This is a genomic window from Brevundimonas sp. GW821-FHT10A07 (assembly GCF_059415785.1).
This window is the reverse complement of the sequence record NZ_JBWKNX010000011.1, coordinates 52759-110429: the sequence shown is the minus strand read 5'-3', so window position 1 is coordinate 110429 and position 57671 is coordinate 52759. Positions and strand designations below refer to the sequence as shown.

The 57671-nt window shown below is 66.3% G+C and carries 51 protein-coding genes and 1 tRNA gene (2 of these 52 only partly in view); 38 read left to right on the top strand and 14 right to left on the bottom strand.

From position 1 onward, the window contains the following. The 6 genes from mreC to AC07NC_RS10955 all read left to right on the top strand — a co-directional run. Nucleotides 1–947, top strand: partial view of a rod shape-determining protein MreC gene (mreC, locus tag AC07NC_RS10980; RefSeq protein ID WP_494569562.1) — the 3' portion only. The gene continues 205 nt to the left of window position 1, outside the view; only the last 947 of its 1152 coding nucleotides appear in the window; the start codon falls outside the window, past its left edge; its stop codon occupies nt 945–947. Further along, nucleotides 944–1462 carry a hypothetical protein gene (locus tag AC07NC_RS10975; RefSeq protein ID WP_494569561.1) on the top strand — a complete coding sequence of 173 codons (519 nt, stop codon included), beginning with the start codon at nt 944–946 and terminating at the stop codon, nt 1460–1462. Before mreC ends, AC07NC_RS10975 begins: the two co-directional genes overlap by 4 nt. After that, nucleotides 1459–3519 carry a penicillin-binding protein 2 gene (mrdA, locus tag AC07NC_RS10970; RefSeq protein ID WP_494569560.1) on the top strand — a complete coding sequence of 687 codons (2061 nt, stop codon included), beginning with the start codon at nt 1459–1461 and terminating at the stop codon, nt 3517–3519. The genes AC07NC_RS10975 and mrdA overlap by 4 nt, the downstream gene beginning before the upstream one ends. Beyond that, nucleotides 3519–4676 carry a rod shape-determining protein RodA gene (rodA, locus tag AC07NC_RS10965; protein WP_494569559.1) on the top strand — a complete coding sequence of 386 codons (1158 nt, stop codon included), beginning with the start codon at nt 3519–3521 and terminating at the stop codon, nt 4674–4676. Before mrdA ends, rodA begins: the two co-directional genes overlap by 1 nt. A 106-nt stretch (nt 4677–4782) precedes the next feature. Continuing rightward, entirely contained in the window at nt 4783–5097 is a 315-nt protein-coding gene (locus tag AC07NC_RS10960; protein ID WP_494569558.1) for an SMP-30/gluconolactonase/LRE family protein, read from the top strand. Further along, nucleotides 5094–5984 (top strand): aldose 1-epimerase, encoded by an 891-nt coding sequence (locus AC07NC_RS10955; protein WP_494569557.1) that lies wholly within the window; start codon nt 5094–5096, stop codon nt 5982–5984. The genes AC07NC_RS10960 and AC07NC_RS10955 overlap by 4 nt, the downstream gene beginning before the upstream one ends. A 256-nt stretch (nt 5985–6240) precedes the next feature. On the opposite strand, the gene AC07NC_RS10950 is transcribed toward AC07NC_RS10955, so the two are convergent. Beyond that, complete coding sequence (locus tag AC07NC_RS10950) at nt 6241–7593, bottom strand: MFS transporter (protein ID WP_008260602.1); 1353 nt, start codon at nt 7591–7593, stop codon at nt 6241–6243. Nucleotides 7594–7803: 210 nt separating this feature from the next. Between AC07NC_RS10950 and cyoA the strand changes: the two genes are divergently transcribed. The 8 genes from cyoA (at nt 7804) to AC07NC_RS10910 (ending at nt 15276) form a co-directional block, all read left to right on the top strand. Further along, nucleotides 7804–9015 (top strand): ubiquinol oxidase subunit II, encoded by a 1212-nt coding sequence (gene cyoA / locus AC07NC_RS10945; RefSeq protein WP_494569556.1) that lies wholly within the window; start codon nt 7804–7806, stop codon nt 9013–9015. 13 nt (nt 9016–9028) lie between these two features. Beyond that, nucleotides 9029–11032, top strand: coding sequence for a cytochrome o ubiquinol oxidase subunit I (gene cyoB, locus AC07NC_RS10940; RefSeq protein WP_494569555.1), 2004 nt, complete (start codon nt 9029–9031; stop codon nt 11030–11032). A 3-nt stretch (nt 11033–11035) separates the two neighbouring features. Beyond that, a complete protein-coding gene (gene cyoC / locus AC07NC_RS10935; RefSeq protein ID WP_292148705.1) occupies nt 11036–11659 on the top strand; it encodes a cytochrome o ubiquinol oxidase subunit III in 624 nt (207 codons plus the stop codon). Next, complete coding sequence (gene cyoD, locus AC07NC_RS10930) at nt 11656–12051, top strand: cytochrome o ubiquinol oxidase subunit IV (protein WP_035306277.1); 396 nt, start codon at nt 11656–11658, stop codon at nt 12049–12051. The genes cyoC and cyoD overlap by 4 nt, the downstream gene beginning before the upstream one ends. 90 nt (nt 12052–12141) lie before the next feature. Next, nucleotides 12142–12822: an SURF1 family protein gene (locus AC07NC_RS10925; RefSeq protein WP_492073906.1), complete on the top strand. Its 681-nt coding sequence runs from the start codon at nt 12142–12144 to the stop codon at nt 12820–12822. Beyond that, complete coding sequence (locus tag AC07NC_RS10920; protein WP_008261611.1) at nt 12819–14150, top strand: ATP-binding protein; 1332 nt, start codon at nt 12819–12821, stop codon at nt 14148–14150. The genes AC07NC_RS10925 and AC07NC_RS10920 overlap by 4 nt, the downstream gene beginning before the upstream one ends. Next, nucleotides 14143–14679 (top strand): response regulator transcription factor, encoded by a 537-nt coding sequence (locus AC07NC_RS10915; RefSeq protein WP_008264133.1) that lies wholly within the window; start codon nt 14143–14145, stop codon nt 14677–14679. Before AC07NC_RS10920 ends, AC07NC_RS10915 begins: the two co-directional genes overlap by 8 nt. A 90-nt stretch (nt 14680–14769) precedes the next feature. Then, nucleotides 14770–15276 (top strand): ClbS/DfsB family four-helix bundle protein, encoded by a 507-nt coding sequence (locus AC07NC_RS10910; RefSeq protein WP_494569554.1) that lies wholly within the window; start codon nt 14770–14772, stop codon nt 15274–15276. A 239-nt stretch (nt 15277–15515) separates the two neighbouring features. Here AC07NC_RS10910 and AC07NC_RS10905 read toward each other — a convergent pair whose 3' ends face one another. From AC07NC_RS10905 to AC07NC_RS10895, 3 genes are all read right to left on the bottom strand, one after another. Continuing rightward, a complete protein-coding gene (locus tag AC07NC_RS10905) occupies nt 15516–16013 on the bottom strand; it encodes a DUF8051 family protein (RefSeq protein ID WP_492073913.1) in 498 nt (165 codons plus the stop codon). 4 nt (nt 16014–16017) lie between these two features. Further along, nucleotides 16018–16692 carry a TetR/AcrR family transcriptional regulator gene (locus tag AC07NC_RS10900; protein WP_494569553.1) on the bottom strand — a complete coding sequence of 225 codons (675 nt, stop codon included), beginning with the start codon at nt 16690–16692 and terminating at the stop codon, nt 16018–16020. Between the two features lie 240 nt (nt 16693–16932). Beyond that, nucleotides 16933–17022: transfer RNA gene (locus tag AC07NC_RS10895), tRNA-Ser, on the bottom strand. Between the two features lie 108 nt (nt 17023–17130). Between AC07NC_RS10895 and AC07NC_RS10890 the strand changes: the two genes are divergently transcribed. The 6 genes from AC07NC_RS10890 to AC07NC_RS10865 all read left to right on the top strand — a co-directional run bounded on the left by AC07NC_RS10890 (nt 17131) and on the right by AC07NC_RS10865 (nt 23734). Then, nucleotides 17131–17943: a septal ring lytic transglycosylase RlpA family protein gene (locus tag AC07NC_RS10890; protein WP_494569552.1), complete on the top strand. Its 813-nt coding sequence runs from the start codon at nt 17131–17133 to the stop codon at nt 17941–17943. A gap of 49 nt (nt 17944–17992) precedes the next feature. Then, nucleotides 17993–18625 (top strand): dTMP kinase, encoded by a 633-nt coding sequence (gene tmk / locus AC07NC_RS10885; RefSeq protein WP_292099346.1) that lies wholly within the window; start codon nt 17993–17995, stop codon nt 18623–18625. Next, nucleotides 18622–19614, top strand: a complete 993-nt coding sequence (locus tag AC07NC_RS10880; protein ID WP_494569551.1) for a DNA polymerase III subunit delta' — start codon at nt 18622–18624, stop codon at nt 19612–19614. Before tmk ends, AC07NC_RS10880 begins: the two co-directional genes overlap by 4 nt. Next, nucleotides 19614–20396, top strand: a complete 783-nt coding sequence (locus tag AC07NC_RS10875) for a TatD family hydrolase (RefSeq protein WP_494569550.1) — start codon at nt 19614–19616, stop codon at nt 20394–20396. The genes AC07NC_RS10880 and AC07NC_RS10875 overlap by 1 nt, the downstream gene beginning before the upstream one ends. Further along, nucleotides 20393–21187 (top strand): MBL fold metallo-hydrolase, encoded by a 795-nt coding sequence (locus tag AC07NC_RS10870; protein WP_494569549.1) that lies wholly within the window; start codon nt 20393–20395, stop codon nt 21185–21187. The genes AC07NC_RS10875 and AC07NC_RS10870 overlap by 4 nt, the downstream gene beginning before the upstream one ends. Before the next feature lie 516 nt (nt 21188–21703). Then, nucleotides 21704–23734 (top strand): DUF3857 domain-containing protein, encoded by a 2031-nt coding sequence (locus tag AC07NC_RS10865; protein WP_494569548.1) that lies wholly within the window; start codon nt 21704–21706, stop codon nt 23732–23734. A 242-nt stretch (nt 23735–23976) separates the two neighbouring features. Here AC07NC_RS10865 and AC07NC_RS10860 read toward each other — a convergent pair whose 3' ends face one another. Both AC07NC_RS10860 and recG read right to left on the bottom strand, forming a co-directional pair. Next, the gene (locus AC07NC_RS10860) at nt 23977–25590 is read right to left on the bottom strand and encodes an NAD(P)/FAD-dependent oxidoreductase (protein WP_494569547.1); all 1614 of its coding nucleotides are present in this window, start codon (nt 25588–25590) and stop codon (nt 23977–23979) included. Nucleotides 25591–25667: 77 nt separating this feature from the next. After that, a complete protein-coding gene (gene recG, locus AC07NC_RS10855; protein WP_494569573.1) occupies nt 25668–27755 on the bottom strand; it encodes an ATP-dependent DNA helicase RecG in 2088 nt (695 codons plus the stop codon). 145 nt (nt 27756–27900) lie between these two features. On the opposite strand from recG, the gene AC07NC_RS10850 reads away from it, so the two are divergent. After that, complete coding sequence (locus AC07NC_RS10850) at nt 27901–28230, top strand: FAD assembly factor SdhE (RefSeq protein ID WP_482849620.1); 330 nt, start codon at nt 27901–27903, stop codon at nt 28228–28230. After that, nucleotides 28230–31685 (top strand): transcription-repair coupling factor, encoded by a 3456-nt coding sequence (gene mfd, locus AC07NC_RS10845; RefSeq protein WP_494569546.1) that lies wholly within the window; start codon nt 28230–28232, stop codon nt 31683–31685. Before AC07NC_RS10850 ends, mfd begins: the two co-directional genes overlap by 1 nt. Nucleotides 31686–32263: 578 nt before the next feature. Here the strand turns inward: mfd and AC07NC_RS10840 are convergent. Beyond that, nucleotides 32264–33571, bottom strand: coding sequence for a diguanylate cyclase domain-containing protein (locus tag AC07NC_RS10840; protein ID WP_494569545.1), 1308 nt, complete (start codon nt 33569–33571; stop codon nt 32264–32266). Between the two features lie 193 nt (nt 33572–33764). Here AC07NC_RS10840 and AC07NC_RS10835 point away from each other — a divergent pair, with 193 nt between their 5' ends. Further along, complete coding sequence (locus AC07NC_RS10835; RefSeq protein ID WP_494569544.1) at nt 33765–34715, top strand: YihY/virulence factor BrkB family protein; 951 nt, start codon at nt 33765–33767, stop codon at nt 34713–34715. On the opposite strand, the gene AC07NC_RS10830 is transcribed toward AC07NC_RS10835, so the two are convergent. Together AC07NC_RS10830 and AC07NC_RS10825 are read right to left on the bottom strand one after the other, a co-directional pair. Continuing rightward, complete coding sequence (locus tag AC07NC_RS10830) at nt 34712–34954, bottom strand: sulfurtransferase TusA family protein (protein ID WP_494569543.1); 243 nt, start codon at nt 34952–34954, stop codon at nt 34712–34714. The two genes, AC07NC_RS10835 and AC07NC_RS10830, sit on opposite strands and share 4 nt — an antisense overlap. After that, nucleotides 34951–35442: a CinA family protein gene (locus tag AC07NC_RS10825; RefSeq protein WP_494569542.1), complete on the bottom strand. Its 492-nt coding sequence runs from the start codon at nt 35440–35442 to the stop codon at nt 34951–34953. Before AC07NC_RS10825 ends, AC07NC_RS10830 begins: the two co-directional genes overlap by 4 nt. Before the next feature lie 40 nt (nt 35443–35482). Between AC07NC_RS10825 and AC07NC_RS10820 the strand changes: the two genes are divergently transcribed. Next, nucleotides 35483–37771 (top strand): spermidine synthase, encoded by a 2289-nt coding sequence (locus AC07NC_RS10820; protein ID WP_494569541.1) that lies wholly within the window; start codon nt 35483–35485, stop codon nt 37769–37771. A gap of 1 nt (nt 37772) precedes the next feature. Here the strand turns inward: AC07NC_RS10820 and AC07NC_RS10815 are convergent, their stop codons facing one another. Further along, nucleotides 37773–38927, bottom strand: a complete 1155-nt coding sequence (locus tag AC07NC_RS10815) for a bifunctional 2-C-methyl-D-erythritol 4-phosphate cytidylyltransferase/2-C-methyl-D-erythritol 2,4-cyclodiphosphate synthase (protein WP_494569540.1) — start codon at nt 38925–38927, stop codon at nt 37773–37775. Between the two features lie 93 nt (nt 38928–39020). On the opposite strand from AC07NC_RS10815, the gene dusB reads away from it, so the two are divergent. The 7 genes from dusB (at nt 39021) to AC07NC_RS10780 (ending at nt 47930) form a co-directional block, all read left to right on the top strand. After that, entirely contained in the window at nt 39021–40076 is a 1056-nt protein-coding gene (dusB, locus tag AC07NC_RS10810; protein WP_494569539.1) for a tRNA dihydrouridine synthase DusB, read from the top strand. Beyond that, a complete protein-coding gene (locus AC07NC_RS10805; protein WP_494569538.1) occupies nt 40073–42340 on the top strand; it encodes a sensor histidine kinase NtrY-like in 2268 nt (755 codons plus the stop codon). The genes dusB and AC07NC_RS10805 overlap by 4 nt, the downstream gene beginning before the upstream one ends. A gap of 10 nt (nt 42341–42350) precedes the next feature. Further along, nucleotides 42351–43757, top strand: a complete 1407-nt coding sequence (gene ntrX / locus AC07NC_RS10800; protein WP_008261747.1) for a nitrogen assimilation response regulator NtrX — start codon at nt 42351–42353, stop codon at nt 43755–43757. Next, nucleotides 43757–44620: a D-amino-acid transaminase gene (locus tag AC07NC_RS10795; protein WP_008261518.1), complete on the top strand. Its 864-nt coding sequence runs from the start codon at nt 43757–43759 to the stop codon at nt 44618–44620. The genes ntrX and AC07NC_RS10795 overlap by 1 nt, the downstream gene beginning before the upstream one ends. 106 nt (nt 44621–44726) lie before the next feature. Beyond that, nucleotides 44727–44972 carry an RNA chaperone Hfq gene (gene hfq / locus AC07NC_RS10790; protein ID WP_003164861.1) on the top strand — a complete coding sequence of 82 codons (246 nt, stop codon included), beginning with the start codon at nt 44727–44729 and terminating at the stop codon, nt 44970–44972. Continuing rightward, nucleotides 44973–46286, top strand: a complete 1314-nt coding sequence (gene hflX, locus AC07NC_RS10785; RefSeq protein WP_494569537.1) for a GTPase HflX — start codon at nt 44973–44975, stop codon at nt 46284–46286. It abuts the gene before it with no gap. Nucleotides 46287–46289: 3 nt separating this feature from the next. After that, a complete protein-coding gene (locus AC07NC_RS10780) occupies nt 46290–47930 on the top strand; it encodes a Na+/H+ antiporter (protein WP_494569536.1) in 1641 nt (546 codons plus the stop codon). 3 nt (nt 47931–47933) lie between these two features. On the opposite strand, the gene AC07NC_RS10775 is transcribed toward AC07NC_RS10780, so the two are convergent. Genes AC07NC_RS10775 through AC07NC_RS10765 form a run of 3 tightly spaced genes read right to left on the bottom strand, consistent with a single transcriptional unit; the run spans nt 47934 to nt 50748 of the window. Next, entirely contained in the window at nt 47934–48590 is a 657-nt protein-coding gene (locus tag AC07NC_RS10775; RefSeq protein WP_494569535.1) for an HAD family hydrolase, read from the bottom strand. Nucleotides 48591–48598: 8 nt separating this feature from the next. Then, nucleotides 48599–49393 (bottom strand): nucleoside triphosphate pyrophosphohydrolase, encoded by a 795-nt coding sequence (gene mazG, locus AC07NC_RS10770; RefSeq protein WP_494569534.1) that lies wholly within the window; start codon nt 49391–49393, stop codon nt 48599–48601. Continuing rightward, the gene (locus tag AC07NC_RS10765; protein WP_494569533.1) at nt 49390–50748 is read right to left on the bottom strand and encodes an MFS transporter; all 1359 of its coding nucleotides are present in this window, start codon (nt 50746–50748) and stop codon (nt 49390–49392) included. Before AC07NC_RS10765 ends, mazG begins: the two co-directional genes overlap by 4 nt. Before the next feature lie 124 nt (nt 50749–50872). On the opposite strand from AC07NC_RS10765, the gene AC07NC_RS10760 reads away from it, so the two are divergent. From AC07NC_RS10760 to ygiD, 4 genes are all read left to right on the top strand, one after another. Continuing rightward, complete coding sequence (locus tag AC07NC_RS10760) at nt 50873–51742, top strand: D-alanyl-D-alanine carboxypeptidase family protein (RefSeq protein ID WP_008263946.1); 870 nt, start codon at nt 50873–50875, stop codon at nt 51740–51742. Further along, the gene (locus tag AC07NC_RS10755) at nt 51718–52176 is read left to right on the top strand and encodes a hypothetical protein (RefSeq protein ID WP_494569532.1); all 459 of its coding nucleotides are present in this window, start codon (nt 51718–51720) and stop codon (nt 52174–52176) included. The genes AC07NC_RS10760 and AC07NC_RS10755 overlap by 25 nt, the downstream gene beginning before the upstream one ends. Before the next feature lie 95 nt (nt 52177–52271). Next, on the top strand, nt 52272–52874 hold the full coding sequence (gene wrbA / locus AC07NC_RS10750; RefSeq protein ID WP_008258668.1) for an NAD(P)H:quinone oxidoreductase: 603 nt from the start codon (nt 52272–52274) through the stop codon (nt 52872–52874). 4 nt (nt 52875–52878) lie between these two features. Next, nucleotides 52879–53637, top strand: a complete 759-nt coding sequence (gene ygiD, locus AC07NC_RS10745; RefSeq protein WP_494569531.1) for a 4,5-DOPA-extradiol-dioxygenase — start codon at nt 52879–52881, stop codon at nt 53635–53637. A gap of 5 nt (nt 53638–53642) precedes the next feature. Here ygiD and AC07NC_RS10740 read toward each other — a convergent pair whose 3' ends face one another. Further along, on the bottom strand, nt 53643–55196 hold the full coding sequence (locus AC07NC_RS10740) for an AMP-binding protein (protein ID WP_492070448.1): 1554 nt from the start codon (nt 55194–55196) through the stop codon (nt 53643–53645). Nucleotides 55197–55367: 171 nt separating this feature from the next. Between AC07NC_RS10740 and lipA the strand changes: the two genes are divergently transcribed. The 3 genes in view from lipA to AC07NC_RS10725 are tightly spaced (at most 7 nt apart) and all read left to right on the top strand, a layout consistent with a single transcriptional unit that may run on beyond the window. Next, nucleotides 55368–56330, top strand: a complete 963-nt coding sequence (gene lipA, locus AC07NC_RS10735; protein ID WP_008262283.1) for a lipoyl synthase — start codon at nt 55368–55370, stop codon at nt 56328–56330. A 7-nt stretch (nt 56331–56337) separates the two neighbouring features. Continuing rightward, complete coding sequence (locus tag AC07NC_RS10730) at nt 56338–56790, top strand: type II toxin-antitoxin system RatA family toxin (protein WP_008260691.1); 453 nt, start codon at nt 56338–56340, stop codon at nt 56788–56790. After that, nucleotides 56787–57671, top strand: the 5' portion of a protein-coding gene (locus AC07NC_RS10725; RefSeq protein ID WP_494569530.1) for an NAD(P)/FAD-dependent oxidoreductase. Its footprint extends 231 nt past the window's final position; only the first 885 of its 1116 coding nucleotides appear in the window; the start codon lies at nt 56787–56789; its stop codon lies off the right edge, out of view. The genes AC07NC_RS10730 and AC07NC_RS10725 overlap by 4 nt, the downstream gene beginning before the upstream one ends.

Below are 57671 nucleotides of genomic sequence, written 5' to 3'. Positions count from 1 at the left end.
TGCGCTGGGTCGGCGCCGTCACCGATTACATCGGCGGGTATTTCTTTGCAGTGTCCGAGAACCGGAGACTGAGGGCCGAGGTCGCGGAGTTGGAGCCCTGGCGCGACCAGGCCATCGCATTGAAGAACGTCAACGCCCGTTATGAAGCCATGCTGGGACTGCGGACCGAGCCGGCCGTGCCCATGGTCACGGCGCGCGCCATTTCAGATGCCCGCGGCCCCTTCAATCGCGCCAAGCTGGTGGATGTGGGCGCGTCGAAAGGCGTGCGGATCGGCAATCCGGTTATTAACGAGCACGGTCTGATCGGCCGCGTCACCGGCGTCACCGGCGGCGTCAGTCGGATGGTGCTGTTGACCGACGTCGCGTCCCGTACGCCGGTTCTGGTGGACCGCACCGATGCCCGCGCCCTGCTGACCGGCGACGGCAGCGACAACCCCCGGCTGGAGTTCGTGCGCGGGGCCGGTTCTGTGCAGGCGGGCGACCGGATCCTGAGTTCCGGCGATGGCGGCGGCCTGCCGCGCGGCATTCCCATCGGCGTGGCGGCCAAGGGGATCGACGGCAGCTGGCGCGTGAAACTGTTCAGCGATCGCGGCGCCATCGACTATGTCCGGGTTCTGCTGTTCCAGGACTTCGGCCAACTGATCGATCCGAATGCGCTCAATGCGCCGCCCCTGGCCGGCTTGACCACGGCGCCTCCGCCGAACGCTGAACAGGCGGGCGCCATCGGCGACGCGGCAGCACGCCGTCAGGCGGCCGCGGAGGCCCAAGCGGCACGGGCGCGCGCCGCCGCCGCCGTCGCCGCGACACCGCCTGCAACAACACCGGCGGCGCCTCAAGCGCGTCCCGTTCAAACTCGTCCGGCGCAACCTCGACCCGCCGCCGAGGCGCCATCGGCGGCGATGTCTCCACAACCAACGCCCGCACAGGCGCCGGAGGGCGCGACGTGAGACGTCCGGTCGCGGTCCGCGTCGTCGGACCTCTGCAATGGATCGTCTATCCGGCCCTTGCGGTGATCGCCGCCACCATCATCTTCGCCACGCCTGTGCAACTGTTCGGCTTGATGCTGCCTGAGCCGGTGTTTCCGATGGTGCTGGCCTTCGCCTGGCCGCTGATCCGGCCGTCGATGACGGCGCCCGCAGTACTCTTCGGGCTTGGTCTGTTCCTGGACCTGTTCTGGAACGGACCTCTGGGCCTTTGGGCTCTGTGTCTGATGGGCGTCTATGTCGTGATCCTCTTGTCGCGCAATCTGCTGGCTGGGCATGAGGGGGTGATCCGCTTCGCCTGGTATATGGCCTGCACCCTGGCCGCCTTCCTGGTCGCCTATGTGATCGTGGCGGTGAGGGCGGGCAATCCGCCGGCGATCCTGGCCCTGATCGGCCAGATTCTGCCGACCCTGATCCTGTATCCGATCGCCGACTGGATGCTGGAACGGTTCGACGACGGGGATATCCGGTTCCGATGAGCGGCGAACCCTCCATCTTCTTCGCCGACGTCAACGAGCGCCAGGGCTCCTTCTTGCGCCGCACCTTCGTGTTCGGCGGGCTGACGGCCCTGGGGGTCACGGCCCTGGTGGGGCGGCTGGCCCAGCTTCAGGTCGTCCAGGCCCAGGAATATGCGACCCTGTCGTCGCAGAACCAGTTCAACTTCCGCATGGTCCCGCCGCCGCGCGGCCTGATCAAGGACCGCAACGGCGTGGTCATCGCCGGCAACCGGCCCAGTTTCCGGGTGCTGGTGGTCCGTGACGAGACCAAGGATCTGGACCAGACGCTGGACCTGCTGGGCCGGCTGCTGCCCGATACCCTGGAGCGCCGACGGGCCATCATCCGTGACGTCAACGCCTCGTCCAAGTTCAACCCGGTGCCGGTCAAGAGCGACCTGACCTGGGAAGAATTCGCCAAGGTCAACCAGTACGCCAACGAACTGCCCGGCGTCATGGCCGACATGAACGAGGCCCGCTACTATCCGTTCGGCGGCGCCTTCGCCCATGTGATCGGCTATGTCGCCAAGGTGAACGACCGCGACGTCAAGGCTATCCGGGACAAGGGAGAGACGGTCCCTCCGCTGCTGTTCAACCCCAGTTTCCGCATTGGCCGTCAGGGAGTCGAGAAGGCTCTGGACGAAGCCCTGCGCGGAGAGCCAGGCGGCAATCGCGTCGAGGTGGATGCACGCGGACGTGTGGTGGCCGAGGACGTCGGTGGGTCGCGTCCCGCTGTGCCCGGCAAGGAAGTCGTGTTGACCCTGGACGCCGACGTTCAGAACCGGGCGCTGGAGGTGTTCGGCGAAGAGTCCGGCGGTTGCGTGGTGATGGACGTCCGCAACGGCGACATCCTCTGCATGGTGTCCGCGCCCTCGTTTGACCCCAACATGTTTGTTGGCGGTATTCCCTCCAACGTCTACAGCGCCCTACGCGATTATGAGCGCAAGCCGCTGCTCGACAAGGCCATCGGCGGCGTCTTTCACCCCGGGTCGACGTTCAAACTGACAACCTCGCTGGCCTTGCTGGAGGCTGGGGTCGATCCTGACGAGCGGGTGGTCTGCACCGGCGGCTATCGCTTCGGGTCACGGACTTTCCGCTGCTGGAAACCCGGCGGCCACGGCCCCATGAACATGCATGATGCGATTAAGACGTCGTGCGATGTCTATTTTTATCACATGTGCAATCGGGCCGGCGTCGATAAGATTCAGGAGGTCGGCAAGAAGATCGGCTTCATGCAGACCTATGACATCGGGGTCGGCAACCAGAAGGCCGGATCGATTCCCAGTCGGGCCTGGAAGGCGAACTACAACAAGAACAATCCAAACCCTGATTCTCGGACCTGGTATCCAGGCGAGACTTTGTCGGTTGCGATCGGGCAGGGCGACGTGAACGTCACAGCTCTGCAACTGGCAGTGACGACCGCGCGCTTCGCCAATGCACGAAAGGCGATCATGCCGCGTCTGATCAAGTCGGTCGGCGGGGTGGATCAACCCAGCGGCGCTGCGGTGCCCGATCTGCCCTTCCCACCCGAACACCTCGAAATTGTTCGTCAGGGCATGGTGGCGGTGGCCAATGACGTCGGGGGCGGCGCCTATCGCCAGAGCCAGCTAGGGCTCGGCGACATCAAGATGGCCGGCAAGACAGGCACGGCGCAGGTGCGCAACTACGGAACAGGCTCTCGCAAGAGCGCCGACGTCACCTGGGCGCTGAAGGATCACAACCTATTTGTGGCGTTCGCCCCTGTGGACGAGCCGCGCTACGCTATCGCCGTCATCATTGAGCATGGCGGCTTGGCCGGATCGACCGCTGCGGCTCCACGTGCGCGCGAAATCATGCGCACAGTGCTGCTTAAGGACCCGGACATGGTGGCGCGTATGACGCGACCACCACCACCGGAGCCTACAGCCTCGGCCGAGACAGCCGAACTAGAAGGCGCTGCGCCTCCCGAGCCGGATGTCGTGGGGGCTGAGACGGCACGTCGCACCCGTCAGATGCCGACCGTCACCACGGGCCCGCGTCCCTATCTGTCCGAGCCGCGCTGATGACCGCTTCCGCCCTGTCCCGTCCCGGCGAGCGCGAGCGCGTTTCGACCAAGATCAGCCAGATCGACTGGCGTCTGCTGGCTCTGATCTGCGTGGTGTCCGGCACCGGCGCATTGATGCTCTATTCCGTCGGCGGAGGGTCCTGGTCGCCGTGGGCGGCGAAACACCTGATCCGCTTCGGCATGTGCGTGGCCCTGATGCTGGCCCTGTCCATGGTCAATATCCGCTTCTGGTTCGGCCTGGCCTATCCGGTCTATGGGGTGGCCCTGCTGATGCTGGCCCTGATCGAGGTTCCGGGCCTGGGTTATACGGCCATGGGCGCGACCCGCTGGCTGAACCTCGGCCTGACGCGCATCCAGCCGTCCGAGATCATGAAGATCGGCGTCGTTCTGGCCCTGGCGCGCTGGTATCACGGCGCTTCGGCCAAGGAGGCCAGCTTCCACTGGAAGCTGATCTATCCGGTCGCCATCATCGGCCTGCCCTTCCTGCTGGTGGCGCACCAGCCGGACCTGGGCTCGGCCATGCTGATCGGCCTGACCGGCGCGGCCATCATGTTCATGGCGGGGCTGAGCTGGAAGATCATCGCTGCTGTGGGCGCCGCCGCCGTGGCGCTGATTCCGCCCTATGTGATGTTCGGCATGCACGAGTATCAACGCCACAGGGTGCTGACCTTCCTGAACCCGGAGGCCGATCCGTCGGGCACGGGCTATCACATCATGCAGTCCAAGATCGCCCTGGGCTCCGGCGGCTTCCTGGGCAAGGGGTTCGGCCTGGGCAGCCAGAGCCAGCTGGAATTCCTGCCCGAAAAACACACTGATTTCATCTTCGCGGCGGTGTCCGAGGAGTTCGGTTTCGTCGGTTCCTTCACCATCCTGGCCTGTTATGCGGCGATCATCCTGATCTCGCTGCGGATCGCATCCCTGTCGCACAGCCATTTCGGCCGTCTGGCCGCGTCGGGGGTGACCGCGACCTTCGCCATGTATGTGCTGATCAACGGTGCGATGGTCATGGGGCTGGCGCCCGTCGTGGGGGTGCCGATGCCGCTGCTGTCCTATGGCGGCACGGTGATGCTGACGGTGATGATCGGTTTCGGCCTGGTGATGGCCACGCGCGTGCACCGTTACGCCGAACTGCCAAAGGGCCAAGGCCTGATCTGATACGATTGCCCCCGTGGGAGCCGGGGGACGGGCCGTCGCCTGCGCAGCGTCTCGCGGCGACGGATTTCCACCACCAGATCAACACCTCAATTCGGCGGGCCGAATCATGAGCGAAACGAAGCCGACCTCCCCGGAACTGGCCTCCCCGGAACTTGGCGAGGGGGCAGTATGGGACGCCGAGCGCAAGGCGGTGTGGTTCGTCGACATCAAGGGTCGAAAGCTGCATCGTTATACGTCCAGGAGCGGCGAGACCGCCTTGTGGGACACGCCGGACCAGACCGGCTTCGTCCTGCCGGCCGAGGACGGTTCGCTGGTCTACGGCGTCTGTGGCGGCCTGCATCGATTCGACCCGGAAACGGGCGTCGTCACCATGATCCAGCCGGTCGAGGCGGACCGGCCGCAGAACCGCGTCCATCCGTGAGCGCCGAAGCCGTAATCCAATTGCGCGCCGGAGACTGGCGCGCCTCCCTGACGCCGGGTCTGGGCGGCGCGATCCTAGACCTGAGCCTACATGGCCGATCGGTGTTGCGGCCAACGCCGAAGGGGGCGATCGACCTGCTGGAAACCGCCTGTTTCCCGCTGGTCCCCTACGCCAACCGGATCGCCGACGCGCGGTTCGTGTTCGAGGGGCGCGAGGTCAGGCTGACCGCGCTGGACCGGTTCGCCCCCCACGCCCATCACGGAGACGGCTGGCTGAAGCCCTGGGCGGTCGAGGCCGTCGACGATGCGAGCGCCGACCTGAGGCTGGACTGGTCGGACCAGGCTGCGGCCCAAGCAGGCGGCTGGCCTTGGCCGTGGCGGGCGCGTCAGGCGGTCAGGCTGACGGACCAGGGGCTGGAGATCAGCCTGTCGGTGACCAACACCGGCGATACGGTCATGCCCGCCGGCCTGGGCCTGCATCCCTATTTCCCCAGACATCCAGACACCCGGCTCAGGCTTTCGGCGACGGGGGTGTGGCTGACCGATGCGCGCGGAATTCCCGAACGGCTGGCGGCGCCGGATGCGGTGGCGGACTGGGGCGACGGCCTGGCCCTGGCCGAGGCCCCCTTTGTCGATCACGCCTACGCCGGCTGGACTGGCGAGGCCCTGCTGGACGGGGACGGGCATCGCATCGTGCTGAACGGCGGCGCGGGCGCGGACTGGGTCCAGGTCTATGCTCCCGTCGGGGCCGACTTCTTCTGTGTCGAGCCGGTGACGCACCGGCCGGACATTCTGAACGGGGCGTCGGGTGAGGCCGGCGGGCTGGCGCGACTGGCGCCAGGCGAACACCTGACCCTGGTCATGCGTCTGACGGCCGAAGCGATCTAGAGGCCGTTCCGCGCGCCGCCCGTTCCAGGCCGTCACGAAGGCGGCGGCGTTGCGACCGACCTGCTCGGGCGATTGGCCGGGCTTGAACACGGCGGAGCCGAAGCCGGAGGCAGCCGTGCTGGACCCGTGATAGAATATCGGATCGTCGACAGGTTCGGTCTGTCGCACGACCGCCGCTGACGGACCGCCGCGGCGGCGACAAAAAAGCCCGGTCCCGCCTGGCGAGACCGGGGCTTTCCGATCCGGCTGAAGCGGATCACGCCTTGGGGGCGGGGGTCTTGTCCGAGGAACTGCGGGCCAGTTCGCGGTTGAGCCACAGGGCGACCAGGGTGCAAATCGCGCCGGACAGCAGATAGGCGCCGGCGGCGATCAGGCCGAACTGGCTCGAGATCCATAGGGCGACCAGGGGGGCGAAGCCGGCACCAAACAGCCAGGCCAGGTCCGAGGTCAGGGCCGACGATGTATAGCGGTTGGCCAGGGAGAAGCTGGACGCCACCGGACCGGAGGCTTGACCGAACGACAGGCCCAGCAGGATGAAGCCGGAGATCATGAAGGTCAGCTCGCCGATCGCCCCGCCGTTCAGCAGCTGGGGGGCGAAGCCCGAGAAGGCGGCGATGCCGGCGGCGGTGACCGCCAGCAGGGCGCGTCGGCCATAGCGATCGGCCAAAACGCCCGAAGCGAGGATGGCCAGCAGGCCGAAAACGGCCCCGACCATTTCGATCAGCAGGAAGCGGACCGGCGTTTCCTGGGTGAACAGGAAGACCCAGGACAGGGGGAAGACGGTGACCATGTGGAACATGGCGAAGCTGGCCAGGGGGGCGAAGGCGCCGATGGCGATCCGGGGGCCTTCCGCCTTGATGGCTGTGTGGACCGGAGTGGGCTGCAGCTCGCGGGTCTCGAACAGCTTCTGGAAGCTGGGGGTCACGACGATGCGAAGGCGGGCGAACAGGGCCACGACGTTGATGGCGAAGGCCACGAAGAAGGGATAGCGCCAGCCCCAGTCCAGGAAGTCGGCCGCCGACAGGGTGTTCAGGAAGAAGGCGAACAGGGCAGAGGCGACGATCAGGCCGATGGGCGCGCCCAGTTGGGGAATCATGGCGTACCAGCCGCGGCGATTCTCGGGGGCGTTGACCGCCAGAAGCGAAGCCAGGCCGTCCCAGGCGCCCCCCAGCGCGACGCCCTGACCGATGCGGAAGACAGCGAGCAGTACGGCGGCGGCGATGCCGATGGTTTCATAGCCGGGCAGGAAGGCCACCGCGACGGTCGAGGTGCCCAGCAGGAACAGCGCTATGGTAAGCTTGGCGCCGCGCCCGAACTTCTGGTCGATGGCGATGAACAGGGCCGTGCCGAAAGGGCGGGCCAGGAAGGCCAGGGCGAAGATCGCGAAGGACAGCAGCGTGCCGCCGATCGGCCCGGCGAACGGGAAGATCAGTTGCGGAAACACGACCACGGAAGCGATGGCGTAGACGAAGAAGTCAAAGAACTCCGACGTCCGGCCAATGATCACGCCGATGGCGATTTCGCCGGCGTCCACCTTGCCGTGATCGGAGTGGAGGGCTGCGGCGTCGCGTTCCAGCGACTCTGACGAAGGGGTCGTCGAGACGGACATGGGCTGGGATCGCTCCGTGAAATTTGAGATTTGGGCATGCGTCGGTAATGCCGCATTATGACCGGGCGCCCTTTGCGACGAAAGTCGCGATCTGAGGATAGGACAGATTGTCCAATGTCGTTTCTGATCGAAGCTGACTATCCGGCCCAGTTCGAACGCCAACCGTCGCGACTCCTCCCTGTTGTCCGATGTTTCCCGATTGGAGCCGCCTTGCGCCGTCTGCGCCTACTCCTGCTCGTGCCCATGGTGGCGCTTCTGTCGGCCTGTAATCTGGTCGTGCTGAAACCCGCCGGCGACATCGCCCAGCAGCAGGGCGACCTGCTGATGATCTCCACCCTGCTGATGCTGATCATCATCGTCCCGGTGATGGCGCTGACCGTATTCTTCGCCTGGAAGTACCGGGCGTCGAACAAGGACGCGGAATACCAACCGGACTGGGACCACTCGACCCATCTGGAGGTCGTGATCTGGGCTGCGCCCCTGCTGATCATCATCTGCCTGGGCGCCCTGACCTGGGCCGGCACTCACCTTCTCGATCCTTACCGCCCGATCGACCGGATCAAGCCGGGGCAGGCGGTGGACGAAAGCGTTGAGCCGCTGCAGGTCAATGTGGTCGCGCTCGATTGGAAATGGCTGTTCATCTATCCGCAGTACGGCGTCGCCACCGTCAACGAACTGGCCGCGCCTGTGGATCGCCCCATCCGCTTCCACATCACCTCGTCTTCGGTGATGAACTCCTTCTATATTCCCGCCCTGGCCGGCCAGATCTACGCCATGCCGGGCATGGAGACGAAGCTGCACGCCGTCATCAACCGTCCGGGAGAGTATGAAGGCTTCTCGGCCAACTATTCCGGCGACGGCTTCTCGCACATGCGTTTCGCCTTCCACGGTATGGACCAGGCAGGCTTTGACGGCTGGATCGCCGGGGTTCGCCAGGGCGGTCAGGCGCTGGATCGCGACCGTTACCTCGAACTGGAAAAGCCCAGCGAGAAGGTGCCGGCGATGCGTTTCTCCACGGTCGACGGCGGCCTGTGGGACGCGATCCTCAACATGTGCGTCGAGCCGGGCAAGATGTGCATCGGCGAGATGATGGAAATCGACCGCAAGGGCGGCCTGACCATGGCCTCGGTGCGCAACACCATGCCGCTGGTCTATGACAAGTACGCCGGTCGCGGAAAGAACGCGGCGATCTTCGGCTCGAACGACAGCTATGTCATGACCATCTGCACGCCGCTGCAGGCTGAGGCCGCGGCCGCTGATCGCATCCGCCGGGCCGAACTTGACGCGGCGAGCGCCCCTGTCAGCCTGGCGCCTTTGTCGGGCCTGGGTTTGACCCAGGGCGTGCCGATGGCGTCGCTGTCCACAGACAAACAATCGACGGGGGCGGTTTCGACCGACGTCCGTTCCTCCCCCAACGCCTGAGCGAACACAGTCGATGAACGCTGACACCCTCATTCCACTCATCTTCGGGCGGTTGACGCTCGAGGCTCTGCCGTTGCACGAGCCGATCCTGGTCGTGACCATGATCGTGGTCCTGCTGGGCGGCGTCGCCCTGCTGGGCGCCCTGACCTATTTCAAGCTCTGGGGCTATCTCTGGAAGGAATGGTTCACGACCGTGGACCACAAGAAGATCGGGATCATGTACATGATCCTGGGTCTGATCATGTTCGTGCGCGGCTTCGCCGACGCCATCATGATGCGCCTGCAGCAGGCGATGGCGTTCGGCGGGTCCGAAGGCTATCTGAACGCGCACCACTATGATCAGGTCTTCACTGCTCACGGGGTGATCATGATCTTCTTCGTGGCCATGCCGATGGTGACGGGGATCATGAACTATGTCGTGCCGCTGCAGATCGGCGCGCGCGACGTCTCCTTCCCCTTCCTCAACAATTTCAGCTTCTGGATGACGACGGCCGGCGCCATCATCGTCATGGCCTCGCTGTTCGTCGGCGAGTTCGCCCGCACGGGCTGGCTGGCCTATCCGCCGCTGTCCGGCATCGGCTACAGCCCCGGCGTCGGGGTGGACTATTACATATGGGCGCTGCAGATCGCGGGGGTGGGGACGACCCTGTCCGGGATCAACCTGATCGCCACCATTGTGAAGATGCGGGCGCCGGGCATGGGCATGATGAAGATGCCGATCTTCACCTGGACGTCGCTCTGCACCAACGTCCTGATCGTGGCGTCCTTCCCGGTCCTGACCGCCGTCCTGGCCTTGCTGACGCTGGACCGCTATGTCGGCACCAACTTCTTCACGAACGACTTCGGCGGCAACCCGATGATGTACGTGAACCTGATCTGGATCTGGGGCCACCCTGAGGTCTATATCCTGATCCTGCCGCTGTTCGGCGTCTTCTCGGAAGTCGCCTCGACCTTCTCGGGCAAGAAGCTGTTCGGCTACACCTCGATGGTCTACGCGACGGTCGTGATCACGATCCTGTCGTACCTGGTGTGGCTCCACCACTTCTTCACCATGGGTTCGGGCGCGTCGGTGAACTCCTTCTTCGGCATCACCACGATGATCATCTCGATCCCGACGGGGGCGAAGATCTTCAACTGGCTCTTCACCATGTATCGGGGCCGTATCCGTTTCGAACTGCCGATGATGTGGCTGGTCGCCTTCATGCTGACCTTCGTGATCGGCGGATTGACCGGCGTGCTTCTGGCCGTGCCGCCGGCCGACTTCGTGCTGCACAACTCGCTGTTCCTGGTCGCCCACTTCCACAACGTCATCATCGGCGGCGTGTTGTTCGGCCTGTTCGCCGCCATCAACTTCTGGTGGCCCAAGGCTTTCGGCTTCAGACTCAACAAGTTCTGGGGGCTGGTCAGCTTCTGGTGCTGGGTGCCGGGCTTCTGGCTGGCGTTCGCGCCCCTGTATGTCCTGGGTCTCATGGGCGTGACGCGCCGCATGCGGGTGTTCGACGACCCGTCCTTGCAGATCTGGTTCGTCATCGCCGCCATCGGCGCAGGCGTCATCGCTCTGGGCATCGCGGCCATGTTCATCCAGTTCGCGGTCTCCATCATCAATCGCGACAAGCTGCGTGACATCACGGGCGATCCGTGGGGCGGCCGCACCCTGGAATGGGCCACCTCTTCACCTCCGCCCGCCTACAACTTCGCCTCCACGCCGGTCATCCATGACTCCGACGCCTGGTGGGACATGAAAAAGAAGGGCTATCAGCGTCCGCTGTCCGGCTATCGCGCCATCCACATGCCCTCGAACACGGGCACGGGGGTCATCATCTCGGGCCTGTGCCTGGTGATGGGTCTGGCGCTGATCTGGTACATCTGGTGGCTGGCGGCCCTGACCTTCGTGGGCGTGCTGGCGGTCTCGATCGCCCACACCTTCAACTACAAGCGCGACTACTACATCCCTGAGGATGAGGTGCGCGAAACCGAAGAGACGCGCACGCGCGCCCTGGCCGGAACGGAGGCCTGATCCATGAGCGCGACCGCGACTGAGATCGACCCGAACGTCTTCCATCTGGAAGAGGAGCCGCATCACGAGGAAGGCTCCAGCACCATGCTGGGCTTCTGGCTCTATCTGATGAGCGACTGCCTCATCTTTGCGATGCTGTTCGCCGTGTTCGGCGTCCTGGGCGGCAACTACGCCGCCGGGCCGGGACCCAAGGAGCTGTTCGACCTGGAACTGGTGGCGGTCAACACCGCCATGCTGCTGTTCTCGTCGATCACCTACGGCTTCGCCATGCTGGCGATGGACAAGAACAACAGGACCCAGACCCTGATCTGGCTGGCGATCACCGGCCTGTTCGGCCTGGCCTTCCTGGGAATCGAACTCTACGAGTTCGCGCACCTGATCCATGAAGGCGCGACGCCGCAACGCAGCGCCTTCCTGTCTGCCTTCTTCACCCTGGTGGGCACCCACGGCCTGCACGTGACCTTCGGCATCATCTGGCTGGTGACGCTGATGGTTCAGGTCAGCTGGAAGGGCCTGATCCCCGCCAACAAGCGCCGCCTGATGTGCTTGTCGATGTTCTGGCACTTCCTCGACGTCATCTGGATCGGCGTCTTCACCTTCGTCTATCTGCTGGGCATGGTTCGATGAGCGCCGACAAGAACGACCACTCGCCGGAGTCGCACGAGGTGGACCACCTGGGTCACGAGGCGCACAATCACGGCTCTTTCAGGAGCTATATGATCGGTTTCGTGCTGTCGGTGATCCTGACGGCCATCCCGTTCGCCCTGGTGATGACCGGCGCCTTGCCGCCCCAGGCGACGGCCCTGATCGTCATGGCGTTCGCCGTGGTGCAGATCGTGGTCCACATGATCTACTTCCTGCACATGAACTCCAAGTCGGAGGGCGGCTGGACCATGCTGGCCCTGATCTTCACGATCATCGTTGTGGTCATCGCCCTGTCGGGTTCGCTGTGGGTGATGTACCACCTGAACACCAACATGATGCCCGCCACCCACGAAATGAGCCAAATGTCCTCCTGAGGACAGGCCCGGGAGATCGCCATCAAGGCCCAGGGCCCAATCGCGCCGCGTCTGTCGCCGACCCTGTTCTGGGCCGGCTTCGGCGCGGCGTTGCTGTTTGCGGGCTTCGTCGCCCTGGGCGGATGGCAGTTGCAGCGACTGGCGTGGAAGACCGACCTGATCGCCCAGGTCGAAGCGAGGGTGCACGCCGCGCCGCAACCCGCGCCGGAGCCGGACGCCTGGTCGACGGTGTCGAGAGAGACGGACCAGTATCGTCGCGTCACGGCGCGGGGCGTTTTTCGACATGACCGGGAGACCCTGGTTCAGGCCGTCACGGATTACGGCGCCGGATTCTGGGTCATGACGCCGCTGCAGACCGACGCCGGCGCCACAATCCTGATCAATCGGGGCTTCGTCACGCCACAGCGTCGTTTGCAAAAGGATCGACCGGGCGGGCAGGCGACGGGCGAACAACAGGTGACCGGCCTGTTGCGCATCACCGAACCCAGGGGCGGTTTTCTGCGCACGAATGACCCGGCGGGCGACCGCTGGTACTCTCGCGACATTGCGGCCATCGCTGCGGCCCGGGGGCTGTCGAATGTCGCGCCCTATTTCATAGACGCCGACGCGACGCCCAATCCCGACGGCTGGCCCAGGGGCGGTCTGACCATCGTGAAATTTCCCAATAGCCATCTCGTCTACGCCCTGACCTGGTTCGGCATGGCCCTGATGACCCTTGTCGGCTTCTGGCTCGTGGCCCGCGAAGTCCGGCGCCGTCGATCCGCGCAATGACCAAGACGCTTCAACGCCTGCTGGGCATCGGCGACTGGCGCGAGACGGCGGTGTCGCAGGAAACCGCGAACCGGCGAAATCTTCGCCTGCTGATCCAGTTGCGCTGGCTGGCCGTCGCCGGTCAGGTCGCCACCATACTGCTGGTCCATTTTGTCATGGGCATCCGCCTGCCGGTCTTCTGGCTGCTGATCGCACCCGCCGGCTTGGCCCTGGTCAATCTGGTCAGCGTCCCGCTGACGCAGCGCCGGGACGCCATCTCGGATCAGGAACTCATGCTGGCCCTGCTGGCCGATGTCGCGGCCCTGACGTGGCAGCTTTTCCTCACCGGCGGCGCGGCCAATCCGTTCGTGGCCCTCTATCTGCTGCAGGTCGTGCTCGGCGCGGTGCTCCTGGCCCCCGTCTACGCCTGGTCGCTGATCGGCGTCACCAGTCTGTGTTTCGCCGGCCTTGGCGTATTCAACCGGCCGCTGAACCTGCCGCCCGACAGCGAGGACGCTCTGTTGAGCCTCTATATGCAGGGCAGCCTGATCTGTTTCCTGCTGATGGCGGTGCTGCTGGTGCTGTTCATGACGCGGATCAACGACAATCTGCGCGCCCGCGACGCCTATGTCGCCGATGTGCGCCAGCAGGCGACGGAACAGGATCACATCGTGCGCATGGGCCTGCTGGCTTCGGGGGCGGCGCACGAACTGGGTACGCCCCTGGCGTCGCTGTCGGTCATATTGAGCGACTGGCGAAGGATGCCGATGCTGAAGGCCGATGCGGACCTGAAGCAGGACATGGACGTGATGCAGGCCGAGGTCGAACGCTGCAAGGCCATCGTCACCGGCATCCTGATGTCGGCGGGCGAGGCGAGAGGCCAGGCGCCGATGCGCACGACCATGGGCCGGTTTCTGAATGAGGTGGTTCAGGGCTGGAGCGCCCGTGACGCCCGTGTCCGGGTCGAGGTCACGGCATGGACCGGACCCGATCCGAGCGTCATCGCCGACCCCGCCCTGCGTCAGGTCTTCGGCGTCCTGTTCGACAATGCGGTGGAGGCGGGGGCTCGCCGCATCTTCGTGTCTCCGGTCGTTCGCGACGGGCAGCTGGAATTTGCGATCCGCGACAATGGGCCCGGCTTTCCAGCCACGATTCTGGAGCGGCTGGGCAAACCCTATAACTCGACGAAGGATCGCCCCGGCGCGGGTTTGGGCTTGTTTCTTCTGGTGAATGTGATGCGTTCGCTGGGCGGCGCGGTTGAAGCGTCCAATCCCCCAGCTGGCGGCGGCGAGGTGCGGTTGATCCTCCCCATCGCCGCCCTGGCGCCGCAGGAGATGTCCGATGACTGATGAAACCCCGACCCTGTTGATCGTCGAGGATGACGAATCCTTCTCGCGCACCCTGCGCAAGTCCTTCGAACGGCGGGGGTATACGGTGGTCAGCGCGGACGGCCCCGATCAGATGGCCGAGGTGTTGAAAATTCACCGGCCGGGCTTCGCCGTGGTCGATCTCAAACTGGGCGGCGCGTCGGGCCTGGGGTGCGTCTCGACCCTTCGCGCCTTTGACGCCGACATGAACATCGTCGTCCTGACCGGCTTCGCCAGTATCGCCACGGCCGTGGAGGCGATCAAACTGGGCGCCCGTCACTATCTGGCCAAGCCGGCCAGCACCGATGACATCGAAGCCGCCTTCGGCAAGGCGTCGGGCGACGCCGCGACGCCCCTGACCAGCCGCCCGACCTCGATCAAGACCCTGGAATGGGAACGGATTCACGAGACCCTGGTGGAGACGGACTTCAACATCTCCGAAGCCGCTCGCCGCCTCGGCATGCACCGCCGCACCCTGGCCCGGAAACTTGAGAAGCGTCGCGTGACCTGAAAGGGGGCGGTCAGGGCGATCGCTCGGCAAATGGCCGGCCGAGTTGGGCGGATCATTTCGAAGATCGATGCTTACATGGGAAGGAGCCTTATGGCTGTTCCAACCTCAAAGATGGAATTGCTGACCGCCATTACGACCACGTTCGCAAAGCTGATGGCGGATTTAGCGAAAATTCCGCCGAACCGCGCACGTGAGGCCACGATGAAGGGGCATGCCGACGGAACCACCATGAGCCCGGCCGATCTGGTGGCCTATCTGGTCGGATGGAACGAGTTGGTTCTGAAATGGCTGGATCGTGACGACCGGGATGAACCGGTTGACTATCCCGAGGCCGGTTTCAAATGGAACCAACTCGGCCTGCTGGCGCAGAAATTCTACGCCGATTGCAACGCAATCGAATGGCCTGAACTGCTCGCCCGTCTGGAGGATGCGAAGACAGGACTGATGGTGACGATCACGGCCCGGTCAGATAAGGAACTGTATGGCGGCGCTTGGTACGGGAAATGGACCAAGGGGCGTATGATTCAGTTCAATACCTCATCCGCTTACGCCAATGCCCGAGCCCGAGTTCGGGCGTGGCAGAAGGCGCAAGACTGAAAACTCGGTCTTGTCGGCAGGCCTATCGACAAGCGCGGATCGACGGCGCGGAAAGGGGCGGCGTGTGCGTAGCTATCGCGCACAACATCGCATCATAGCGTAAAATCGACAGGATGGCGGGCCACGCCCGACGATGATGAGCACTACGTCTACGCTATAGCCCTCTAACGCCGCCTTGGCATTGGATGTGACCTGCGCATTTAGTCGAATTTTATGCCGCAATTTTCTCGGAACCCGCCCTAAATGCCCATCGCGGATTTGGTCGCAAAAGCGACAATGATCAGCGCCAGAAGGACAAGGCCGAATATGACCGGCCTGGGCAATAATGGCGTGACTGCGGGCGCCGAGTTCGCCGTGGTGTGCCGAGATAGAATAAGCGAGGCGGTGGCGAGAACGACGCCCAGTCCTGTGCCGATCCATTCCAGCGCTGCCAGGAGCATCGACATCGGGTTGGACGGCACGGGAAAAATACGGCCGAGATCGAGCAGGTAGACGCCGACGAAGGCGAAACCCGCCAGCGCGGACCAGCCGCATCCTCTGCCCGCTTTCGTGACGGTATAGGCGAGTACAAGGCTACCCAAACCAAGCACCGTCAAAAACACGTTGAATGCGCCGAGCACAATGGATGGATAGGCACTGAAATCTCGCGTTTCAACGAATCCCCCGGGAACCATCAGCGCCAGATTCAGGGCGGATGCGACCAAGAGCGTTGCGATGACGAGGCGGGAACTTGGCATTGGACTATTCCTTGTACGATTTGGAGGCTTGCGCCGATGTGTCGCCGCCATCGCTTGGCGCGAGCATCGCTGTGAACATGCTGAACACACGGTGGTTGATGGCGCGCGCGTCCTGGGGGTGAAGTGTTTGCGCGTTCAGGGCGAACCAACGGTCGGCCTCCCGCGCGGCCGCGAAGGCCATCTCCGTCAGCAAGGCAAGCGGCAAGTCCGAGCGGATGGCGCCGATCTGTTGTCCAGTTTCGATCAGCCGCTCAAATTGGGTATGGAGAGCATCGAGCAGATCCGCGATGGCGGCCTGTGCCGCTGCTTCCCGATAGATGCCACGTCCCAACTCCGCCAAGCGGTCGTTCTGCTTGAGGACCGCCGTCACGTGGCCAAAGAGTGCGGCGGTCTGTTGCCAGTAATCGGCAACGGACCCTGGCTGAACCGGGCTCGCGTCAATCAAGCCCGCAAGTTCGGTGATGGCGCGTTCAATGACGGCGCGATAGAGTTCGCCCTTGTCCGCGAAGTAATAATAGGCCTGCCCCTTGCTGAGCGCGGCACGCGTTAGAATTCGGTTCATCGACGCGCCCTCGAACCCGAGCGCCCTGAATTCCTCTTCTGCTATATCGAGCCAGGCGGCGCGTTGCTGAGCGGGAAGTTGCCGCAGTCGCACACGTGCCTGAAGTCGCTGATCCATGGGACGATCCGTCATACCAACCGCGGTCGCTCAAGCATATTTAGACCGACGGTCTAAATATGTCCAGCCTACCAATAACGGGTCGGTCATTCGGGTGGAGGAGCGTGTCTGCTTACCGCGAATTTGGCCACAAAGGATCAGGCCAGGAAACTGGTCGGTCGCAACGAAATGAACGGCAATCGACGGCAATAGGGCCGCTGTAGCGCGCAATATCGCACGATGGCGTAGAATCGGCGGGGCTGGCGGAAGCGGTGGGATTCGAACCCACGGACGGCTCTCACCGTCGCTGGTTTTCAAGACCAGTGCCTTAAACCACTCGGCCACACTTCCTTGCCGCGCTGAGCGGAGGCGGACGCCATAGCAGGCGAACGGCGCATTAACCAAAGCGGAAATGTCTTCGGTCATCCTGTTTTTGAGGATCGAGGCGAGGTGCGACCGATGACGACCGGACAATGGATGCGGAACGGCCTGATCCTGAGCCTGTTCGCGCTGCTGGCGGCCTGTTCGACCGTCGGCGGCAAAGGCGGCGCGAGCGGAATTCCCGTGGTCAAGGATCCGGCGCCGATCGTGTCGGGGACGATGCGGCCCTATCAGGTGCGCGGACGCTGGTACACGCCCAAGGAGCAGCCGGACTACGAGGAGGTCGGTATGGCCTCCTGGTACGGCGACGCCTTCAACGGACGGCCGACCTCAAGCGGCGAGCGGTTCGACATGCACCAGTTGACGGCGGCCCATAAGACCCTGCCGCTGCCGGGACTGGTCGAGGTCACCAATCTGGAGAACGGCCGCCGGCTGGTGGTGCGGGTCAATGATCGGGGGCCGTTCGTGGACAGCCGGATCATCGACCTGTCGCGCGAGGCGGCGCAGGAGTTGGGGATGTTGTCCCAGGGCGTCGGGCGGGTGCGGGTCCGGTACCTGGGGCGCGCCCCCCGACAGGGTGGCGGGACGATCCTGCGGGCCGAAGGGCCGGCCAGAGCGCCAAGCTCGGCCCCGGCGCCCGCGCCTTCGCCCCCTCAGGTGGCTGTCGTTGCGGAGGTCGCGAGCTTCTGGGTGCAGGCGGGGACCTTCTCGGACCAGGGCGAGGCGAGCCGAATCGCGGAGCATTTGAGCGGATGGGTGCGCGCCGACCGGAATGGCGGGCGCTATAATGTCGTGGTCGGTCCGTGGGAGAGCGCCAACGCGGCCGAGGCTGCGCGCCAATCCGTCGTGGCGAAGGGTTATGTCGGCGCCCTGTTGATATCGGGCAGTTGATCGCGCGCACGGGCTTGCGTCCGGCGGGCCGCGCGCGCCATGAAGGCGCGTGACCCGTGGAAAATTCATAAGCTTCGAAGGCGGCGAGGGCTCCGGCAAGTCGACTCAGGTCGGACGGCTGGTCGAGCGGCTGCAGCCCGTCCTGGGCGATCGCACTGTCGTGCGGACGCGTGAACCGGGAGGTTCGAAAGGGGCGGAGGTGATCCGCAACCTGGTCGTGGCCACCGACGCCGAGCCCTGGTCGGCCATGACCGAGACCCTGCTGATGTACGCCTCGCGATCGGACCATCTGGAGCGGACCATTCGGCCGGCGCTGGAAGCCGGCGACTGGGTGGTGTGCGACCGGTTCGCCGACAGCAGTCGGGCCTATCAGGGCGCGGGCGGGGGCGTGGCCCAGAGCTTTATCGAACAGATCGATGCGGGCGTGGTCGGGACCGACCAACCGGACCTGACCCTGGTGTTCGACCTGCCGGTCGAGGTGGGGTTGGAGCGGGCGTTCGGGCGCGGCCTGTTCGAGACCCGGTTCGAGTCCAAGGGGCTGGAGTTCCATAGGCGACTGCGCGAGGGCTTTCTGAGGATCGTCGAGGCCCATCCGGAGCGGTGCGTGCTGATCGACGCCGTGGGATCGCTGGACGAGGTCGAGGCGCGGGTTTGGCGGGCGGTTCAGGATCGGCTGCTGTGAGCGACGATCATCCCCGCGACCGGTTCGACCTGGTCCCTGATGCGGCGGCGGAAGCGGCCTTTCTGGACGCCTGGGAGCGGGGGAGGCTGCACCATGCCTGGCTGCTGTGCGGGGTCGAGGGGACGGGTAAGGCGACCTTCGCCTATCGCGCGGCGCGGCGGCTGCTGGGGGCGGCGGCCGATCCGGCGCGGGGGCCGCTGGGCGCGCGACGCGAGGATCCCGTCAGTCGACTGATCTCGGCCCAGTCGCATCCCGACCTGCTGGTGCTGGAACGGCTGGTCGAGGGCGGAAAGACCAAGAAGTCGATCTCGGTCGACCAGTCGCGCGACCTGCCCGAGTTCTTTTCCAAGAGCCCGTCCCAGGCCCAGCACCGGGTGGCGATCATCGACGCTGCGGACGACCTGAACCTCAACGCGGCCAACGCCTTGCTGAAGGTTCTGGAGGAGCCGCCCGAGCGGGGCGTGCTGTTCCTGGTGACCCACGCGCCGGGACGGCTGCTGGCCACGATCCGGTCGCGCTGCCGGCGGCTGAGCTTCCCCATATGGACGCCGGAGCGGCTGGAGACCCTGGTGCGGAACCGGACGGGAGCCGAGCCGGAGGAAGCCGAGCATGCGGCGGCCATGGCGGGCGGATCGCCGGGCGCGGCCCTGGCCCTGGCGTCGGGGGCGACCTTCGAGATGGATCAATTGGCGCGGCGCTGGGTCGAGGGGGATGTGGACCGGGCCGAGGCCCTGGCCATCGCCGACAAGTTCCGGGGCGCGGAAGGCCAGGAGCGGTTCGAGACCCTGATGGATCGGTTGATCGCGGCGGTGCGGATGCGGGCTCTGAGCAGTCCGGCCGGCGCAGGCAACCGCTGGGCCGAGCTGTGGGAGCGGCTGCAGCCCTTGCCGGAGCGGGCGGCGGGGCTGAACCTGGACAAGGCCGATGTGCTGGCCGGGGCGCTGGCGGACTTGAAGCGGGTCCAGGCCCAGCAGGCGCGGATGGGCTGATGCTGATCGACAGCCATGTGAACCTGCACGCGCCCCAGTTCGACGAGGACCGGGACGCGGTGATCGCCCGGGCGCGCGAGGCCGGGGTCGGCCTGATGGTCGAGATCTCGGACAAGCTGACCACCTTTGAAGCGACCCATGGGATCGCCATGGCCAACCCCGACATCTGGTGCACGGTGGGGGTCCATCCGCACGAGGCCAAGGATGCGGCGGAGCTGACGGCGGCGACCCTGATCGAGCTGGCGCAGCGGCCCAAGGTGGTGGGGATCGGGGAGTGCGGCCTGGACTTCCACTATGACTTCAGCCCGCGCGAGATCCAGGCGGCGGTGTTCCGCCAGCATGTGGCGGCGGCGCGGGAGACGGGTCTGCCGCTGGTGATCCATACCCGCGAGGCGGATGAGGTCATGGGGGCGATCCTGAAGGAGGAGCACGCCGCCGGGCCGTTCAAGATGCTGATGCACTGCTACACCAGCGGGGCGGAACTGGCGGGTATCGCTGCGGAACTGGGGGCCTGGTTCTCGGTCTCGGGCATCGCCACCTTCAAGGCGGCCGAGGATGTGCGGGCGGTGATCCGGGACATGCCGGCCGAGCGTATAATCGTCGAGACCGACTGCCCCTATCTGGCGCCCATCCCGCATCGGGGGCGGCGCAACGAGCCGGCCTATATCGGCCATGTGCTGGACAAGCTTGCCGAGATCAGGGGCTGGAGCGCCGAGGAGGCGGACCTGAGAACCACCGAGGCCTTCTTCGGCCTCTTTGACCGGATACCGAGATCGGCATGAGCTTCGAAGTCGTCATCCTGGGCAGCGGATCCTCGGGCGGGGTGCCGCGGGGCGACGGCGACTGGGGCGTCTGCGACCCGGCCGAGCCGAGGAACCGGCGGACGCGCTGCGCGATGCTGGCGAGGAAGACCGGGCCGGAGGGGATGACCAATGTCCTGATCGACACCTCGCCGGACCTGCGCGAACAGATGCTGGCCTCGGGGACCCGGCATGTGGACGCCGTCCTCTATACCCACGACCATGCGGACCAGACCCACGGGATCGACGATCTGCGCACCTTCGCGACGCGGGCGCGCAAGCGGATCCCGGCCTGGATGGACGCGGCGACGCTGAACTCCCTGTCGCACCGGTTCGACTATATCTTCGAGAGCAAGTTCGGCTATCCGCCGCTGCTGGACGCCCAGGTCATCCCGCCGCACGGGACGGCCTGGTCGGTGGTGGGGCCGGGGGGCGCGATCCCGGTCGTGACCTTTGATCAGGGGCACGGGCCGATCCGGTCGGTCGGCTATCGGCTGGGCGACATGGCCTATTCCAGCGACGTGTCGGACCTGGACGAGGCGGCGATCCGCGCGGTGGCCGGATGCCAGATCTGGATCGTCGACGCCCTGCGCTACACCCCCCATCCGACCCATGCCCATCTGGATCGGACGCTGGAGTGGATCGCGGCGGCGGACGTCGAGCGGGCCGTGCTGACGAACCTGCATATCGACATGGATTACAAGGAATTGTCGGCGATTGTTCCTGCGAATGTCGAGGTCGGGTTCGACGGCTGGCGCTGCATGATCGGCTGAGTTTTGGCAGGCCTGTCTAAAAACAGGGTGACAAACCGCCAAACCGCCAAATGCGCCAAATGCGCCATGGGGCGCCTGCTGCGGCGTTAGGATCGGCTGAGGCCGGTCGGTTTGGCGCGAAAACAGGGTGACAACCGTGCCAAAGGCGCCAAACGCTCCAGGGGCGACGACTGTGGCGTTGATGAGGAGCGGACGTCGCAGGCGGACTGCGGCGCGCGCCCGATGTCAAAGACCGGGCGACGAGGCTAACATAGTCTGGATGCGTGTTAGGTCGATGGCCGTTCGGGCGCATTAGGGTGTTGAAATTATTAGGTTCAGTTCGGTAAATTAGGAGGGGAGAGCTTCGTTTGCCGGCCTGGGTTCAGGTGTAGGGCCTCCGGCTGGAAAGCGGACATCGCGCGCGATCAGCGCCCCATCGTATCGACGCGACCTCTTTTGATTGCGACAGGATGCAAGCGCCACTTGAATGTGGTGGCGCGCCCGCCACAATGGCGTGCAGTGGTGTGGGGGAAAGAAATGCGTGTTTCTGTAATAATTTTGGCGTCTATTTTTGTCGCAGGTTCTGCATACGCGCAGTCCGCACAAGTCCTTCGAGGTCCTGCTCCCGCATGGGCTAAACCCTCGACGCCAATTGTAGTACCAGAACACGTCACCGGCCCGTTGTTCATCCGTCGGCAGGACCTGGAAATCCACCTTAGTGACCAAGGGCAGGCCCAGTACTTCGGGTATCGCGTCAAAATCCTACAATCGAGCGCTCTGCAACTTGGGAACATCTCGATTGCTTGGAATCCCAGTTCCGATGCTCCGATCGTTCACGAAATTAAGCTGTTCCGTAATGATCAGGTCATCGATGTTCTGAAAGACTCATCCTTCGAGATACTACGCCGCGAAGACCAGTTGGAAATGGCGAAGCTCGACGGAACGTTGACTGCGATCCTTCGCATCCCCGGCCTGCGGGTGGGCGACGAATTGGAAGTGAATCTAACCACTTTCGTGAACGACCCCACCCTAGGGCAAAACGAATCAGGCCTTCTAGTGCTCACGCCCAATCCGTCGCCCGGCCGGTACCGCCTGGGATTAAGCTGGGATCAGGGACACAAGCCCAACTTTAAAATGGCCGACGACATGAGGGCGGCGATGACGGTGGGCGAGCGCGCAATCGATTTTCGCTTCGACAATCCGGCAGGCCTTTCTCCGCCCAAGGACGCACCGGCGCGCTACCAGTGGCAACGCGCCCTGGAGTATACAGACTTCGCCGACTGGGCGGCTCTTTCACGGCACTTCGCGCCCCTCTACGGGATAGCCGCAACACTTGACGCCGATTCCGAGATCAAGCGTGAGGCCAGCCGTATCGCTACCGCGCAAACGAGTCCTCTCGATCGCGCGAGCGCCGCACTGAAGTTGGTTCAGCGGGACGTGCGATACATCTATGTGGGTCTCAATGGCCGAAATCTGACACCGGCCCCGGCCGATGAGACCTGGCAGCGCCGTTATGGTGATTGCAAGGGAAAGACCGCGCTGCTGCTGGCGCTGCTTCACGAACTGGGAATTGATGCGGAGGCGGTGCTTGTAAACTCACGCGGCGCCGATGATGGCCTCGATCAGCGTCTGCCTGTCCCGCAATATTTCGATCATGTGCTTGTGCGCGCGCACATCGAGGGCGCCGTCTATTGGCTGGACGGCACGCTCCCACCAGTGGCCCGGCCGAGCGCACGACCAGTATTCCCGGTACACTGGTTCCTGCCGCTCACTGAGCAAGGCAGTGAACTCCAGAAGCTTACATGGCAACCTGCGACCACGCCCGACGAGATAAACTTGTATGAGATCGACGCGCGCGCTGGCTTTGACGAGCCGGCGCGGATCGTTTCGACTGAAATCGTTCGCGGCATCAAAGGCTTGCAGAAGCAGGTGCAATTCTCCGCAGTATCGACCGGGCAGTTGTTGGATGTTTTCCGTCAGAGCGCCATCGGCGATGCCTGGGAGACGATCGACGATGTTCAGTGGCGCTATGATCAGGCAGCGGGCGCCAGCATCCTCACGATCAGTGGGACCAGAACGATTGACTGGGACGATGACGGCCGTGGGGCCAAGTCACTAGCGCTCCCAGGCGGCGGATTCAGCCCGCCCGAGCGACGGGTGCGGGCGGCGGATCAGGACCAGACTGCGCCCTTCTACACCGAGCCGGAATACACCTGCCACGTTACTACTGTTCGACTGCCAAGCTCAACCCAGGCGAAGCAGTGGTCATCGACAGACAGCTTTGATACGCGTCTGTTTGGGCGGAACTACTACCGCGCGTGGGAACTGCGCGATGGATCTATACGCATGGTCCGTGGATCGCGCATCGAACAGCCAGAGATTGATGCAAGCACCGCGCGGCGCGATAACGAACGGATTGCTGCGTTCGACAACAGCATGGGCTCGATATATTTCAATCAGCCAGGACGAAAGGCGTCCGTTGGCGCCGGAGAGACCGTGCCGGCCACCTATGACATTGACTGGACGGCCGGCGAAGCGCCGTGTGTGTCGCCGACGGAAAACAACTAGCGGCAATGCGATGGGCTAGGCGCAAAGGTGACAACCTTTGGCGAAACTCGAATGAGGGTAGACGTCTGCTCCCCCCTCTGAAGAGGTCCGGATTGTCGCACGATTGCGGCTGCTACGCTCCAGTAGCAACCGGCCAAGGGCATCCAAAAGCTGACGGTGAGGCTCGTGGGCGCTGTCTGTGTTCGACCGAGAGCGTTTGGAAACTTCCGACAGGTTTCAGCGTGGCTTATGCGCCGCTTTGTCTACGCCGCCCCCTCCGCGACCATCGACCGGGCGACGGCTTCGGCCACCTTGATGCCGTCGACGGCGGCCGACAGGATGCCGCCGGCATAGCCGGCGCCTTCGCCGGCAGGGAAGAGGCCGCGCACGTTCAGGCTCTGGAAGTCGGCGCCGCGGGTCATTCGGATCGGGGATGAACTGCGGGTTTCGACGCCGGTCAGAACCGCCTGGGCGTCGTCGTAGCGGGCGATCTTGCGGCCGAATACGGGCAGGGCCTCGCGCATGGCGGCGATCACATAGTCGGGCATCAGGGGCGCTAGGTCGGTCGGGCGCACGCCCGGCTTATAGCTGGGGACGACCTCGCCCAGCGCGGTCGAGGGGCGGCCCGCCAGGAAGTCGCCGACCAGCTGGCCCGGCGCGAAATAGTCGCCGCCGCCGGCCGCATAGGCGCGGGTCTCCAGATCCCGTTGCAGTTCGATGCCCGCCAGCGGGTGGTCGCTCCCGTAATCCTCGGGCGAGATGCCGACCACGAAGCCGGAGTTCGCGTTCCGCTCATTGCGCGAATACTGGCTCATGCCGTTGGTCACGACGCGGCCGGGCTCGCTGGTCGCCGCGACCACCGTGCCGCCCGGGCACATGCAGAAGCTGTAGACGGTGCGGCCGTTCGAGCAGTGGTGCGAGAGCGTATAGGCCGCCGCGCCCAGATCAGGGTGGCCGGCGCAGGGGCCGAACATGGCCTTGTCGATCCAGGATTGCGGATGCTCGATGCGGAAACCGATCGAGAACGGCTTGGCCTCGATATGGACGCCGCGCTCGTAGAGGGTCTGGAAGGTGTCGCGCGACGAATGGCCGATGGCGAAGACCACGTGATCGGCCTCCAGCGTCTCGCCGGTGTGCAGTCGCACGCCCCGGAGGGCGCCCTTGTCGAGATCGATGTCCGTGACCCGGTGCTCGAAGCGGTACTCGCCGCCCAGCCGTTCGATCTTCTCGCGCATGGCCTCGACCATGGTCACCAGGCGGAAGGTGCCGATGTGCGGGTGGGCCTCGGTGAGGATTTCCTCCGGCGCCCCGGCCGCGACGAATTCGGTCAACACCTTGCGGGCCAGGAAGCGCGGATCCTTGATCTGGCTGTAGAGCTTGCCGTCGGAGAAGGTGCCCGCGCCGCCCTCGCCGAACTGCACGTTGGATTCCGGGTCCAACTTGCTGCTTCGCCACAGGCCCCAGGTGTCCTTGGTCCGCTGCCGCACCACTTTTCCGCGGTCGAGGATGATCGGCTTGAACCCCATCTCGGCCAGGATCAGCCCGGCGAACAGGCCGCACGGCCCGGCCCCGATCACGACCGGCCGCAGGCGTTCGGTCTTGGGTGCGACAGCGACCGGGCGATAGGCGACGTCCGGCGTCGGCGCCACGTGCACGTCGTCTGCAAGGCGGGCCAGCACCGCCGCTTCATCCCTCAGCTCGACGTCGAGGATGTAGACTTTCAGAATCGCGGATTTCCGGCGCGCGTCGTGCGCCCGCTTCCATATCGACCAAGAGACAAGATCGTGCGGCGGCACGCCCAGGCGGGCGGCGATCGCGGCGGGCAAGGCCTCCGGCGGGTGGTCGAGGGGCAGTTTGAGTTCTGACAGGCGCAACATCGGGGGCGTTCTAGCCGGTCGAGTCTTTGGATCCTAGGCGCAAGGCCCAGGATGACGGACTTGGGCGCGGCGCCCCTTCAATCCGCTCCCGACTTGTGGCCCTTCCAGTCGAACAACTCCTCCAGCACCTGAACCGCCTGGCCGCGCTCGGACGCCAGGTCGGGGTCGCGGTTGAGGATCAGGCGGGCGTCGTCGGCGGCGGCCAGCATCAGGGACCGGTGGCGGATCGGGTCGGCGAAACGGTAGGCGGGGAAGCCGCTCTGTTTCAGGCCCAGGGGGTCGCCGCCGCCGCGCAGGCGGAAGTCTTCCTCGGCGATGACGAAGCCGTCCTCGGTGCGGCGCAGGGTTTCGAGCCGTTCCTTGGCCGTTTCTCCGAGGGCGCCGTCCTGGCCGCCGTACAGCAGGATGCAGGAACTGGCCTTCGAGCCGCGACCGACGCGGCCGCGCAGCTGGTGCAGTTGGGCTAGGCCGAAGCGGTCCGCGTGTTCGATGACCATGATGGAGGCGTTGGGCACATCGACCCCGACCTCGACCACGGTGGTGGCGACCAGCAGGGGGAGGCGGCCGTCGGCGAAGTCGGCCATGACCGCTTCGCGCTCGGCGCCCGGCATCTGGCCATGGGCGAGGCCGACCTCGACGCCCAGCAGGCGGCGCAGGTCGTCGGCGCGGTCGACGGCGGCGGCTAAGTCGATGGCCTCGGATTCGGCGACCAGGGGGCAGATCCAATAGGCCTGGGCGCCGGCGTCGAGCGCCGTCTTCAACCGGGCGGCGACCTCGCCGATGCGGGCTAGGGGGACGACGGCGGTGGTGACGGGGGTGCGGCCCGGCGGCTTCTCCATCAGGCGGCTGACCTCCAGCTCGCCGTACTGGGTCAGTTCCAGGGTGCGGGGGATGGGGGTGGCCGACATGGTCAGCAGGTGGACGGCGCCGATGCGCGGATCGCCCTTGGCCTGGAGCCGCTGGCGCTCGCTGACGCCGAACCGGTGCTGTTCGTCGATGACGGCCAGGGCCAGGCGGTCGAAGCGGACGGCGTCCTGGAACAGGGCGTGGGTGCCGATGGCGACCTGGGCGTGACCGGATGCAAGAGCCGCCAGTTTCTCGCGTCTCTGGCCGTTGGTGTCGCGGCCGGTGAGCAGGACGGAGGCGACGCCGGCCAACTCCAGCAGGGGGCCTAGTTTCTCGTAATGCTGGCGGGCCAGGATTTCGGTCGGGGCCATCAGGGCGGACTGGAAGCCGCTGGAGGCCGCGTCGGCGAGGGCCAGGGCGGCGACGGCGGTCTTGCCCGAGCCGACGTCGCCCTGAAGCAGGCGGCCCATCTGTTTGCCGGAGGCCAGGTCGCGGCGGATTTCGGCGACGGCCTGGGCCTGGGCGTTGGTCAGGGTGAAGGGCAGGGCCTGGAGCAGGCAGTCGGAGGCGGCGCCGGGGGCGATGACGGGCGAGGGCTTGATCTCGCGAGCGCGGCGGCGGCGGGCCAGGGCCAGCTGGTGGGCCAGGAATTCGTCATAGGCCAGGCGCTGGCGGGCGGGGGCGTCGGGCGTCAGGTCCAGCTCGCCCGCCGGGGCGTGCAGGGCGTCCAGGGCGGCGCGCCAGCCTAGCCAGTTCTGCTTCTTCAGCCAGGCGGGGTCCTGCCATTCCGGCAGGTCTGGGGCGGCGGGCAGGGCGGCCTGGACCAGTTTGCGCAGCTGGCGTGAGGTCAGGCCTTGCGTCGCCGGATAGACGGGTTCGGAGGCCGGGATGTCGGCGGCCTTGTCCAGGGTGACGATGTCCGGATGGACGATCTGGACCTCGCCGTTGAAGCGTTCGACCTTGCCCGAGACCAGCCGGGTCTCGCCGCGCGGCAGCAGCCGGTCGATATGCTGGGGCGAGCCGCCGAACCAGACCAGGTGAACGAAGCCGGTCGGGTCGCTGGCGCGGACCTTCAGCGGGGCGCCGGGGCGGCTGGGGACGAACAGGCGGTCGATGACGATCTCGAAGATCCCGACCTCGCCGTCCACGGCGGTCGCCGCCTCCATCGGCCGGCGGACGATGACGCCGGAGGGGCTGAGGAAGGCCAGGTCGCGCACCAGCGGCCCCGCCACCTTCTGCACCAGGGGCAGGACGCGGGGGCCCACGCCCTTCAGGCTGGAGACCTCGGCGAACAGGGGAAAGAGAATCTGCGGACGCATCGCCGGGAACATAGCGTGACCATGACGGGTGGCGAAGTGGGCGAAGGAGCGCTATCTGCGCTTCTTCCATTTTAGGACGCTGAGGTTCGCCACGCGGTGGATCGCGGCTTGAACGTCCTTCAACCTTGCCGGGCCAGGATTGCTTGTGACCGAAATCCCTCAAGACGACAGTGGCGACCAAGCGGCCCTGGAGCGCAAACAGCGGCTGGGCCGAATCCAGTTCCGGTCCTGGCGGCGCGGTTTCCGCGAGGCCGACATGGTGCTGGGTCCGTTCTCGGACCAGGTGGCGCCGACCCTGACCGACGCCGAACTCGACCAGCTCGAACTGCTGATCGACGAGGAGGATCAGTGGCTCTACGGCTGGATCATCGAACGTGACCCGACGCCGCCGGAGTTCGAGACGCCGGTGATGGCCAAGGTGCGGGCCTTCATGCGCGAGCATGTGGCGGCTGAGGTCGGCAAGGGCATCGGCTGATGGATCAACAGGTCACTGTGCAGCACCGCACCGACGCCGATCTGGGCGGGGCGCCCGAGGGGCTGGACGCCCTGGTCGTCGCAGAGCGGATCAAGGCGAGCGGCGGGGTCGGCGTCTTCGTGGCGCGCGACTATCAGCGGTCGGGCGGGTTTGTTCAGGCGTTCCGATTCTTCTCGCAAGATATCGAAATTCTTAAATATCCGGCCTGGGACTGCCTGCCCTATGACCGGCTGAGCCCGACGGCGGGCATCGCCGCCCAGCGGATGGCGACCCTGACGCGGCTGGCCCAGCGCAAGCCGGGGGACGCGCCGGTTCTGGTGGTCACGACCGTCGGCGCGGCCATGCAGAGGACGCCGCCCAAGTCGGTGACGACCCAGGCCGGGTTCGAGACCAAGGTGGGCCGCGATCTGGATATCCAGGCGCTGGAGCGATATTTCGCCGCCAACGGCTATGTCCGGGCCTCGACTGTATCTGAGCGGGGCGAGTTCGCCGTGCGGGGCGGGGTCGTCGATGTGTACCCGCCGGGCTTCGAGGAGCCGGTGCGGCTGGACATGTTCGGGTCCGAGCTGGAATCGATCCGCACCTTCGATCCCGAGACCCAGAGATCGACCGGCCAGCTGACGGCGGTGTCGCTGGCGCCAGTGTCGGAGGCTCTGCTGGATGCGGACGCGATTTCGCGCTTCCGTACCGGTTATCTGAACCTGTTCGGCGCGCCGGGCGACGACCCGCTGTATGCGACTATCAGCGAGGGCGCGCGGCGTCAGGGCATGGAGCAGTGGCTGCCGCTGTTCTACGAGACGCTGGATTCGCTGTTCGACTATCTGCCGGATCAGGCGCAGATCTTCCTCGACAATCAGGCCGAGAGCGCGCGGGCTGAACGGTGGGACCTGATCGCCGACGCCTATGAGGGGCGGACCGAAGCGGCCAAGACCAAGGGGCATGCGGCAGCCAATCGGGCGCTTCCGCCCCGGTCGCTGTATTTGGACGCCGGCGACTGGAACCAGGCGCTGGCGGGGCGCGCGGTGCGGCGGTTCACGCCCTTCTCGGGCGGCGGCGAGGATGCGGGCGGCAGGCTGGGCCGGACCTTTGCGGCCGAGCGGGCGCAGGACAGCGTCAACCTGTTCGAGGCGGTGGCGGCCCATGCGGCGGCGCTGAAGGCCGACGGCAAACGGGTGCTGTTCGCCTCGTGGACCGAGGGCTCGTCGGAACGTCTGGCGACCATGCTGGCCGATCACGGCCTGGATCATATCGTCGCCGTGCGCGACTGGGCCGATGTTCAGGCGGCGCCGAAGGACCTGTATCTGCGCGGCGTCCTGCCGGTCGAACATGGGTTTTCGACGGATGATGTCGCGGTCATTTCCGAGACCGACATCCTGGGCGACCGACTGGCGCGGCCGCGCAAGAAGCGGCGGGCGTCGAACTTCCTGGCCGAGGCCTCGGCCCTGACGACCGGGGATCTGGTGGTCCACCTGGATCACGGCATCGGGCGGTATGAGGGGCTGAAGACGCTGGAGATCCAGCAGGCGCCGCACGACTGCCTGGAGCTGTTGTACGCGGGTGAGAGCAAACTCTATCTGCCGGTTGAAAACATTGATCTTCTGACCCGGTACGGCACGGACGCCGACGGGGTTCAACTGGACAAGCTGGGCGGCGCCGGCTGGCAGGCGCGCAAGTCCAAGGCCAAGGAACGCCTGCGCGCCATGGCCGAGGGGCTTATTGCGCTCGCCGCCAAGCGGGCGCTGCGCGAGACCGACGCGGTGGTGCCGCCGCCGGGCCTGTTCGCCGAATTCTGCGCCCGTTTCCCCTATGAGGAGACGGACGACCAGCTGAACGCCATCGGCGACGTGCTGGAGGATCTGGGCAAGGGCACGCCGATGGATCGGCTGATCTGCGGCGACGTCGGCTTCGGCAAGACCGAGGTGGCGCTGCGGGCCGCCTTTGTGGTGGCCATGACGGGGCAGCAGGTGGCCATTGTGGCGCCGACCACCCTGCTGGCGCGCCAACACTACAAGACCTTCACCGAACGGTTCGCCGGCTGGCCTGTGAAGGTGCGGCAACTGTCGCGGATGGTGGGGGGCAAGGAGGCGTCAGAGACGCGGGCGGGGCTGAAGGACGGCTCGGTCGAGATCGTCGTCGGCACCCATGCGGTGCTGTCCGAACAGGTCGGTTTCCGTGACCTGGGCCTGGTCATCGTCGACGAGGAGCAGCATTTCGGCGTCAAGCACAAGGAGAAGCTGAAGTCGCTGCGCGCCGACGTGCACCTGCTGACGCTAACCGCCACGCCGATCCCGCGCACCCTGCAGATGGCGCTGTCGGGCATTCGCGAGATGTCGATCATCGCCACCCCGCCGGTCGACCGTCTGGCGGTGCGGACCTATGTGACGCCGTGGGATCCGGTGCTGGTGCGCGAGGCCCTGCTGCGGGAGAAGTATCGCGGCGGCCAGGCCTATTATGTCGCGCCGCGCCTGAAGGACCTGCCGGCCATCGAGAAATTCCTGCGCGAACAGGTGCCCGAGGTGAAGTTCGTGGTCGGCCACGGCCAGATGTCGGCGACCCAGCTGGAGGAGGTGATGAGCGCCTTCTACGAGGGGGAATACGACGTGCTGGTCTCGACCACCATCGTCGAGAGTGGGCTGGATATCCCGACGGCCAATACGCTGGTCGTGCACCGGGCCGACATGTTCGGCCTGGCGCAACTGTATCAGATCCGGGGCCGGGTCGGCCGCTCCAAGGCGCGGGCCTTCGCCTATCTGACCACGGACGCGGTGAAGCCGATGACCCTGTCGGCCGAGCGGCGGCTGCAGGTCTTGCAGTCGCTGGACAATCTGGGCGCCGGCTTCCAGCTGGCCAGCCACGACCTCGACCAGCGCGGCGGCGGCAATCTGCTGGGCGACGAACAGTCGGGCCATATCCGTGAGGTCGGGGTCGAACTGTATCAGCAGATGCTGGAGGACGCGGTCGCCGAGCTGCGCGAGAAGGGCGAGGGGGCCAATGTGGATCGTGGCTGGTCGCCGTCGATCAACGTCGGCGCTTCCGTTCTGATTCCAGAGGAATATGTGCCGGACCTGAACGTCCGTCTCAGCCTGTACCGCCGCCTGTCCGACGCCGAACAGGCCGAGGATCGCGAAGCCCTGGCCGCCGAACTGATCGACCGGTTCGGGCCCCTGCCGGACGAGGCGCAGCAGCTTCTGAAGATCGTCGGCATCAAGTCCAACTGCCGCCGGGCCTGTATCGAGAAGATCGATATCGGACCGCGCGGCGCGGTGCTGACCCTGCGCGACAACAGCTTCCCCAATCCCATTGGATTGGTTGGACTGATTCAGAAGAACCAGGCCTTCTGGAAGATCCGGCCAGATCAGAAGATCGTGGTGTCGGGCGACTGGCCGACGGCGGAAGAGCGGCTGAAGGTGGCGGAGCGGATCACGGCCGATCTGGCGCGGGTGGCGGGGGCGTAGGCCCCGCCGCAGTGCGTTCTATCAACCGGGCGTCGGCGTTCAGCGTTGTGGGATTTTGCTTTCAGCCGTTTGGACAAACTCGTTCCATTTGGCGTCAGTTTGTGGCGTCCGGGACAACACAGATGAGAAATTCTCTGCCGCACTATCGCACCCGCTGCGAATGCGGTCGGCCCATGCACGCAGTTCGGTTCTAGACTTTGCGCTAGCTCGGAATGAGCGGATGAGGTCCGCCTCGAACTGATCAGTGCTCGCTTCCATGACTGCTATAGGATCTTCACCTTGTGGGATTGCTATGGTGTCTTGCAGGATGAGAGCCGATTGCCAACGCTGCAACTGCTGCTCATTCAATCGCCATCCATAGGCCGTACAGGTACTAAACCAGCCTCGGAGATGTCCGAGTTCAGCAAACGAAGTAGGGGCTTCGCTCGCGGGATGTGCCTGAAGTAGGATTGCTAGTGCAGCTGCTGCTACCATGACTTCTCTCTTCTAGGCCGGTGCGGGGCGTTTATTCTATTTTGTCTGGAGGTAAACAGCTAGCATTCCGCACATCGTCGGAACATCAGGCATACAGTCGACTCCTACCGCGTCTTGTCGAACAGATCGGCGGAGGCGCGTTCCAGCAGGGTGGCGGCGCTCTCGTTCGGCTGCATCTCGGCGGCGCCCACGTCGAATTCGGCGACGAAGGGCGAGCGGTCAGGGCCTGCGTCGAAGGCGGTGCAGCCGATGACGGCGGCGATCCGTTCGGCGGCCAGGCGTGCGGCCTCGCCCCGGGTCGCTGGCAGGGCCAGGGCGAAGACTTCCTTGGCCAGGCGGGCGGGCGTGTCCTCGACCCGGACCAGCCGCGAGACCATGGCGCCGATCTGGGGCATGGCCCGATCCAGCCAGCCGCCCTGCCGCGCCCCGGCCACGGCCTCGTTCTCCTTTACGCGCAGCACGCAGACCGACAGGGGGCGGCGACGGGCGCGTGAGGCGTCGGCGACGCGCGCCAGATGGGCGGCGAACAATTCAGGCGTGAACAAGCCGGTCGAGGCGTCCATTTCCGCCAGCGCCCGGACCGAATCCAGAGCCTTGCGAATGGTCAGATGACGTCGGTGAGACCCCGCCAGGGCCAGAAGCCGCTCGGCCGTCTCATCCTCGGGCGTGTCGGCGGTGGCGACGTCGGCGAAGCCCCGATTGAACAGTTCGTCGAGACCGATCTCGCTGCCGTCTCGGAGATAGAGCATCAGGGGAATGTGGTAGAGGCGGGTGTTGCGCTTCATGCCCGAGGCGATCGACAGGGCGGGCGCATGGTCCTTGGCGCCCCACAGGACGGTGGCGTCGAACGGGCTTTCGTGCAGATAGTCGAAAGCGGTGTAGGGGGTGGGCGCAGCGACGACCTCGACGCCGGAGGCGGTGAGGGCGTTGGACAGGGCCAGAAACCGGCGCTCGGCCACGCCGGCGGCCAGGACGCGCAGCGGCGCCCGTTCGTCGCCGCCGGCCTCCAGATCAATGCCGCGAGCGGCGAAGGTGGCGCGGCGCAGATGGAATTCTTCTTCGGCTATCGCGGCGCGGGTCATCTGCTCCAGCCTCAGCGCCGCCTGGGCGGGATGGGGCGGCAGCGTCACGGCCAGGTCCGCGTCCATGACGGAACCGCGCGGCGCGCCGACAACCATGATCGGCAGACTGCGCGGCTCGGCCGCAGACCGCAGCCGCGCCACGACGTCGTCGGTGAGCGAATCGAAATCGACCACGGCGGCGTCCAGGGGGAAGTCCTGCAAGACAGCCTCGGCCGACGTCAGGTCGCGAGCGGTGACGGTGGTCCAGCCGAGGGCGTCCAGCCCAGCCACCAGCGGCCCGAGCCGACCGTCCTGGGCCGCCAGGATCAATACACGCGCATCGAAAGCCAAGTTGGTCGTCTCCCCCGGACGTCGCAGCGCCCATAGCCCCTTGAAGGCCGCGGGACCATAGCGATGCGTCCCTTAACGAAGCAATGTCTTGGCGTGGAGCGACGAGGAAAAGAGGGGCTCGCGCGGATGGTGTTTTCCTTGCCGATGGAATGGTCTAGGTTTCGCCGCCTGTTCAACGGTTGTGGGAACCGGCTTGAGTGATCACCTGACCCGATCGGTACTGAAGGCGCCCGGATTCTGGGGCGGTCTTTCGGTGCGCGCCTTCACCCGCAGCTGGGGGCGTGACGTCATGCTCTACACCGGCGGCGTGTCATTCTTCGCCCTTCTGGCCGTGTTTCCCGCCATCGCCATCCTGATCGGTTTCTACAAGCTGGGTCTGTCGATCAACGAGGTCAGCGCTCAGGCCGCCGCCCTTTCGGACCTGTTGCCTCGGGCGGCCCAGACGATATTCCGGGATGAGATCGCCCGGTTGAGCAATGCTTCTGCGCGGACGATCTCGACCCAGAGCGCCTTTGCATTGTTCGTCGGCGCCTATGCTGCCCATCGTGGATTCAAGGCCTTGCTGGCAGGCCTTAATCTCATTCATGATGAAACCGAGCCGCACGGCTTCTTCAAGTTCAACCTTCTGGCCTTCTTCGTCGCCGTCTTCGCCTTCGCGCTTTTCACGGTCGTGTCAGGCGCTGTGGTGACGGCCCGCATCCTGGCCCATACGGCGTCGCCGATGACGGACCAGTTCGATGGCGGTTTGCTGCCGCTGGACGCCTTCCTGCCGGCGCTTGGCCTCGCGGTCGGCCTGACCCTTTTGTACCGCTACGCCATGAGCCACAGGTCGCCCGTCGCCTGGCTGCCGGCGATCACCGGCGGGCTGGTGGCCACCCTGATGTCGGTGATCTCGTCCTGGCTTTGCGCCATCTATGTGGAGCAGATCGCGCCTCTGGGGGCGACCTACGGGTCTGTGGGCGCGGTGGTGGTGCTGCTGATCTGGCTGTCGTGGAACGTCAACGCCATCTTCTACGGCGGCGCCTTCGCCACCGAGATGGAGATTGCGGCCAAGGCCGATGAAGCCGCCAAGGCTCAAACCCCGGTTCCTGCCGATGTGGTCGATCTGTCGGAGCGGCGGGCCAGCCGCCGGTCGCGCTCCTAACCCGCCTCGACCGTAAGGCGAATCAAGCCGTCGGCCTCGTCCACAGCGATCATGCGGCCGTTCTTCTGGGCCATCAGAAAGGGCACGTCGATCCGCGCCATCGGGTCGGTGGCCAGCAGGATGAAGCGACGCCCCGGCGCAGCGCCCTCCATCGCCTTCATCAATCGAAGGCTGGGCGTCGGGCAGAGGTGGCCGCGCGCATCGACGACGGAGGCTTCAACCTCTTGGAGGTCGGTCACGACGCCAGGCGGTCGGCCAGCAGGGACAGGGCGATCCGGACGCTGGCCAGACGGATCGCGTCGCGGCCGATGTCGCCGAATCGTTCCTGGCGATGGATCAGGCCGCCCGGTCCCTGAGCGGCGAAATGGACCAGTCCGACCGGCTTGTCGTCCGAGCCGCCGCCGGGGCCGGCGATCCCGGTGACGGCGACGCTGACGGCGGCGCGCGAATGGGCGACGGCGCCCTGGGCCATGGCCCGCGCGGTCGGTTGGGACACGGCGCCGTGGGCGATCAGCATGGCCTCGGGCACGCCCAGCATCTGCTGTTTGGCGTCGTTGCTGTAGGTGACGAAGCCCCGGTCCAGGGCGGCGGACGAGCCGGGAACGGCGGTCAGGGCGGCGGCGACCAGGCCGCCGGTGCAGCTTTCGGCGGTGACCAGCATCAGCCCCCGCGTGGATGCGGTTGCGACGATCTGTTGCGCCAGGCGCTGAATGTCTTCGGGGAACATGATCTTTTCATAGGCCGCGAGTCCCGCTCTAACCAGAGCCATGACCAATGTCGCCGAGGCTCCTGTTCTCCCCCTCGACCGGCCCGCCCGCGCGACCGCGATCCTGTTCGCCGTCGCCGTCTTCACCTCGGCCTGTCTGGTCTTCGTGGTGCAGCCGATGGCGACCAAGCTGATTCTGCCGACCCTGGGAGGATCGCCGTCGGTGTGGAATGCGGCCATGGTCTTTTTTCAGACGGCGCTGCTGGCCGGCTATGGCTACGCCCATCTGCTGCAACGGATCGGATCGATGCGGCGACAGGTGGCGGTCCATCTGGGTCTGCTGCTGATCGCGGCCTTGTTCCTGCCGCTGCGGATCAGCGGCCTGCTGGGTGATCCTGATCCCTCGGCGCCGACCCTGTGGATGCTGGCGACCCTGACCCTGTCGCTCGGGGCGCCGTTCGCCGTGCTGTCGGCGACCGCCCCGCTGTTGCAGGCCTGGTATGCGCGGGCCAGCGCCGGGCGGGCGGGGCGCAGCGATCCCTATGTGCTCTACGCCGCCTCGAACCTGGGCAGTTTTCTGGCCCTGCTGGCCTATCCGGTCCTGATCGAGCCCCTGGTCAGTCTGTCGTCGCAGCGGTGGGGATGGACCCTCGGCTACGGTCTGTTCGTACTGATGGTCGTGGGGCTGGGCCTTGTCGTCTGGCGTCGGCGGGAGACTGTTGCGGCCGAGCCCGCCCCGCTGGCGGCAGGACCGCGCATCGTCTGGCGCGAGAAGGGCCTGCTGATTCTGCTGGCGGCGGCGCCCTCCAGTCTGATGCTGGGAGTGACGGCGCACCTGTCGACCGACGTGGCCTCTGCGCCCTTCCTGTGGGTCATTCCGCTGGCGCTCTATCTGCTGACCTTCGTCATCGCCTTCCAGGCGCGGCCGATCATCCCCTTGCATCTGACCCAGGCGATCCAGGCGGGGACCCTGGCGGCCTGCGCCGCCCTGGCGGCGTTCCGGACGACGGAGTGGCTGTTCGTCTTCGGGGTCAATCTCACGGCCTTCTTCTTCACGGCCCTGATGTGCCACCAGCGTATGGCCGAGCGTCGTCCCGCGCCGGGCCGGCTGACGGAATTCTATCTGCTGCTGTCGCTGGGGGGCGTGCTGGGCGGGGTGTTCAACGCCCTGATCGCGCCCGTCGTGTTCGACATGGTGTGGGAATATCCACTGGTCCTGGTGGCCGTGGGCCTGTTGCGGCCCTGGGGGCGTCGCGAGATGCGATCGTGGGAGATCATCTGTTGCGTCGTCGGCGTGCTGATCGCCGTGGCGGGGCCGCTGGGCCTGGCCCTGGTCCGCTATGCGCCTGACATCCGCGCTGTCGTGCCGGACCATGAGCTGGTGCGGATCGCCCAGGCGGTGCTGGGCGTGGCGGCCCTGTTTGCCTTCCTTTTGAGGGATCGGGCGGTGATGTTCACCGTGGTCATCGGGGCCATGGTCTGGTCCGGCTATCATGTGGCGCGCGGTTATGACTGGGTGCTGACCGAGCGGAGCTTCTTCGGGGTGATGCGGGTGGCCAGCACGCCGATCAAAGGCCTCGATGGACCGGTCCATGTGCTGATGCACGGCACGACCCTGCACGGCGCCCAGGCGCAGGCGGCGCGGTATCGCTGCATGCCGACCCTCTATTACGCCACCTCCACCCCCCTCGGTCAGGCGGCTCTGATGACCCAAGCCGGACGGCCGGATGGGGCCGTCATCGGCGTGGTGGGGCAGGGATCCGGGGCCATGGCCGCCTACAAGCGGGCCCAGGACCGAATGAGCTTCTTCGAGATCGATCCGATGGTGGACCGCCTGTCGCGCGACCCCCGCTGGTTCAGTTTCATCAACGGCTGCGCCGAGGGACCGGTCCGGACGGTTCTCGGGGATGCGCGGCTGACGATGGGACGGGAAGCGCCGGGCAGTTATGACCTGTTGATCATCGACGCCTTTTCGTCCGATGCGGTGCCGACCCATCTGCTGACGGTCGAGGCCATCGCCGGCTATCTGCGACTGCTGAAGCCCGAGGGGGTGGTGGTGTTGCACCTGTCGAACCGGAACCTGGAGATCACTCTGCCGGCCGAGGCGGCGGCGGCGGCCCTGAAGGCGCCGGCCCTGCATCAGATCTATATCGAACGGCGCGACGCCGCCTCCATGTCTGAATCCTCGACCGAGGCGCTGATCGTCGGCAAGAGCGAGGCGGCCCTGGCGCCCTATCGCCAGGATCCGCGCTGGCGCACTCTGGAGGCGACCGGGGTGCGGCCGTGGACCGATGATTATGTCAATCTGTTCGGAGCCCTGGTCCGCCAGATGCAGTACGCGGTCCGGTAGGTCAGGCGGAAACGGGCGTCTCGACCGTCGCAACCGCCTGGGCGGCCAGGCCCTCGCCTCGGCCGGTGAAGCCCAGACCCTCGGTCGTGGTGGCCTTGACGCTGACGGCGTCCAGCGGGAGCGCCAGAAGGCCGGCGATCCGTTCGCGCATGGCCTGGCGGTGCGGCTTCACCTTGGGGCGTTCGCAGATCAGGGTCACGTCAACATTGACGATCCGACCGCCGCGCGCGGCGACAAGCTGGGCGGCGTGCAGCAGGAAGAGGTCGGAAGACGCGCCCTTCCACTTCGGATCGGTCGGCGGGAAGTGATCGCCGATGTCGCCCTCGGCGATGGCGCCGAGAAGCGCGTCGGTCAGGGCGTGCAGACCGGCGTCGGCGTCGGAATGGCCGATCAAGGTCTGGTCATGCGGCACCTCGATCCCGCAGAGCCAGACCGAACCGCCCGGACCCCAGCGGTGGACGTCATAGCCGGAGCCGATCCGGGTCTGGTAGCGGGTCTGTTGCGACAACAGGGCCTCGGCCATGGCGAAATCCTCGGGATAGGTCAGTTTCATCAGGCGGGGATCGCCCTCGACCAGGGCGACGCGGCCGCCGTGGCGTTGGACGACCGCGGCTTCGTCGGTCGGGGCCTCGGTTCCGGTCCAGGCGGCGTAGGCGGCTTCTATCGTATCGCGCCGGAAGGCCTGAGGCGTCTGGGCCCGCCACAGGCCGTCGCGTTCGACCACGCCCGCCATCAGGCCGTCTGCGCCGCGCCGCAGGCTGTCGGCCACGGGCAGGGCGGGCAGGGCGCCGTCGGCATGGTCCAGGGCCGCGATCAGCCGGTCGATGACGGCGCGATCCAGCAGAGGGCGGGCGGCGTCATGGATCAACACCGGTCGGTCGGGGCCGCAGGTGAGGGCCGCAAGACCCGCGCTGACCGACGCGGCCCGGACGCCGCCGCCCGTCACGGTCCGCCAGTTTGACAGGCCGGCAAGGGTTTCGGCCGCGCGGTCTTCGGCGCCGGCAGCCACCACGACCACCAGCTCGTCGGCGCCGGCGTTTAGCAGCGCCTCAGCCGACCAGCGCAGCACGGGCCTGCCGCCCAGGGCGCGCCACTGTTTGTCGCCGCCGGCGCGCGAACCGGATCCGGCCGCGACGATGATGCCCGAGAAACTCATGCCGGCCTTCTAGAGCGCGCCGTCGCGGGACGAAACATCAATCCGCCGCCGTCAGGCTTGACGAGGGGGTGTTGGATGCTGCGAAAGGCGCGAATGGCCAAGACTTTACAGATCGGCGACGTGACCGTGCCCGGCCAGGTGCTGATGGCGCCCATGACGGGCGTGACCGACCTGCCGTTCCGTGTGCTCGCCTCGCGGCTGGGCGCGGCCTATGTGGCCACCGAGATGGTGGCGGCCAAGGAGCTGGCGCGCGAACGGCCCGACGTGGTGCGACGCGCGGCGGTGGGCGCCGGCCTGCCGCTGACGGTGATCCAGCTGGTCGGGCGCGATCCGGGCCAGATGGCCGAGGGCGCGCGGATGGCGGAAAAGGCGGGCGCGGACATCATCGACCTGAACTTCGGCTGTCCGGCCAAGGAGGTCACGGGGTCGGCCGCCGGCTCGGCCCTGATGCGGACCCCCGATCTGGCCTGTCGCATCATGGAGGCCGCGGTCCAGGCGACCAGCCGGCCGGTGACGGTGAAGATGCGGCTGGGCTGGGACGACGACACCCGCAACGCGGCCGAACTGGCGAAGCGGGCTGAAGAGATCGGGGTCAGGGCGGTGACGGTCCACGGCCGCACGCGCAAGCAGTTCTATACCGGCGTGGCCGACTGGGCGGCGGTGGGCGAGGTCAAGGCGGCGGTCGGCATACCGGTCATCGTCAACGGCGACATCACCACGGCGGAAGCGGCCCGCCAGGCCCTGGCCCAATCGGGCGCCGACGGCCTGATGCTGGGGCGGGGCGTCTATGGACGGCCATGGCTGGCGGCCCACCTGGAGCGGGCGCTGATCGACGGGGTTTCGCTGGATGAGCCGGGGCCAGAGGCGCGACTTGGGATTGTCGTCGAGCATTTGCGGGCGTCGGTGGAATTCTACGGCCTCCCGCTGGGACTGCGTATGTTCCGCAAACACCTGGGCTGGTACATTGAGCAGGCGCCCTGGCCGGCTGATCCGCAACACCGCCGCGAGGCAAAGGCAATAATTTGCCGTCTGGATGAGCCTCTGGCCGTCGAGGCGGCGATGGCGGATCTTTGGCGCGAAATTTTGCCGAAGATGAACAAGTCGGATGTTGAAGATGAGCCACAGTTAGTGGACACTGCTGTGGCATGACGGATACGCCTTCACCTGCGGCCTCTTCAACCGACACCGTGTCGGTGGATGAGTCGTTCTGGGGGCGTTTCGACGCGGAGCGGGCCCGGGCGGGGTTCGGGTTCGCCTATTTCATCGCGGTCGTCATAACCGCCGCGGCGGTTTGGCTGGTGGCGGCGGCGCCCGGTGCGACGTCCGGCACGGCGCGGGGATCGACCAGCCAGGCGGTGCTGTTCGTCCTGCTGGCCAATCTTGCGCTGATATCGGGTCTGGCCTTTATCGTCGGGCGACGGGTCTTGGCCCTGGCGCGCAGCACGGGCGACGCGGGGTCGCGGCTGCACCTACGGTTCGTCGCCCTGTTCTCCATGGTGGCCGTCGTTCCGGCGGTGTTGATCGCCCTGGTGTTCGGCCTGCTGGTGACGCGGGGCGTCGACCAGTGGTTCAGCCAGAATGTCCAGGCTTCGGTCGAGAACGGCGCCGTGGTCGGGCGCGCCTATATCCGGGATGTCGCCACGACGGTGGACGCGGATCTGGTGACGATCTCCGATCAGCTGGATAGCGCACGCGGCCTGTTCGACGACCGGATCCAGTTCAATGACGCCCTCGCCCAGGTCGGGGAGATTTTCGGCTATCCCGCCATCTACATCCTGAATGGCGACGGCCAGGTTCTGGCGCGCGCGGAGCGGCCCGACGCGCCGCCTTATCTGGCGCCCCCCCGGACCTATCTGGAGGACGCGGCCCAGGGCGGAAAGCCGCCGACCGACGTGACGCAGAACCCCGACACGGTTCGATCCATCATCGCCCTGCCGGCCTATGGCGACGCCTATCTCTATCTGGTGCGGCCCCTGCAAGATGGGCTGGTCGCGCGGATGAACGCTTCCATTCAGTCGATCGAAGCCTATCGCGAGGCCCAGGAAAGCCGGTCGCGGATCCAGTCGGCCTTCATCCTCAGCTATCTGGAGACCGCGCTGCTGGTTCTGGTCGGCGCCGTCTGGCTGGGCATGTCGGCCGCCAGCAGCATCTCCGCCCCGATCGGGCGTCTGGTGCAGGCGGCGGACCAGGTGGCGGGCGGCGATTTCAGCGCCCGGGTGGACAGCCAGGGCGCCCCGGCCGAAATCGCCCTGCTGTCCGACGCCTTCAATCGCATGACCGGCGACCTTCAGGCGCAACAGACCGCGTTGAAAGCGGCCAGCGACGAGGCCCAGAACCGCAGCCGCTTCATCGAAACCGTGCTGTCAGGTGTCAGCGCCGGGGTCATCGGTCTGGACCGGCGTGGGCGGGTGTCGGCGATCAACGACAGCGCCCTGCAACTGCTGCATATCGAAGAAGACGAGGTTCTGGGCCACGAACTGGCGGCGCTTTCGCCCGAGTTGAGCGACCTGGTCGGTCGGGTCGAGGCCCATATCGAAGAAGACATCGACGTCAGTCGAGGCGGCGAGACGCAGAGACTGCGGGTCCGGATCGAGGGCGGGCAGGGCGGCGAGATGGTCCTGACCTTTGATGACATCACCCGGCTGGTCACTGCTCAACGCAACGCCGCCTGGCGCGACGTGGCCCGTCGTATCGCCCACGAGATCAAGAACCCGCTGACGCCGATCCAGCTGTCGGCCGAACGGCTGAAACGGAAGTATCGCGACAAGGTGGACGAGGTCGAGATCTTCGACCGCTGCACCGACACCATCATTCGCCAGGTCGGCGATATCGGCCGGATGGTGGACGAGTTCTCGTCTTTCGCCCGTATGCCGGCGCCGCGCTTCGGCTCGGCCAATCCGGCGGAGATGCTGCGCGAGGCCGTGTTCGCCCAGCGGGTCGCCGCCGCTGACATCGTCGTGGATATGGAAGAGCCCCTGCCCAAGGCCACGCTGCGTTGCGACGCCCGCATGGTGGGCCAGGCCCTGATCAATATTCTGAAGAACGCCGGCGAGTCCGTCGCCGCTCGCCGTCTGGCGGCCGGGGAAGACGCGGCGTCAGAGGCCGAGGGCATCATCGCCTCCCTGGTCGTTGAAAACGGCACGGCGACCTTCGTGGTCGAGGACGACGGGGTCGGCCTGCCGGCTAAGGACCGCGACCGTCTGACCGAACCCTATGTCACCACGCGCGAGAAGGGCACGGGCCTGGGCCTGGCCATCGTCAAACGCATCTGCGAGGACCACGGCGGCGAGCTGAAGCTGGCCGACGCCGAGACCCTGCGCGGCGCGCGGGTTTGCCTGATTTTTCCCTTGAAACCCCACGGCAAGACCGGCGACGTGACGGAGCGCAAGCTCCAGACCGTCGTCGCCGAATAAGCGAGGCAAGATGCGACCTACCGGTTCCGACATTCTGGTCGTCGATGACGAGGCGGACATCCGCGATCTGGTTTCGGGCCTGCTCGAGGACGAGGGGCACGCCGTGCGCGTGGCCGCCAACTCCGACGAGGCCCTGGCCGCAATCCGCGCGCGCAAGCCGTCGCTGGCGATCCTCGACATCTGGATGCAGGGCGGCGGTCTGGACGGGCTGGAGCTGCTGGAGGTGGTCAAGGAGATCGACCCCGACCTGCCTGTGGTGATGATCTCGGGGCACGGCAATATCGAGACGGCGGTGACGGCCCTGAAGCGCGGCGCCTATGACTTCATCGAAAAGCCGTTCAAGTCTGACCGACTGGTGGTCGTGGTCGAAAGGGCCATCGAGGCGGCGACGCTGAAGCGCGAGAACCGCCGTCTGCGGGCCCAGACGATGACCCCGTCAGGTCTGATCGGCCGGTCCCAGGCGGCCCAGGCGCTGCGCGGCACCATCGCCAAGGTGGCCCAGGCCAACAGCCGCGTCCTGATCGCCGGGCCGGCGGGGTCTGGCAAGGAGCTGGTCGCCCGTCAGATCCACGAGGCCAGTCCGCGCGCCCGGGCCGAGTTCGTCGCCATTTCGGCCGCCGGGATGACGCCGGAGCGGCTGGACGTCGAACTGTTTGGGGAAGAGGGGCAGGACGGTCGCCCGCGCAAGATCGGCGTGTTCGAACGGGCCCATAACGGCACGCTTTATCTGGACGAGATCAGCGACATGCCGCGTGAGAGCCAGAGCCGCATCCTGCGCGTCCTGGTCGATCAGCGGTTCCGTCGCGTCGGCGGCGAACAGGATGTGCAGGTCGATGTGCGGGTCGTGACCTCGACCTCACGCGACCTGAAGATCGAGATCGCCGAGGGTCGGTTCCGCGAGGATCTGTTCCACCGTCTGAACGTGGTGCCGATCCGGGTGCCGGCCTTGTCGGAACGGCGCGAGGACATCACCGAACTGGTGGAATATTTCGTCGACACGATCAGCGCCTCGCAAGGCCTGCCGCGCCGCATCATCGGCGATGACGCCGTGGCGGTTCTGCAAGTCCATCCGTGGCCGGGCAATATTCGCCAGTTGCGCAACAATATCGAACGGCTGCTGATCCTGGCGACCGGCGATCCCAACGAGCCGATCACCGCCGACATGCTGCCGCAGGAGGTGGCGACGTCGAACGGAGGCTCCTCGAACCTGGGGGCCGAACGCACCATCGCCCTGCCGCTGCGCGAGGCGCGGGAAGTGTTCGAGCGGGAGTATCTGGCGGCCCAGATCATGCGGTTCGGCGGCAATATCTCGCGCACCGCCGCCTTCATCGGCATGGAACGCTCGGCCCTGCACCGTAAGTTGAAGTCGCTGGGGGTCTCGCCGGCCCGCGGTGGAGAAGAGGAAGATCCGGCCTGATGTCCCGCGTCGCCTATGTCAACGGAACCTACAGCCCGCATGGCCAGGCCGTGGTCCATATCGAGGATCGCGGCTTCCAGTTCGCGGACGGGGTCTATGAGGTCTGGTCGGTGTTCGACGGACGGCTGGCGGACTTCGACGGCCATATGACGCGCCTGCACCGCAGCCTGAACGAACTGCGCATCGACATTCCGATGTCGGTGGCGTCCCTGACGCGGGTGCTGCGCGAAACCGTCCGTCGCAATCGGGTGAGGAACGGCATCGTCTATCTACAGGTCACGCGCGGCACGGCGCGCCGCGATCACCCATTCCCCACGCCGGGCACGCCGCCGAGCGTCATCGTCACCGCCAAGTCGATCTCGCCGGCGCGCGGAGAGGCGCAGGCGCAGAAAGGGGTCGCCGTCCTGACCCAGCCTGACATCCGTTGGGGGCGGTGCGACATCAAGACGGTCGGGCTTTTGCCCAACATCCTGGCCAAACAGGCCGCGCGCGAGGCCGGCGCCTATGAGGCCTGGCTGGTGGACGATATGGGGCTGGTGACCGAGGGCTCCTCGACCAACGCCTGGATCGTGGATGAGCACGGCAAGCTGCGGACCCGCGACACCCAGGCCAACATCCTCAAAGGCTGCACCCGCACCAGCCTGATGGCGCTGATCAAGGAACATGGGGTCGAACTGGACGAGCGTCCGTTCAGCGTCGAGGAGGCCAAGCGGGCGCGGGAAGCCTTCTTTACCGCCGCCGGCGCCTTCGTCACTCCGGCGATCTCGATTGACGGAACGAAGATTGGCGACGGCAGGCCGGGACCGATTACGCTGAAGCTGCGTCAGCTCTATCTTGATCAGGCGCGCCGAGACGCCATTTAGGGCGTTGCCGGAGCACGGAGGCGGCGTTTAAGGTCGCTTCCGGCCGCCATCCGGCCCCGACGCCGCTCCCTCGGCGACGAACAACAAAGAACAGGAAAAACCTGCCATGTCGCAAGACAAACGTCAGAACCTTCAGGACACCTTCCTCAACTCGGTCCGCAAGACCAAGACGCCGCTGACCATCTTTCTGGTCAACGGGGTCAAGCTGCAGGGCATCGTGACCTGGTTCGACAACTTCTGTGTGCTGCTGCGCCGCGATGGCCAGTCCCAGCTGGTGTACAAGCACGCCATCTCCACCATCATGCCGTCCGCGCCCGTGCAACTGTACGAGCCCGACGCCGAAGAAGACTGATTGACCAGCAAACTGATCGACCACGCCGTCCCGCTGATCCGGGCGGTCGTCATCCACCCCGACCGACGCTCAGACAGCCCTCGGCTGGCAAGCGAGCGCCTTGAGGAAGCCGTGGGCCTCGCCCGCGCGCTGGACCTTGACGTGCGCGCTGAAGAGATCGTGCGATTGCGTGGGACCACGCCTGCCACCCTGTTCGGAAGCGGCAAGGTCGAGGAACTGGCCGCCCTGGTCCGCGCGGCCGATGCAGAGGCGGTCATCATCGATGACGCCCTGACGCCGGTGCAGCAACGCAATCTGGAGAAGGCGTGGGAGGTGAAGGTCATCGACCGCACCGGCCTGATCCTGGAAATCTTCGGACGCCGCGCGCGAACCAAGGAAGGCCGGCTTCAGGTCGAACTGGCGCGGCTCGACTACGAGCGGTCGCGCCTGGTGCGGACCTGGACCCACCTGGAGCGACAGCGCGGCGGCACCGGCTCGACCGGCGGCCCCGGCGAGACCCAGATCGAGCTGGACCGGCGTCTGATCGCCGACCGGATCGTGCGGCTGAAGGCCGAGTTGGAAGAGGTGCGCCGCACGCGCGGTCTGCACCGCAAGCAGCGCCAGAAGGTCCCGTTCCCGACCATCGCCCTGGTCGGCTACACCAACGCCGGCAAGTCGACCCTATTCAACCGGCTGACCGGATCAGAGGTCTTCGCCAAGGACCTGTTGTTCGCCACCTTGGACACGACCCAGCGGACCATCCGCCTGCCGCAGGGCCGGCCGGCCATTGTCGCGGACACCGTCGGCTTTATCTCCGATCTGCCGCATGAACTGGTCGAAAGCTTCCGCGCCACCCTGGAAGAGGTCGGCGAGGCCGATCTGATCCTGCACGTCCGCGACATCGCCTCGGCCGACAGCGACGCCCAGGCCAAGGACGTTGAGACGGTGCTGAAACAGATCGAGACGCCCGAGGCCAAGACCCGTCGGGTGCTGGAGGTCTGGAACAAGATCGACCTGCTGGACGAAGAGGCGCGCGAGGCCGTGCTGGGTCAGGCCGAACGTCTGGCGAAAACGGGCGAGGCGGTCGCCGTCTCGGCCTGGACGGGCGAGGGAATCGAACCCCTGCGCCAGACCATCGCCGGCCTGATCGACGACGATCCCGAGACCCGGCTGACGCTGGAGCCCGACCAGGGCGAGGCCCTGGCCTGGCTGTATGAACACGGCCGGGTGGTCTTCCGCGACACGGATGACGCCGGCCGCACTCACGTCACGGTCAGGCTTCACCCTGCAGCCTTGGGGCGATTCGAGCGTCTGTATCCCGACCTGGCTGACTGACCTATGCATCTGATCGAGACCGTCCTGCTGCTGCTTCTGGCCGTCGTGGTGTCGGGCTCGGTCGCGCGGATCACGCGCATCGCCTTGCCTCTGGTGCAGATCGGCCTGGGGGCCGCCATCGTGCTGGCGACGGGGACGACGGTGGATCTGGAGCCGGACATCTTCTTCCTCCTGTTCCTGCCGCCCCTGCTGTTTCTGGACGGCTGGCGTATCCCCAAGGAGGCGCTATTCCGCGACCGGGCGGTGATCCTGGAGCTGGCCCTGGGCCTGGTCCTGTTCACCGTCATCGGTCTGGGCTTCCTGATCTGGTGGATGATCCCGGAGATGCCGCTGGCGGTTGCTTTCGCCTTGGCCGCCATCCTGTCTCCGACCGACCCCATCGCGGTTCAGGCCATCGCCGCCCGGGCGCCGATTCCCAAACGGCTGATGCACATCCTGGAGGGCGAGTCGCTGTTGAACGACGCCACCGGCCTGACCTGCATGCGGATCGCGGTGGTTGCGGCCACGACCGGCGCCTTCTCGATCGGCAGCGCCGTCGGATCCTTCGCCTGGCTGGCCCTGGTCGGCGTGGTGACAGGGGTTCTGGTCACCATGGCCATCAGTTACGCCAAGGGTTTCGTCAGTCGCCGCTGGGGCGAGGACGTCGGGGCGCAGATTCTCGTCAGCCTGCTGATCCCCTTCGCCGCCTATCTGGTCGCTGAAGAACTGAACGCCTCCGGCATCCTAGCGGCGGTGGCGGCGGGCGTGACCATGAGCTTCACCGAGCGGGGCGGCGGGATCGGAGGCCAGTCCCTGGCCATGACCCGAATCCGGCGCGGCGTAGTGTGGGACACGGTCCAGTTCGTCGCCAACGGCATCATCTTCGTCATCCTGGGCGAACAGATGCCGTCGATCCTGGCGCGGGCGGCCGAGGTGGTGCGGGGCACCAGCCGGCCGGAAGTCTGGTGGCTGGCCGTCTATGTGTTCGCCATCGTCGCCGCCCTGGCGGTCATGCGTTTCGTCTGGGTCTGGACCTCGCTGAAGCTGACCCTGTTCCGGCGGCGCCATCGCGGCCCGCCCGCCAAGGTCGGGTTGCGCCTGACCCTGGTGATGTCGCTGGCGGGCGTGCGCGGGGCCATCACCCTGGCGGGCATATTGACCCTGCCGTTCGTCCTGGGCGACGGATCGCCGATGCCGTCGCGCAACCTGGCCATCTTCCTGGCGGCAGGGGTGATCATTGTTTCTCTGCTGGTGGCGACCTTCGCCCTGCCGCGCCTGATGAAGGGGGTCGAACTGCCGCCCGAACCGTCGCAGGAACGGGAGGAGGACCGGGGCCGTGTCGCCGCCGCCTCGGCCGCCCTACGCGCCGTCGAGGACGCCTCCCACGCCATGGCCGAGGGCAAGACCAACCCCGATCTCTATTCCGATGTCGCCAGCCGGATCATGGAAGTCTATCGCCGGCGCATCGAGACCCATACCCGCACCGACGAGGATGACGCGGTCGTGGCGCGCAAGATCGACGCTGTGGAACGCCGACTGTGGCTGGCCGGTCTGGCGGCCGAGCGAGAAGAACTGGGGCGGTTGGCGCGGGCGCGTCAACTGGACGAGGTCGCCGCGCGCAAGATGATCCGTGAAGTGGATCTTCAGGAATTGCGGTATCTTTAGCGGTCAGCGATCCATGAACGCCGCGACCGCCGCGTAGCTGTCGGCGATGTGGTGGGCGCCGCGCGCGACCAGGCGCTCGGCGTGGCCGTCGCGGATATGGCCGCCGGCGGTCAGGCCGACCACCGTCATGCCGGCGGCGATCCCGGCGGTGACGCCCGCCTCGCTGTCCTCGATCACCAGGACGCGGGCCGGATCGACGCCCATGTTTTCGGCGGCGTGCAGGAAGATGTCGGGGTGGGGCTTGCCGAGCTCGACCACCAGGCCGGTGAAGACGGCGCCGTCGAAATGATCGGTCAGGCCGAACAGGTCCAGGCCGACGCCGATCCAGTCGGGGCCGCTGGACGAGGCGATACAGCGGGCCTCGGACCGGGCGGCGACGAAGTCGATCATGCCGGGGACGGGCTTCAGATGGATCGGCGCGCGGGCGCGGCAGGTGGCGAACCAGGTGGTGTGGAAGTCCTCGGGGCAGGGCCGGCCCAGGGCGGCTTCGACCGCCGGCCGGTTGTCGCGCCAGCGCTTGCCCGTATAGGCGGCCAGGACGTCGTCCAGGCTGGTCGGCAGGCCGATGGCGGTCAGTTGCTCGGCCATGACGGTGCTGTTCAGCACCTCGCTGTCGGCGACGACGCCATCATAGTCGAAAATGATCAGGTCGTAGGGCATGCGGCGGCTCAAGATGGGGAGCCGGCCTTCTCGGCGACCTTTGCGGCGTCCCAGAGGCGGTCCATCTCCTCCAGCGTCGATTGGTCGGGGGTGCGGCCGTCTTTCGCCAGTTCGGCCTCGATGAAGCCGAAGCGGCGCACGAACTTGGCGTTGGTGGCGCGCAGGGCGTCCTCGGGCTCGACATCCAGCTTGCGGGCCAGGTTGGCGACGACGAACAGCAGGTCGCCCAGCTCCTCGCGCGCCTTGGCCTTATCGCCGGCGGCGATCTCGACGCGCAGTTCCGCCACCTCTTCGGCCAGCTTGTCGAACACCTCGTCGGTCGAGGGCCAGTCGAAGCCGACGCGGCCGGCGCGCTTGGTCAGTTTGGCGGCGCGGGTCAGGGCGGGCAGGCCGACGGGGACGTCGTCGAGGACGCCCGGCTTCTTGCGGTCCTTGCGTTCGGCGGCCTTGATGGTTTCCCAGGCGACGGTCTGTTCTTTCGAGGTGCGCTGCGCCTTATCGCCAAAGACGTGGGGGTGGCGGCGTTCCAGCTTGTCGGCGATGGCCGTGACCACGTCGTCGAAGGCGAACAAACCCTGTTCCTCGGCCATGCGGGCATGGAAGACGACCTGGAACAGCAGGTCGCCGAGTTCGCCCTTCAGCTCGTTCAGGTCGTTGCGCTCGATGGCGTCGGCGACCTCATAGGCCTCTTCGATCGTATAGGGGGCGATGGTGGCGAAGGTCTGCTCCACGTCCCAGGGGCAGCCGCCGTCCGGGTCGCGCAGCCGTTCCATGACGCCGAGCAGGCGGTCGATGGGCCTCACGCTCGAGCCTCCGCGTCGCGGGCGTCGAGGGCCTGGCGGATCTCATTGTGGCGCGCCGCCGTCAGCGGATAGTTCTTCAGCACCCAGCCTGCCAGCACCAGCAGCACGCCGGGAACCAGGATGAAGAGGATCTGGAGCGTGAGCAGGGCTGTCTCGCTGTTGCCGGCGAGGCCGGGAACGGCGCGGAAGCCGACCCCCTGGAGGATCAGATAGGGCACGAGGGCCACGACGTGGCCGATCTTGGTCGTGGCCGACAGGATGGACAGCATCAGGCCGGTGCGGTCGACGCCGGTCTCGAACCGCTCCTGGTCGCCGGCGTCGGCCATCATGGCGCGGGTCAGGAACAGGCCCGCGGCATAGGGCAGGCCGGCGATGAACATGACGACGGCGGTCAGGACGAAGTTTCCACCGGGGACCAGGGTGGCGCCGACATACAGAACGGCCGAGACGAGGCTGGCGATCGCCAGGCCGCGGTCCTTGCCGACGCGGGTCGCCAGCCAGGCCCAGAAGGGCGCGCCGCACAGGCCGGCGACGAAGTAGAACAGCATGAACAGCCCGGCCTCGGTGTGGTCGTAGCCGCGGATCTGGCCGAAGAAGAAGAACAGCAGCGAGCCGGTGATGCCCGGCGCCACGCCCAGCAGCAGGTCGGCGATCAGCAGTTTCTGCACCACGGGGGTCTTCAGCAGCGTCAGATAGGCGTTCAGGCTGCCGTGCGGCTGGTCTCCGGCGGTGACGGGCTCGGGCACGGCGACCATGGCCAGGCCGATGGTGACGGGCAGGGCGATGACGATGGCCCAGCCCATGATCCGCACCCCGTCGGCATAGGTCCCGATGCCGGTCTGGACCACTACGGTCGGCAGGACCAGGATCAGCACCACCCCGATGATGTTGAACACCTGCCACCAGCCGTAGACGCGGCTGCGCTGGTCATACTGGGGCGCGAGGACGGCGGCCCAGCCCAGTTGGCCCAGGGTGCCGATGGAGAAGCCGAGGTAAAGGAACAGCAGCCAGCCGAACAGATAGAGGGGCGGCGCGCCGGGCTGGACCACGACGAACATCATGAAGGCGGCCAGCATCAGCATCGGCGTCGAGATCGCCATCCAGGGGCGGTAGCGGCCGAACCGGGTCCTGGTCTTGTCCATGCCCCAGCCGATGAAGGGGTCGAAGACGATGTCGATCAGACGCACGGCCATGAAGACGGCCGCGACCACGCCCAGCTCGAGCCCGACGTAGGTGGCGTAGAATTCCGGCAGGGTGACGGGCAGGGCGACGCCGAAGGCCGCCAGCGGCAGGCAGGGGCCGGAGAAGGCGGCGAGCACGGCGTTGGAGCGACGGGGCGCGGCGGCGACGGTCATGCAGCGGGTCCGGAACAGCCCGGATGAGTCGGGCCGGTTCACCATCGCAGCTTTACGGACGGACGCGGAGTCGGATTTGGGCGCTGCGGTCTCTCTGTGCTTGCTCCAGCGACCGGCTTGGGGCTTGCTGTTCGGCATGTGGCGAAACCTCATTGCCTTTCTGTCGGTCTGTTTCGTCCTGGCTGCGGCCGGCGGCGCGCGTGCGGCTGGACCCTGTCACACCAACGCCGACGTCTGGGGCGGACAGGCCCTGGTCAACGCCGCCTCGGCTTACGCGATGGAATGGACCCCGTTCGGGGCGACCGAATGGGGGTGGCGGACCTATGTTCCCCTGATCCAGCGCGAACTGCACACGACTTGCGGTCCGGGCACGCCGATCTTCGCCTCTCAGTTGGCGGGCTTCCAGCAGACCCATGGCCTTGCGCCGACCGGCCTGTTCGATGCGTCGACCTTTCAGGTCCTGCGGGGGCTGTGGCAGGAGCGTCGACCGTTCGTCATGGCCCGCACCCGCCAGGAATGCCCCGACCCGCCGCCGATCAACCAATTGGGCTATCTGGTCGAATCCGAGGAACACGCCGACCGGCTGACGCGCCTTTTGCGACGCGACGTTCTGGACGCCTATCGCCGGATGGTCGCCGCCGCCCGCGCCGAGGTTCCCGAGGTCGCGGCCGATCCCGAACTGCTGCAGATCTTTTCCGGCTTCCGCGATCCGGAGGCGGACGCCGCGCGCTGCGCCCAGCAGGGCAATTGCGACGGCCTGCGGCGCGCCGTCTGTTCGCCGCATCGGACGGGGACGGCCGTCGACCTCTATGTCGGTCAGGCGCCGGGGCGGGGGGTCGATTCGACCGCGGCCGCCAGCCGCGAACATATGGCGCGGTCGGCGACCTATCGCTGGCTGGTCGCCAACGCCGGGCGGTTCGGGTTCGTACCCTATGTCTATGAGCCCTGGCATTGGGAGTATGTGCGGCCGTGGGATCCATCATTCGCGCCCTGACCGAAGGGGAGGCCGGCCTGGCGCGTGAGGCGTTCGGTTCGGCGCTTCGTCTGGATCGAATCCGGTTGATCGCCTGGCCCTTCCGTCGCGCCTTCGTCGCCGGCCGCTGGTTCGGGCGCGACTGGATCGTCTGGCCCAGACGGGCGTTTCAGACGGACTTCGGCCAGGCGTCGCAGCAGATTCAAGGCGTGCTGGTGCACGAACTGACCCATGTCTGGCAGGCGCAGCAGGGGGTGAATCTGCTGTTCGCCAAGCTGAAGGCGGGCGACAGCGCCGCTGCCTACGCCTATTCAGCCGATCCGGACTGCCGCTGGGATTCGCTGAATATCGAGCAGCAGGCCATGGTGATGGAGCATCGCTTTCACGGCCTGCGCGGCGGCGAAACGCCCGGGACCCGCGCATTCTATGATGCGGTTTGTCCCTTCGTGCGGTGAAACCCGCCCGAGGGCTTGCAAGGGCAGGATGGACACGCCAAGTTAGCAACGGTCATTGTTGCGAATGACGGCCTGTCATTCAATGGAGCCTCCCCATGCCCAAGATTCTCGTCCTCTATCACTCCACCTACGGTCATATCGAAGCCATGGCCGAAGCCGTCGCCGAAGGCGCGCGCGAAGTCGAAGGCGCCGTCGTCGACATCAAGCGCGTGCCCGAACTGGTGCCGGACGAACTGGCCAAGGCGTCGGGCTACAAGCTGGATCAGGCGGCCCCCATCGCCAAGGTCGAGGATCTGGCGAACTATGACGCGATCATCATCGGCGCCGGCACCCGCTTCGGCACCGTCGCCTCGCAGATGCGCAACTTCCTCGATCAGACCGGCGGCCTGTGGTTCAACGGCGCCCTGGTGGGCAAGGTCGGCGGCGCCTTCACCTCGACCGCGACCCAGCACGGCGGCCAGGAAACCACCCTGATGGGCCTGGTTCAGACCCTGATGCATCACGGCCTGATCGTGGTCGGCCTGCCCTATGCCTTCCAGGGCCAGATGAACATGGACGAGATCGTCGGCGGCAGCCCCTATGGCGCCACCACCCTGACCAAGGGCGACGGCTCGCGCATGCCCAGCCAGATCGACCTGGACGGCGCCCGCTTCCAGGGCAAGCACATCGCCGAGATCGCCAAGAAGCAGTTCGGCTGATCCGATGCGCCAGCCCGCCGTCTTCTTCGGCCACGGCTCGCCCATGAACGCGCTTGGCGGTCCCTTCGGGGCCGCCTGGCGCGGGTTGGGTGAAGTCATCGGCAAGCCCAAGGGGGGGGTGATGATCTCCGCCCACTGGGAGACGCGCGGGCTGGGCGTTACGGCGCAGGAACGGCCCGAAACCATCCATGATTTCGGGAATTTTCCGCCTGAGCTTCACGCGTTTCAGTATCCCGCGCCTGGCTCGCCCGAACTGGCGGCCCGGGTGGCGGAGCTGACGGGGGCGGTCCAGACGCAACAATGGGGCCTGGATCACGGGACCTGGTCGGTGCTGTGCCATGTGTGGCCGGATGCCGACGTGCCGGTGGTGCAGCTGTCTTTGAATCGTGAACTGACGGCGCGCCAGCACTACGAACTGGCCAAGGCCCTGCGGCCGCTGCGGGACGAGGGAATCGTCATCGCCGGCTCGGGCGACTTCGTCCACAATCTGCGGACCTGGAAGCGTGATGCGGGGGCCGAGCCCTACGTCTGGGCGACCGGCTTCAATGAGGCGGTCAAACAGGCCTTTGTGGTCGGCGACCACGAAGCCCTGATCGACTGGGTCGGCCTGGCCGAGGACGCCCAGCTGAGCGTGCCGACTGACGAACACTACCTGCCGGTGCTCTATATCGCCGCCCAGCAGACGCCGGGCGAGCCGGTGTCTTTCTTCAACGACAGCATCGACGGCGGGTCGATTTCGATGACGGGGGTGCGGATCGGGTAGGGCGGTCAGGCCGCCTTTTCCGCCTCGACCATTTTCTGGATCGCGACATAGTCCGTCTTGCCGCTGCCCAGGACTGGAACCTCGGCGACCTTGACGATCTTCTTGGGCACGATCAGCTCGGGGGCCCCGTTCGAGCGGGCCCATTCGGCCAGGGGCGCGACCTCGGCCTCGGCGTGGTCAGTGACCAGGACCAGTTTTTCGCCCTTGCGGGTGTCGGGAATGGAGACGACGGCGTGGCGCTGGTCGGGCCAGACCGCGCCGGCGATGCCCTCGACCGCCGTCAGCGACACCATTTCGCCGCCGATCTTGGCGAAGCGTTTGGCGCGCCCCTTGATGGTGACATAGCCCTCGGCGTCCACATCGACGATGTCGCCGGTGTCCAGCCAGCCGTCCTCGACCGGGGACCATTCCAGGGGCTCGGCCGAGGTGACGTAGCCGCTCATCACATTGGGGCCGCGCAGATACAGACGGCCGCCGTCCGCGATGCCCTCCACCGGCTCAAGCTTCCAGTCGATGCCGGGCAGAATCTGGCCCACCGTGCCGGGGGCGTTGCGATCCGGGTGATTGACGGCGACGACCGGCGAGGCTTCGGTCGCGCCATAGCCTTCCAGCAGTTCGACGCCGCCGAATTTTGAGTTGAACAGGTTGCGGGTTTCCTGGCGCACCTTTTCGGCGCCGGCGACTACAAATTTCAGGGTGGCGAAATCGTCCGCCTCGGCGACGCGGCCATACTGATTCAGGAAGGTGTCGGTCGCGAACAGGATCGAGGCCTTCACCTGGGGCAGCAGGTCGGTGATCTGTTTGGCGTGCAGCGGCGACGGATACTGGAAGGCCTTCAAGCCTTGAAGCAGCGGCAGGATGACCCCGCCGGTGAGGCCGAAACAGTGGAAGGTGGGCAGGGGATTGAACATCACCCATTCCGGCAGCAGGTCGATATGGGCCGCGACCTGTCGGGCGTTGGCGACCAGGTTCCTCTGGCTCAGCACCACGCCCTTGGGCGTTCCGAAACTGCCCGACGTGAACAGGACCACGCCGGGCGCGTCCGGGTCGGTCTTGACGCGGAACCGCTTGGGCGCAACGCCGGCGCTGAGGCCGTACAGCTTGTCGGCCAAGCCGATGGTCTTGCGCACGTCATCCAGCCAGACGACCTCGGCCACCGTCTTCAGCTCGACGATCAGGTCGTCCAGCTTGGCCTGATCGATGAAACGTTTGGCGGTCAGGACCTTCTTGACGCCCGAGGCCTTGATCGCCGCCTTCAGATTTGTCTCGCCCGCAGTGAAGTTCAGCATGACCGGCACGCGGCCGTGGGCGTGCAGGCCGAAGAAGGTGACGACCACGCCCATGGACGAGGGCAGCAGGATGGCGACCCGCTCGCCCGGATCGGTCATGTTCGCGATCTTGCGCCCCAGGACGAAGGCGGCGCGGATCAGGCCGGTGTAGGTGAGGGGGTGGCGATCCTGGTCCTCCAGAATTTCCTTGTCCCCGAACCGGGCGCGCGCGTCGATCAGCGCGTCGATCAGCGTGGTGTCGTACAGCGAGGAATCCAGGGCCTGGCGCAAACGCGTCTCCTGCGGAGGGCGCGAGAGGCCCTCTCTGTTGTCGGGCGTCCGTCATTAATGACGCGACGGTGTCTTGAAAAGATAGGTTACGCGGCGTGAGTTCCCAAGCGCGCCATCATCTGTAACCGGCCGTGGCTTGCCATCGGGGCGCGGAAGGCCGAAATACCGGCCATGGTCACCCTGATCGACACCCTTCAGCGCAAGCCGTCGGAGCTGCGCCACCCCGAGAAACAGAACCGTCCGGAGTCGGTCGTTCTGAAAAAGCCCGACTGGCTGCGCGTCAAGGCGCCCGGCTCGGGCGAATACAACGCCACCAAGGACATTGTCCGCTCCAAAGGGCTGCATACGGTCTGTGAAGAGGCGGCCTGCCCGAACATCGGCGAGTGCTGGAGCCAGAAGCAGGCCACCCTGATGATCATGGGCGACACCTGCACGCGGGCCTGCGCCTTCTGCAACGTCAAGACGGGCCTGCCCCAGCCGCTGGACCCGGAGGAGCCGGGCAAGGTCGGGCTTGCGGTGTCGCAGATGGCCCTGAACCATGTGGTGATCACCTCGGTCGATCGCGACGACGTGGCGGACGGCGGCGCGGCCCATTTCGCCGAAGTGGTGCGCCAGATCCGCCTTCAGGCGCCGAAGACGACCATCGAGATCCTGACGCCCGACTTCCTGCGCAAGGACGGCGCCGCCGCAGTGATGATCGACGCCAAGCCCGACGTCTTCAACCACAACCTCGAGACCGTTCCGCGCCTGTATCTGAAGATCCGGCCCGGCGCCCGCTACTTCCATTCCCTGCGCCTGTTGCAGATGGTCAAGGAACGCGACCCGGAACAGTTCACCAAGTCCGGGATCATGGTCGGACTGGGCGAGACCAAGGAAGAGGTCATGCAGGTGATGGATGACATGCGGTCCGCCGGCGTCGACTTCATCACCATCGGCCAGTACCTGCAGCCGACGCGCAAACACGCCGCCATCGACCGGTTCGTCACGCCGGAAGAGTTCAAGGCCTATGAGGCGATCGCCCGGGCCAAGGGCTTCCTGATGGTGTCCTCGTCGCCGCTGACGCGCTCGTCGCACCACGCCGGCGACGACTTCGCCCGGCTGAAGGCCGCGCGTGAGGCGCAGCTGCGCCGCTAAGGTTCGAATGGCCGTCCACCGCGTAACGCGCATCCTTCCCTATGCGCCCGAACAGCTTGCCGATCTGGTCGCCGACGTGCGCGCCTATCCCGACTTCGTGCCCTGGGTCACGTCGATGCGGGTCTGGAACGAGCGGGCCGAAGGCGAGGGCGTCTCCGTGCTGGACGCCGAGGCCGGGGTCGGCTTCTCCTTCCTGAAGGAGCGGTTCTCCACCTGGGTCCGGCATGACCGGAACGCGCCCAAGGTCGAGGTCGGCCTGTTGCGCGGGCCGTTCAAACATCTGAAGAACCGGTGGGAGTTTTTCCCGCATCCCGACGGCGCGCGGCTGGAGTTCATGATCGACTTCGCCTTCAAGTCGCGGATGCTGGACCTGATGCTGTCGGCCAATTTCGACCGGGCGGTGGAAAAGCTGATCGGTTGTTTCGAGGGCGAGGCGAAGCGGAGGTACGGCGGCCGATGAGTTTCGATTTCGACGCGACCGTCGTGGGCGCCGGGGCCGTGGGCCTGGCCAGCGGGCGGGCGTTGTCGAAACGGGGCCTGACGGTGCTGGTGCTTGAGAAGGAAGGCCACATCGGCCAGGGCGTCTCGTCGCGCAATTCCGAGGTCATCCACGGCGGCCTCTATTATCCGTCCGGTTCGCTGAAGGCGCGGTTCTGCGTCGAGGGACGGCGGGCGCTTTATGACTTCCTGGCCAGCCGCAAGATCGACCATCGGAAGTGCGGCAAGCTGGTCGTGGCCACGCAAGAGGCCGAGGTCCAGCGGATCGAGGCCATTTTCGAACAGGCGACGGCCAATGGGGTCGAGGGACTGGCGCATCTGACCGGCGCCCAGGCGCGGGCGCTGGAGCCAGAGCTGAACGCCCACGCCGCTATCCTGTCGCCCGAGAGCGGTCTGTTCGACAGCCACGGCTATATGCTGGCCCTGCAGGGCGAGATCGAGGACGAGGGCGGATCGGTGGTGGTCTCGGCCCCGTTCGAAGGCGCAGACCCCCTGCCGGGCGGCGGCTTCACGATACGCGTGGGCGGGGAGGGGGCGATGGAGGTCTCCAGCCGCCTGCTGGTGACGGCGCCTGGCCTGTCGGCGCAAACCGTGGCGGCGGCTGTCGAGGGCTATCCGGCTGGCGACATTCCCTCCGGCCATTTCGGCAAGGGCGTCTACTTCCGGCTGGTCGGCAAGGCGCCGTTCGACCGACTGATCTATCCGCCGCCGATTCCCGGCGCCCTGGGCACCCATTATCGCAAGGATCTGGGCGGCCAGGCGGTGTTCGGCCCCGACCTGGCCTATGTCGAGACCGAGGACTATTCGGTCGATCCGGCCAAGGCGGAGGTGTTCGCCGCCTAT

Bases quoted from the DNA above. Each gene is read 5' to 3' on its own strand.
- mrdA (WP_494569560.1), top strand. From the start codon at position 1,459: ATGAGCGGCGAACCCTCCATCTTCTTCGCCGACGTCAACGAGCGCCAG.
- rodA (WP_494569559.1), top strand. From the start codon at position 3,519: ATGACCGCTTCCGCCCTGTCCCGTCCCGGCGAGCGCGAGCGCGTTTCG.
- AC07NC_RS10960 (WP_494569558.1), top strand. From the start codon at position 4,783: ATGAGCGAAACGAAGCCGACCTCCCCGGAACTGGCCTCCCCGGAACTT.
- AC07NC_RS10950 (WP_008260602.1), bottom strand. From the start codon at position 7,593: ATGTCCGTCTCGACGACCCCTTCGTCAGAGTCGCTGGAACGCGACGCC.
- cyoB (WP_494569555.1), top strand. From the start codon at position 9,029: ATGAACGCTGACACCCTCATTCCACTCATCTTCGGGCGGTTGACGCTC.
- cyoC (WP_292148705.1), top strand. From the start codon at position 11,036: ATGAGCGCGACCGCGACTGAGATCGACCCGAACGTCTTCCATCTGGAA.
- cyoD (WP_035306277.1), top strand. From the start codon at position 11,656: ATGAGCGCCGACAAGAACGACCACTCGCCGGAGTCGCACGAGGTGGAC.
- AC07NC_RS10920 (WP_008261611.1), top strand. From the start codon at position 12,819: ATGACCAAGACGCTTCAACGCCTGCTGGGCATCGGCGACTGGCGCGAG.
- AC07NC_RS10915 (WP_008264133.1), top strand. From the start codon at position 14,143: ATGACTGATGAAACCCCGACCCTGTTGATCGTCGAGGATGACGAATCC.
- AC07NC_RS10910 (WP_494569554.1), top strand. From the start codon at position 14,770: ATGGCTGTTCCAACCTCAAAGATGGAATTGCTGACCGCCATTACGACC.
- AC07NC_RS10905 (WP_492073913.1), bottom strand. From the start codon at position 16,013: ATGCCAAGTTCCCGCCTCGTCATCGCAACGCTCTTGGTCGCATCCGCC.
- AC07NC_RS10900 (WP_494569553.1), bottom strand. From the start codon at position 16,692: ATGGATCAGCGACTTCAGGCACGTGTGCGACTGCGGCAACTTCCCGCT.
- AC07NC_RS10890 (WP_494569552.1), top strand. From the start codon at position 17,131: ATGACGACCGGACAATGGATGCGGAACGGCCTGATCCTGAGCCTGTTC.
- AC07NC_RS10875 (WP_494569550.1), top strand. From the start codon at position 19,614: ATGCTGATCGACAGCCATGTGAACCTGCACGCGCCCCAGTTCGACGAG.
- AC07NC_RS10870 (WP_494569549.1), top strand. From the start codon at position 20,393: ATGAGCTTCGAAGTCGTCATCCTGGGCAGCGGATCCTCGGGCGGGGTG.
- AC07NC_RS10865 (WP_494569548.1), top strand. From the start codon at position 21,704: ATGCGTGTTTCTGTAATAATTTTGGCGTCTATTTTTGTCGCAGGTTCT.
- AC07NC_RS10860 (WP_494569547.1), bottom strand. From the start codon at position 25,590: ATGTTGCGCCTGTCAGAACTCAAACTGCCCCTCGACCACCCGCCGGAG.
- recG (WP_494569573.1), bottom strand. From the start codon at position 27,755: ATGCGTCCGCAGATTCTCTTTCCCCTGTTCGCCGAGGTCTCCAGCCTG.
- mfd (WP_494569546.1), top strand. From the start codon at position 28,230: ATGGATCAACAGGTCACTGTGCAGCACCGCACCGACGCCGATCTGGGC.
- AC07NC_RS10825 (WP_494569542.1), bottom strand. From the start codon at position 35,442: ATGTTCCCCGAAGACATTCAGCGCCTGGCGCAACAGATCGTCGCAACC.
- AC07NC_RS10820 (WP_494569541.1), top strand. From the start codon at position 35,483: ATGACCAATGTCGCCGAGGCTCCTGTTCTCCCCCTCGACCGGCCCGCC.
- AC07NC_RS10815 (WP_494569540.1), bottom strand. From the start codon at position 38,927: ATGAGTTTCTCGGGCATCATCGTCGCGGCCGGATCCGGTTCGCGCGCC.
- dusB (WP_494569539.1), top strand. From the start codon at position 39,021: ATGGCCAAGACTTTACAGATCGGCGACGTGACCGTGCCCGGCCAGGTG.
- AC07NC_RS10805 (WP_494569538.1), top strand. From the start codon at position 40,073: ATGACGGATACGCCTTCACCTGCGGCCTCTTCAACCGACACCGTGTCG.
- ntrX (WP_008261747.1), top strand. From the start codon at position 42,351: ATGCGACCTACCGGTTCCGACATTCTGGTCGTCGATGACGAGGCGGAC.
- AC07NC_RS10795 (WP_008261518.1), top strand. From the start codon at position 43,757: ATGTCCCGCGTCGCCTATGTCAACGGAACCTACAGCCCGCATGGCCAG.
- hfq (WP_003164861.1), top strand. From the start codon at position 44,727: ATGTCGCAAGACAAACGTCAGAACCTTCAGGACACCTTCCTCAACTCG.
- AC07NC_RS10780 (WP_494569536.1), top strand. From the start codon at position 46,290: ATGCATCTGATCGAGACCGTCCTGCTGCTGCTTCTGGCCGTCGTGGTG.
- AC07NC_RS10775 (WP_494569535.1), bottom strand. From the start codon at position 48,590: ATGCCCTACGACCTGATCATTTTCGACTATGATGGCGTCGTCGCCGAC.
- AC07NC_RS10765 (WP_494569533.1), bottom strand. From the start codon at position 50,748: ATGACCGTCGCCGCCGCGCCCCGTCGCTCCAACGCCGTGCTCGCCGCC.
- wrbA (WP_008258668.1), top strand. From the start codon at position 52,272: ATGCCCAAGATTCTCGTCCTCTATCACTCCACCTACGGTCATATCGAA.
- ygiD (WP_494569531.1), top strand. From the start codon at position 52,879: ATGCGCCAGCCCGCCGTCTTCTTCGGCCACGGCTCGCCCATGAACGCG.
- lipA (WP_008262283.1), top strand. From the start codon at position 55,368: ATGGTCACCCTGATCGACACCCTTCAGCGCAAGCCGTCGGAGCTGCGC.
- AC07NC_RS10730 (WP_008260691.1), top strand. From the start codon at position 56,338: ATGGCCGTCCACCGCGTAACGCGCATCCTTCCCTATGCGCCCGAACAG.